Below are 56215 nucleotides of genomic sequence, written 5' to 3'. Positions count from 1 at the left end.
GGGCATAGTATTGCGGTCCGCTCAGCCCGGTGCAGCGGCCATGCTTCTTCCACTGGTACCAGGCCAGCCCGCCCGATCCCATGATGTCGGTCATGGCACCGCTTTGCGCCCGCGTCGGATCGGCGGTGTCGGTGTGACAGTCCTTTGGATACCCATCCTCGTGCTGCGGCCACAGCCCGTGCAGCAGCCAGCCATGGTCATGCCGGGTGTCGCATTGTTCGGCATCGCGGGCATCGCCTTCGCGCAGGCACCAGTTCGGCGACCACGACAGCGACAACACGTAATAGTCGAAGACTCCCGGCCGATCATGGTCGGCGCGCGCCGCCCCGGACAGCAGGCTCAGCAAGGCCATGCTCAACACCAGCCCGCGGGCCGCAGCAGTACGCATTTTCTCTTTCCTCCGCGGACAAGCCGCCCTATATACACTCAATCTTCCCTACATCGAGAAGACGCGCCTTCCCGGCGCAGCCGAGTCACGGCGCGGGGAAATTGCGCGTTTTCGACGGGACAACGAATGACAGGAGATCGCCATGCAAGGCAAGCCGATCATGGCCAAGGCCACCGCCGTCTGGCTGGTGGACAACACGACACTCAGCTTCAAGCAGATCGCCGAATTCTGCGGTTTTCACCAGCTTGAGGTGCAGGGCATCGCCGACGGCGATGTGGCCGCCGGCGTCAAGGGGTTCGACCCGGTCGCCAACAACCAGCTTGACCAGAGCGAGATCGATCAGGGCGAGAAGAACCCGCTCTACAAGCTGAAGCTCAAGTACAACCCGGCGGCCTCGGGCGAGGACAAGCGCCGTGGCCCGCGGTACACTCCGCTCAGCAAGCGCCAGGACCGCCCGGCGTCGATCCTCTGGCTGGTCAAGTTTCACCCGGAACTGGCCGACAGCCAGATCGCCAAGCTGGTGGGCACCACCAAGCCGACGATCCAGGCCATCCGCGAGCGCACCCATTGGAACATCTCCAACATCCAGCCGGTCGACCCGGTGGCCCTGGGCCTGTGCCGGCAGTCGGAACTGGACGCCGCCGTCCAGAAAGCCGCCGCCAAGAAAGCCCGCGAGGGCGCGGTCATGTCCGACGACGAGCGTCGCAAGCTGGTGTCGACCGAGCAATCGCTGGAAATGGATGCAGAACCGAAGATCCCGACGGCGATTTCCGGGCTGGAGACCTTCACCCTGGGCGGTTCCATGGACGAAGACGAAAAGAAGGACGCGCCGATTGACGCCGACAGCTTCTTCAACCTGCCCGACAATGACGACGACGAGGATGAGGATGGCGAGGGCAACCTGATCCCCTGATCTGACCAGGCGTCGGAATCAGAATTCAAGGGCGCGGGTCGATGACTCCGCGCCCTTCTTCTTGGCAAAAATACTCAAGATCCGCCCGTCGGACCCTAGACCCGGCTGCGGGCCTTCAGTGCCGCCCCGATGGTGCCGTCGTCCAGATAGTCCAACTCGCCCCCCACCGGTACGCCCTGCGCCAGCGAGGTCACAAGAACCCCGTCTTCCAGCAGATCGGCGATGTAATGCGCGGTGGTCAGCCCGTCCACGGTAGCGTTCAGCGCGAGGATCACCTCCGACACGCCCTCGTTGATGAGGCGGCGGGACAGTTTCGGCAGGCCCAGATCCTCGGGACCGATGTCATCCAGCGCCGACAGGGTGCCGCCCAGCACGTGATAGCGGCCCTTGAAGGCGCCGGTGCGTTCCATGGCCCAAAGATCGGCCACGTCTTCCACCACGCAGATCACCCCGGTGGCGCGGCGCGGATCAGTGCAGATCGGGCATTGGTCTTCGGTCGCGATATTGCCGCAGGTCACGCATTCGCGCGCGGTGCGGGCGACCTCGGTCAACAGGTCGGCCAGCGGCAGCAACAACAGCGACCGCTTGCGCAACAGGTGCAGCACCGCGCGGCGGGCCGAACGCGGACCGAGACCCGGCAGCTTGGCCATCAGTTCGATCAGCGCTTCGACCGAGGACGGGGCGCTCATGTCCGACCTGTCATGCGGCGGCGCGCAAGCGCGCCACGTCTTGTCCCCCCATCACCGCCCTTGGCGGCGACGGGGCCCGTGGGCGCCCGGCCGGTCAGCCGGGGGTCGGCGGAGAGGGTGCGGAGTTTTCGCTGAGAAGGCCGCACCCGGGTGCGGCCCGGCACGAGCGTGATCCCGCCGCGGCCCGCGTCAAGGGCCAGCGGCTGCGCCGCGCCTTCGGCGCCCTTGACCCGGACCGCGACGGGCGCGCCCATGATCAGAAGGGCAGCTTCATGTCGGCGGGCAGGCCCATGGATTCGGTTAGCTTGCGCATTTCGGCCTGGGTGCGGTCCTGCGCCTTGGATTGTGCGTCCTTGATCGCCGCGAGGATCAGGTCCTCGACCATTTCCTTTTCATCCTTGTGGAAGATCGACGGATCGATCGACAGGGCGGTCAGCTCGCCCTTGGCCGTCGCCGTGGCGCGCACCAGTCCGGCGCCGCTTTCGCCTTCCACGGTGATGGTGGTCAGCTCTTCCTGGAGCGCCTCCATCTTGTCCTTCATCTCCTGGGCCGCCTTCATCATCTTGCCCATGTCGCCCAGACCGCCAAGTCCTTTCAGCATCGTGTCGTCCTTTCAGAAATCGTCGTCAAACGGGTCCCAGTTGTCATCGGCCTCGGGCAGTTCCGGCAGGGCCTCCTGCGCGGCGTCCGCGGCGATGGCTTCGGGGGTTCGGATATCAATGATCTCGGCGCCGGGAAAGCGCGCAAACACCGCCTTCACCATGGGATGTTCCAGCGCCTGCGCCGTCAGCGCGTCGGTTTCCGCAGCACGGGCCTGGGCGATGGTCGGCGCGCCGTCTTCCGAAGTCGTGACGGTCACCGCCCAACGGTTGCCGGTCCAGGCTTGCAGCCGCGCGCCCAGCACCTGGGCCAGGTCCGGGGTGGCTTGCGGCGTCGGGCGGAAGGTGATCCGCCCCGGAGAATAGCGCACGAGGTGCAGCGCGTTTTCCACTTCCAGAAGCAGTTTCACGTCACGGTGCCGACGGATCAGGGCAACCACGTCCTCGAAGGTGGAAAACCGGGCCAGCGCGGTTTCGGCGTCGGCCATCGGGGCCGCGGCGGTGGCGGGACCGGAGGTGCGGGGGGCAGATGCGCGTGGTGCCACGGTGGGGGCCTGACGTGCTGTCGGCGTGCCAGCCGGGGCGGTGCGCGCGGGGGATGCCGTATGGGCAGATGATCCGGCCGGTTGCGCGTTCAGACGGCGCAACAGCTCTTCGGGCGGGGGCAGGTCGGCCACATGGGTCATGCGGATCACCGCCATCTCGGCGGCCATCATCGCGTTGGGGGCCACGGCGACCTCTTCGAGGGACTTCAGCAGCATCTGCCAGGCCCGGCCCAGCACCCGCTGGCTGAGGCGGGCCGACATTTCCTGGCCGCGCGCGCGGGTGTCGGGGGGCAGGGTGGGATCGTCGCCGGCGTCCGGCGTGACCTTGGTGACCGAGAGCCAATGCGCGATCTCGGCCAGATCGCGCAGCACCGATTGCGGGTCGGCGCCGTCGGCGTATTGCGCGGCCAGTTCGTTCAGTGCGGCGGCGGCCTCGCCCTTCATGATCAGGTCGAACAGGTCCAGCACCCGGCCCCGGTCGGCCAGCCCCAGCATGGCGCGCACCTGTTCGGCCCCGGTTTCACCGGCGCCATGGCTGATCGCCTGATCCAGCAGCGAGGTGGCGTCGCGGGCCGAGCCCTCGGCGGCGCGGGTGATCAGGGCCAGGGCTTCGTCGGTGATCTCGGCGCCCTCTGCCTTGGCGATGCGCCGCAGCAGGGCCAGCATGTCCTCGGGTTCGATCCGGCGCAGGTCGAAACGCTGACACCGCGACAGCACCGTCACCGGCACCTTGCGGATCTCGGTGGTGGCGAAGATGAACTTCACGTGGCGGGGGGGTTCCTCCAGCGTCTTGAGCAGCGCGTTGAAGGCCGAGGTGCTGAGCATGTGCACCTCGTCGATGATGTAGATCTTGAAGCGGCTTTCAGCGGGCGCATAGGTGACGCTGTCCAGCACGTTGCTGCGGATATCATCGATGCGGGTCTGGCTGGCGCCGTCCATCTCGATCACGTCCACATGGGTGCCGGTGGCGATGCCGCGACATTGCGGGCACTGGCCGCAGGGATCTGTGGTGGGGCCGCCCAGACCGTCCGGGCCGGTGCAGTTCATACCCTTGGCGATGATCCGCGCGGTGGAGGTCTTCCCGGTGCCGCGGATGCCGGTCATCATGAAGGCCTGGGCGATGCGGTCGGCGGCGAAGGCGTTTTTCAGGGTGCGGACCATCGCCTCCTGACCTACCAGGTCGGCGAAGGTTTCAGGGCGGTATTTGCGTGCCAGAACCTGATAGCCGCTGTCGGTCACCTGTGTCGTCTCCTCGGGGAATCATTGGTTGCAGCCAAGCTAGGGTCCGGCGGGGCAGAGGTCCAGAAGGACAGGCGGGAATGCTGGGGAAATCGGAGGGTGCCTTCGAAGCGGGGGACGAAGCCTGTGGGCGCGGTGGGATCTTGAGTATTTTCGCCAAGAAGAAAGGGCCGCCGCGCCGCGTCAGCGGCGCCGGGCCCAACCGGCGACGCGCCCGAAAGGGCGCAACAGAGGGCGGGAGGTACCCCTTGCGACAGGCGTGGTGCGGCGCTACCCTTCCGCAAGGGCCGTTCGGGGCGGCCTCCTGATCCGCGGAAAGCTGTTGCCGGCACCCTTTCGAGACCTGAACGAAGAAATATCTTCGGTTTTTCTCATGCCCGTGTCGGCGGATCACTGGGCCAAGCGATGAGGAAACCGATGGCGAAATCCCTCGACCATCTGCGCCGATCAGCCAAGGCGCTCAAATCCGGCTATGATCTGGGTGATCCGGCGGCTGTGGCCCGTGTCCGCCAGGCGCTGGGGGCGCCGGTTGCGGACATCCGCCATGCGGATGCGCTGCATGTGGTGGCGCGCGAGGCTGGTTTTTCCAGTTGGCCGCAATTGAAAGAAGCCGTGGAACGGCACGGCATGGATGGGGCGGCGCGATTGCAGGCGCTGAAGCGGGCCCTGTATCTGGGGCAGAACGGCCGCGTGGACCGGTTGCTGCAGGAGGCCCCAGATCTGGCCGCAGGGCATTTTGCCTTGCAGGTCGCGTTGTTGGATCATGCTGCCGTGGCGGCGGCGTTGGCCCGCGATCCGTCGCTCGCCACCCAGAGCTTCGGGCCGCGCGGGCGGCCGATCCTGCATCTGGCCTTCTCGCGCCGATTCCAGGGGATGCCTGACCCCGAAAGTGCCATGCTGGGCATTGCGGACGTGCTGTTGCGGCACGGGGCGTCGGTGAATGACAGTTGCCCTGCCGAGCCGGGATCCGAACACCGGCTGTCGGCACTGTACGGGGCGATCGGGCACAGCAACAACATGGTGCTGGCGCGGTGGTTGTTGGCACATGGGGCCGATCCCAACGATGGCGAATCGCTGTATCACGCGACCGAGCTGGGCCATCACGAGGGGCTTCGGATGCTGCTGGAGCATGGCGCGTCGCCGAAGGGCACCAACGCCGTGTTGCGGGCCATCGACTTCGACGATCTGGAAGCGGTGCGGCTGTTGCTTGCGGCGGGGGCGGATCCGAACGAGGGGGTCGCCACGCATCCCTCGGGCGCACCGATGCCGACACTGCCGGCGCTGCATCAGGTGGCGCGGCGGGGGGCGTCGGTGGCGATGGCGGAACTTCTGCTGGACAATGGCGCCGATCCCGCAGCCCTGTTCCACGGGCATTCGGCCTATGCCTATGCGCGGATCTTCGGGCAGCCCGCCCTGTCGCGGCGGCTGGAGGCACGGGGCGCAGACACGGCGCTTTCGGCGATCGAGGCGCAACTGGCGCGGGCGGCGGACGGGGCCGTTTCGGCCAGCGACTGGATCGACATGGCCAGGGTTTCGCCGGATCTGCGCCCCTTGCTGACGCTGCTGGTGCCGCGTCCGGGCACGCTGCCGCACATGCAGCGCCTGGTGGCCATGGGGTTCGATGCGAATGCAACCGACGAAATGGGTCTGACCCCGCTGCAATTGGCCGGTTGGGAAGGGCTGCCCGAGGTCTTTGCCTGGTTCCTGAAGCAGGGTCCGGACATGAGCCATGTGAACGCCTATGGCGGCACGGTGTTCTCGACCATCCTGCATGGATCGGAGAATTGCCCGCACCGGGCCGAACGCGATCACACCGGCTGCATGCGCCTAGCATTGGAACATGGCGTTGCGCTGCCGCGCCGGGCGGTCGGGATGGCCGAAGCGCCCGAGATGGCGGCGCTTCTGGCGACGTGGGCCGAGGCGCATCCGGGGCAGGTGGTTGCCGACGGCGAGGTCTGACCCGCGTGCCGGGGTGCCCTTGAAAGGCGCCCCGGCTGTCCGGCGCGGTTCAGTGGCCGCGCTTGGACTTCTTCTCGGCCATCACGTTGCGGACCATCTTGCCAAACGCCTTGTCGCGGGCGCGGGCCTGTGCCAGCGTCTGGCTGTTGTGCTGGTCCTCGCGCCGCAGCTTCTGCCAGCGGCGCAGGCGGGCGGGGTCCAGATCGCCACGTTCGATCGCGGCGAGGATGGCGCAGCCGGGTTCGGTCTCGTGCGTGCAATCGCTGAACCGGCACTGCGTGGCCAGCGATGAGACATCCTCGAACACATCGTCGATGCCCTGGCTGGCCTCGGTCAGGCGCAGGGCGCGCATTCCGGGGGTATCGATGATCCAGCCGCCAGTGGCGACCGGATACAGTCCGCGCGCCGTGGTGGTGTGGCGACCCTTGGCGTCATCCTCGCGGATTGCCTGCGTGTCCTCCTGCTGTCCGGTCAGCCCGTTCAGCAGGGTGGTCTTGCCAACGCCCGAGGAGCCCACCAGCGCCCCGGTCTGGCCGCGCCCCAGCCACCCGGCCACCTGCCGGATATCCTCGGCCGTATGGGCATCGACCGTCAGCACGGTCAGCAGGGGGGCGAGGGTTTCGGCCTGCGTGCGGTAGGCATCGGGATCGTCGCAAAGGTCGGCCTTGGTCAAGACCACGACCGGGTAGCACCCGGCACCCTTGGCCAGCGCGAGGTAGCGCTCCAGCCGCGCCGGACTGAAATCGGCGTTGCAGGAGCCGACGATGAACAGGGTGTCCACATTGGCGGCGATCAGTTGGGTGCGCGCATCGGTGCCCGCCGCGCGGCGCTGCAGCACGGTCTTTCGGTCGAACTGACGCTGGATTCGGAAATCGGAATCCGCCGCGACCCAATCGCCGACCGCCAGGTCTGCGGTGGTCAGCGGCGGCGCGGTTGTCAGAACGGCGGGGCCGTCACAGCCCAGCCCTTCGGCGCGATCGCGGTGCACATGAGTCAGCCGATACAGCGTGTCGCCGTCGTTCTGAGGGTCTTGTTGCAGGAAAAAGTTGGACCAGCCAAGGTCCGCAAGGGAAAAAGCCATTTGTCTGCCTGTCTATATCACGCGTTGCTCACCGCGCAGCAATCGCTTGCGCGGCAATACGGATCAGGCAGCGGGACGGTTCAGACCGTCAGGAACGCGCTGCCCGGGGAGAGATGAGAACAATCATCAGATGACCTCCGGGCTGGATGGTGTGGGTGAGAGGCTGGACAACGACCCAAGCGGGGCTCGTTACGGCTGCTTCCTTCCGGATCTGACCGGGTTGGCGAGGCGCCTGCCCGCGCCAACCTCTCACCGCGATATCTATGCGTCTTGCGAAACGGATGCAAGGGTCTGGGCGCAAGCCATATGGCCTAGCCGTCCAGCAACAGCTGGCGAAACCCCTGCGCATCCAGCCCAAGATCCTGCACCGAAGGCGCAAGCGGTCCGAAATGGGCGGGTGTCGCTGCCGGAGATGTCTTCAGGTGTACCGAGGCGGCCATCGGCGTGAACTGCCACGGCATTTGCGGCACCGGGTTCAGAGTTCGGGTTTCGCGCAGATAGGCCGACAGGCAATGGCGCAGGGTCTTGGCGCTGAACAGCAACTCCGCCGGATCGGGGGGAGCATGATAGCCGCCCCCGCCGCAGGCCCGGAAGGCGCTGGTCACCATGGCGAAGCGATCCGTGTCCGCCACCGCCGTGCCCATGTGACTCAATCGCCGGATGCGACCGGGGCCGTGGCGTGGTTTGCGGGCGCCGCTGATCGCGTCGAACCATGATGGGGCTTGCAAGTCGATCTGGTAGGTGATCCCAAAGACTGTATCCAGATTATAACCGGGAGCGCCTTGAACCAGCAAAGACTGCGGTTCCGGGTCCGGTCTCACCTGCTGATAGCATGCCGCGGCGCGTTCCAGCCACAACCGAAGCTGGGCGCCGGTGATTTCGAACACGCACAGACGATTGGGAAACGGGGCAAGGTCCAGCAGATCACGTTCGCGGATCGGGCCTGCGGGAAGATCGACAAAGGCCAAGGGTCCGGCACGCCCGCCCATCCGGATCGGCGCCACCGCAGACAGCAGGGGCAGATCGCCCAGCGGATCATCCTTCAGCAGGCGTTGCGCGGTCCAGACCTGCGCATCCGAAAGCACGCGCAGGGCAGGGGCCTGCCCCGCCATGGCGGCAATGGTGTGCAAAGGGATCGCGGTTGTGGCGATGGTGTCGCTCAGGCTGGTGCGGGTTCGCGCGTGGTGCTGTGCCGTGGCCTTGAGGACAGCGGGATCGGCGGGCGGCGGGGGCGTGGGGATGCCGCGCAACGCGGCCTGCGCGCCGGTGACGCTCCAGCCCCGGTTGTCGTGCGCAAGCTCCAGATCCAGCAGGCCAAGATCCCGTCCATGCGCCCCGGCCATCAGCGCGGGCGTGCCGCAAATCGTGCCCCGTTCGGCATCGACGTCGGGATGGTCCGCATAGTCCGGCCCCGGCAGGCGCCCGTGGCTGTGACCGGTCAGTAGGGCGTCGATCCCGTCCAGCCGCGCGATCTTCTGGGCAAACAGGTCGGGCGGATCGGTGTCGGTATCCCTGCCGATGCCGGAATGGCACAGCGCCACGATCAGATCGGCGCCAGCGGCGCGCATCCGGGGGATCAGGGATTGCGTAACCTGCACGACATCTTCGGCCACGACCGCGCCGTCAAGGGCGGCGGTGTTCCACAGGATGGTTTGCGGCGGGGCCAGCCCAAGGACGCCCAGGCGCAGGGGATGTGTGCGCCCGGCACGATCCGTTACCTGCCGGTCCAGCAGAACAAAGGGCGGCGGCAGGGCCGGGGAAGATCCGGCCGCATTCCGCAGGTTGGCCAGCGCGAAGGGAAACCGGGCGGCGGCCATTGCCGCGTTCAGGGTCTCCAGCCCATAGTCGAAATCATGGTTGCCCAGCGTTGCTGCGTCATACCCCAGCGTGTTCATCGCCGCGATGATGGGATGGGGAGACGATAGATCCCCGGCAGCGGCGTCGGCCAGCGCCGTGCCTTGCAGGCTGTCGCCCACGTCGAACAGGCAGGTGTTGGCGGCCTCGCGCCGGGCGGCGTGGATCAGCGGTGCCAGAAGGGCCAGCCCGCGCGTGTCATCCTGTCGGTCGGTGGCATAGTTGAAGGGCCAGATCGCGGCATGCAGATCGGTCGTGCACAGAATCCGCAGGGACACCTGCGCTTGGTCCGGCGAGTGATCCGTGGTGGAAATCGGGTACCCTTTCCATGACGTTCGCGTCTGGTACGCATATCTTCACGGGGCCTTGGCGCCGGGGGCAAGGCGAGCCGCACCAAAGGTTGTATTTCTCGCGCAGCCGGGGTGTTCTCGCAACACCCGCGCCGGGCCGGCGGTTTGCATTCCGGCCGGGGCTGTGCGAAGCGGCGGGGCAGAAAAACAGGGGTCGAGCCGCATGTTTGACACGAATTCGCTGGCGTTCCGGGACTCGGGGCTGCAACGGGCCGGGCACCTGCGGTCCGATCCGGCCCGTCTGCGCGCGCTGTACGACAGTCCGGCGGCGCGTGTCTTGCCGTTCTGGCGGGGCAAGCCGCTGATCGCGGGCGATGTGGACACATTGGCCCCCGGATGGCTGCCGACGGGCGCGGCCGGCCTTGAGGCAGCCGTCGAAGCCCCCCTTTTCCTGGGAATGGACGCTGACACGCCCCGGTTTGCGCTGGACCTGTCGGCGTGGGAGCCGGATGCGGTGCCGGAGGGCGCGCTTGAGGCATTCTTCGATCCCTCGGAACAGGTGCATCCGGCCTTCCCCCCGCAGCACCGGTTTGCCGAATTGCGCGGCGCGATGACCGGGCTGACCCCGCGCGATGCCGAACTTGCCGCCACCGCCCGCGCCTTGTTGTCCTGGCACACACGCCACCGCTTCTGTTCGAACTGCGGGGCGGCGACCGACATCACGCAGGGCGGCTGGCAACGCGATTGTGCGACCTGCGATGGCAAGCATTTTCCGCGCACCGATCCGGTGGTCATCATGCTGATCACTCATGGCAACTCTCTGCTTCTGGGACGCTCTCCGCAGTGGCCCGAAGGCATGTATTCGCTGCTGGCGGGCTTCGTGGAACCCGGCGAGACGCTGGAAGCCGCCGTTCGGCGCGAGGTCGCCGAGGAAACTTCCGTCGATGTGGGCGCGGTGCACTATCTTGCCAGCCAGCCCTGGCCCTTCCCCTCGTCGCTGATGCTGGCCTGCCATGGCATCGCGCGCAGCACCGAAATCACCGTCGATCCGGTCGAGATCGAGGATGCCTGCTGGATCACCCGCGAAGAGTTGCTGGAGGTGTTCACGGGCGCCCATCCCACCATTCGTGCGCCTCGGCGGGGCGCCATTGCGGGGTTCATCATGGCGCAATGGCTGGCCGACCGGCTGGGAGACATGCCCAGATGAAGTTCAGCCACGAGGAAGAGATCGCCGTGTCCCGCGCCGCGGCCTTCGCGGGGTTTTCCGATCTCGACCGGCTGATTTCCGCAGTGGTGCCCGGGGACATGGCCTTGCGCCGCCAGAATCACAGCACGCCCTTGCAGCCCGGTGCGACTTGGCAATGCGATGTGACTTTTCACGGGTTGCAGCGCGAGGTGACGCTGTGCCTTGATGAGATCACCCCGCCCGACGGCTATGCCCTGACCGGGCGCACATCCGAGTTGAAGGTGAAGATCGCCGCCGGGTTCGCCGCCCTTGCGGCTGATCTGACACTGGCACGGTTTGATCTGTCGGTGCGCCCCTGTGCCCTGTCCGGGCATATGCTGATGCCGCCGCTGCACCTGCTGCGCCCGCGCATCGAGGAACGGCTGGTGCGCAACATCGCGGCCATGGCCCGGGCGCTGGAAACCCCGGCCTGAGCCCTATTCGTGGCGGCGCGGGTCGGCTGGATACACGCCAAGGATCGACAGGGTCGAGGTGTAGTATTCCAGCTCTTCCAGCGCACGGGCCACCGCCGGATCGTCGGGATGGCCCTCGATATCGGCGAAGAACTGGGTGGCGGTGAAGCTGCCGCCCACCATGTAGCTTTCCAGCTTGGTCATGTTGACGCCGTTGGTGGCGAAGCCGCCCATCGCCTTGTACAGCGCCGCCGGGATGTTGCGCACCCGGAAGACGAAGCTGGTCATCATCCCCGAGGTGCCGCGCCGCGACAGGTCAGGCGCGTTCGCCATGATCAGGAAGCGGGTGGTGTTGCGGTCGTGATCCTCGATGTGGCGGGCCAGCACCTCCAGCCCGTAGATCTCGCCCGCCAGTTCCGAGGCCAATGCGGCCATCGCCGGGTTGCCCTCTTCGGCCACCTGCTGGGCCGACCCGGCGGTGTCGGCGCCGACCACCGCGTGAATGCCATGTTCGCGCAGGAAGCCGCGGCACTGGCCCAGCAGCACGGTGTGGCTCATGGCCTCGCGCACATCGTCCAGTTTGGTGCCGGGCAGGGCCAGCAGGTTGATATGCACCCGCACGAAGGCCTCTTCGACGATGTGCAGCCCGCTTTCGGGCAAAAGCCGGTGAATGTCGGCAACCCGGCCATAGGTGGAGTTTTCGACCGGAAGCATCGCCAGCTCGGCGCGACCCTCGCGCACGGCCTCGATCACACCTTCGAAGGTGCGGCACGGAACCGCCTCGTAATTGGGGCGGGCATTGCGGCAAGCTTCGTGGGAGTAAGCGCCGGGTTCCCCCTGGAATGCGATGCGGGTCATGGCTGCGTCTCTCTGCTTCGGTTTTTCCCGTCAGGACGGGATCCTGCGGCTTTATGGTCGTTTGGTCGCGCCTCCTACACCTTGAACCGGGCAGACGGAAGCCGCTAGATGCGCGCAATCTGAAAGCACGAGGCGACAGAATGCTAGACACGATGACGATGACCAAAATTGTGGGCGCTTTCTGTGGCGCGCTGCTGGTCTATCTTCTGGGCGGCTGGGTTGGTGAGTCCCTGTATACCACCGGCGGCGGCCATGGCGATCACGGCGAGCAAGCCTACCTCATCGACACCGGCGAGGAAGACGGACACGGCGACAGCGATACCGCCGAGATCCAGGATTTTGCCTCGGTCCTGACCGAAGCCGATGCCGACAAGGGCGAGAAGGTCTTTGGCAAGTGCAAGGCCTGCCACAAGCTGGACGGCACCGACGGCACCGGCCCGCATCTTGACGGTGTGGTGGATCGTGGCATCGCCAGCATCGCGGGCTTTGCCTATTCCGACGCGCTGGCCGACAGATCCGCCGAAGCCTGGACCGCCGAGAACCTGGACGGGTTCCTGGAAAACCCCAAGAACTGGGCGCCGGGCACCAAGATGAGCTTTGCCGGTCTGAAAAAGATCACCGATCGCGCCAACCTGGTGGCCTATCTGCAGACCACAGGCAACTGAGCGTCAGCCCGGATCAAGACACTGTTCAGGCCGCCTTCCGGGGCGGCCTTTTTCTTGCGCGCTGTGGGTGTTCCTGCCTTCATTCGGGGGCCGTTCCGGGCAGATTTCCGACCCCGGTGGCACACGCAAATTCACGCTTGCGCAATCGCGGCTTGAACATGGTCGGCCCTGCCCACTAGCTTAAGCGCAACAGCTTGCATGACTGCATGGGGAGTAGCAGATGACGCCGATGACGCGCGCCACCACCAAGAAGGTGGCCCTTCTGGCCACGATCCTGTCCGCAACCGCCATTCCGGCCGTGTCGCAGGAAGATGTCACCACAGCGCACGCCTATTCCAACTTCGGCGCGATCAAGTACCCCGCCGATTTCACCCACTTGGACTATGTGAACCCCGACGCCCCGAAGGGCGGTGAAATCTCGGTCTGGGCACAGGGCAATTTCGACAGTTTCAACCAGTACGCCCGCGAAGGGGTGTCGGCCGCGCTCAACACCATCGGGACCGAGCGAATCATGACCTCGACCGCAGACGACCCCTATGGGCTGTACTGCTACCTGTGCACGACGCTGGAATACCCCGAAGATCTGTCTTGGGTGATCTTCAACCTGCGCGATGACGTGACCTTCCAGGATGGCACGCCGATGACCGCCGAGGATGTGGCCTTTACCCACCGGCTGTTCCTTGAGCAGGGCATCATCGAATACCGGCGGCTGGTCGAACGCTATTTCGACGGGGTCGAGGTCCTGGATCCCTATCGCATCAAGTTCAATTTCACCGACGAGGCGGCGCTGCGCGACCGGGTCGGGCTGGCGGGCGGCACGCCCGTGTTCTCGAAGGCGTGGTTCGAGGAAACCGGCGTGCGGCTGGACAAGAGCACCAAGCGCCCCTTCATGTCGACCGGCGCCTACGTGCTGGACAGTTTCGACATCAACCGCCGCGTGGTCTATGCCCGCAACCCCGATTTCTGGGGCGCGGACCAGCCGTTCAACATCGGTCGCAACAACTTCGATCGCATCCGGGTGGAGTATTTCGCGGACGGCTCTGCCGCCTTCGAAGGGTTCAAATCCGGCGACTATACCTTCCGCAGCGAAAGCTCGTCGCGCGACTGGGCCACGGGATACGACTTCCCGGCGCTCAAGGACGGCTATGTCACCAAGGTCGAAATCCCCGACGGCAATGTCGGCCAGCGCCTGAGCTGGGTGTTCAACCTGGACAAGGAAAAATGGCAGGACAAGCGCGTCCGTCAGGCCATCGGCATGATGTTCAACTTCGCTTGGTCGAACAACACGCTGTTCTATGATCTCTACAAACAGCCGGTGTCGTTCTGGCCAGGCACCGATCTGGCTGCCAGCGGCCTGCCCACGCCCGAGGAGATTGCCATCCTGCAACCGCTGGTGGACGAGGGCCTGCTGGATCCCGAGATCCTGACCGCCGAGGCCGATGTGCCCCTGCAACACGGGGCCGAGCGCAACCAGCCCAGCCGCCGGATTTTGCGCGCTGCCTCGCAATTGATGGACGAGGCCGGATGGATCACCGGGGACGACGGCATCCGCCGCAAGGACGGGCAAGAGCTGGAGGTTGTCATCATCCAGTTCAGCCCGCTGTATGACCGCATCGTGAACCCCTACATCAATAACCTGAAACTCCTGGGCGTCACGGGACGGCTGGACCGGATCGACACCGCGCAATACGTCGAACGCCGCCGCAAGGGCGATTTCGACCTGACCAATCAGGGCTTCCAGATGGGGTTTGAGCCCTCGAGCGGGCTGCTGCAGTGGTTCGGCTCCGCTACCGCCGACAACAGCTCGCGCAACCTTGCACGGCTGCGCAGCCCGGCGGTGGACAGGTTGGTAAGCGAGGTCACGGCCGCCGAAACGCTGGAGGATCTGACCACCGCCACCCATGCGCTGGATCGCACGCTGCGGGCGCTGAACTATGAGATCCCGCTGTGGTACAACGACAAGCACTGGGTGGCCTATTACAACATGTATGGCCATCCCGACCCGCTGCCGCCGCTGGACCTCGGCCAGTTCGATTTCTGGTGGTATGACGCCGAAGGCGCCGCCGCGCTGAAGGCCGCCGGGGTTCTGAGGTAACCCATGGGTCCCTATATCCTGCGCCGTCTGGCGCTGATCATTCCGACTCTCATCGGCATCATGCTGATCAACTTCATACTGGTGCAATTCGTGCCCGGCGGACCCGTTGAACAGATCCTTGCCCGGATCGAAGGGCAGGGGGATGTGTTCGGCAGTTTCGCGGGCGGCGGTGGCGATGCCGGCGGCGGGGGCACCGATGCCGGTGACGGTTATCTGGGCGCACGTGGCCTGCCACCGGATTTCATCGAGCAACTGGAAAAGGAATTTGGCTTCGACAAGCCCGCGTGGCAGCGGTTCCTGAACATGCTGGTGAATTATGCCCGCTTCGATTTCGGCGAAAGCTACTTCCGGTCGATCAGCGTGGTCGATCTGGTGAAGGAGAAAATGCCGGTGTCGATCTCGCTGGGGCTGTGGTCAACGCTGATCGCCTATCTGGTGTCGATCCCGCTGGGCATTCGCAAAGCGGTCAAGGACGGATCCCGGTTCGACACCTGGACCAGCGGCGCGATCATCGTGGCCTATGCGATTCCCGGCTTCCTGTTCGCGATCCTGCTGCTGGTGCTGTTCGCGGGTGGCTCTTACCTGAAATGGTTCCCGCTGCGTGGCCTGACCTCGGACAATTTCGCGGACCTGACCCTGATGGGCAAGATCATCGACTATTTCTGGCACATCACCCTGCCGGTGCTGGCCTCGACCATCTCGGCCTTCGCGACGCTGACGCTGCTGACCAAGAATTCCTTCCTTGAGGAGATCAAGAAGCAATACGTGATGACCGCCAAGGCCAAGGGCCTGACCGAGCGCCGGGTGCTGTATGGCCATGTGTTCCGCAACGCCATGCTGATCGTCATCGCGGGTTTCCCGGCGGTATTCGTGTCGGTGTTCTTCGGTGGCTCGCTGATTATCGAAACGATCTTCTCGCTGGACGGTCTGGGCCGGCTGGGCTTCGAGGCGGCGGTCAGTCGCGACTACCCGGTGATCTTCGGCACGCTCTACGTCTTCGGCCTGATCGGGCTGCTGATGGGGCTGGTGTCGGACCTGATGTATGTGTGGATCGATCCACGCATCGACTTCGAGACGCGGGAGACCTGAGATGGCCGTTGCTGACACGACCGTCCCCCCCCGCAAGTCGCGGCTGTCCCCCCTGAACCAGCGGCGCTGGCGCAACTTCCGCGCCAACGGTCGGGCGTTCTGGTCGCTAATCCTGTTCTCTTTGCTGTTCGGCCTGTCGCTGTTTGCCGAGTTCATCGCCAACGACAAGCCGCTGCTGGTGAAATACGAGGGCGCGTTCTACACCCCGATCTTCAACTTCTATCCCGAAACCCAGTTCGGCGGCGATTTCCGCACCGAAGCCGTCTATCGCGACATCGAGGTGCAATGCCTGATCGTCTCGGGTGGGCTGGAGGATTGCTGGGACGATCCCGAAGCTGTCATCGACAGCGTGCAGGAAACCGGACAATTCGACGGGCAGGAGGTCACGAAAGGCTGGCTGCTGTGGCCGGTCATTCCCTACAGCTACAACACCGTCAGCGACATCGTCGGCACCGCGCCGTCGGCGCCCGATGCCGCCCACTGGCTGGGCACCGATGACACCGCGCGCGACGTGATGGCCCGCGTGATATATGGCTTCCGCCTGTCGGTGCTGTTTGCGCTGGTGGTCACCGCGCTGACCTCGATCATCGGCATCGCGGCGGGGGCCGTGCAGGGCTATTTCGGCGGCTGGATCGACCTGATCTTCCAGCGCGTGATCGAGCTTTGGGGCGCGACGCCGAGCCTCTATATCATCATCATTGTGGCGGCGATCTTCCAGATGAACTTCTGGCTGCTGGTGTTCCTGATGGTGCTGTTCGGCTGGACCGCGCTGGTCGGCGTGGTGCGGGCCGAATTCCTGCGTGCGCGCAACTTCGAATACGTCCGCGCCGCCCGCGCACTGGGGGTCAGCAACGGCATCATCATGTTCCGCCACGTGCTGCCCAATGCCATGGTGGCGACGCTGACCATGCTGCCCTTCGTCATCACCGGCACGCTGGGCTCGCTCGCCGCGCTGGATTTCCTCGGTTTCGGGTTGCCATCCTCGGCCCCGTCGCTGGGGGAAATGACCTTGCAGGCCAAGCAGAACCTGCAGGCCCCGTGGCTGGGCTTCACCGCATTTTTCACCTTCGCCATCATGCTGTCGCTTCTGGTCTTCATCTTCGAAGGCGTGCGCGACGCGTTCGACCCCAGAAAGACCTTCGCATGAGTGATCCGGTTCTCAGTGTCAGCGGCCTGCGCGTTGGTTTCAGCCAGGATGGCCGGACGGTCGAAGCGGTGAAGGGCGTCAGCTTCGACGTGGGCGCGGGCGAGACCGTCGCGCTGGTGGGCGAATCCGGCTCGGGCAAATCGGTGACGGCGCTGTCCACCGTGGCGCTGTTGCCCGAAAGCGCGCAGACCGACGGCTCGGTCACCTTCCGCGGCCAGCAGATGGTCGGCGCCTCGGCGGCCAAACTGCGCGAGATTCGCGGCAATGACATCAGCTTCATCTTCCAGGAGCCGATGACCTCGCTGAACCCGTTGCACACGCTGGAAAAGCAGATCGGCGAAAGTCTGGCCCTGCACCAGGGGCTGACCGGCGATGCTGCGCGGGCGCGGATCATCGATCTGTTGCAGAAGGTGGGCATCCGCGACGCGGAGAGCCGTCTGGACGCCTATCCGCACCAGCTGTCCGGCGGACAGCGGCAGCGGGTGATGATCGCCATGGCGCTGGCCAACGGGCCGGAACTGCTGATCGCGGACGAGCCGACGACGGCGCTGGATGTGACCATCCAGGCGCAGATCCTGGCGCTTCTGGCCGACCTGAAAAAGGCCGAGGGCATGAGCCTGCTGTTCATCACCCACGATCTGGGCATCGTGCGGCGCATTGCCGACCGGGTCTGCGTGATGAAGGATGGCGAGATCGTCGAATCCGGCAAGACCGCCGAGATCTTTGCCAACCCGCAACACCCCTACACCCGGAAACTGCTGGAAGCCGAACCCACCGGTCTGCCCGATCCGGCCCCCGATTCCGGGGCCGAGGTCGTGTCGTGCACCGATCTGCGGGTCTGGTTCCCGATCACCAAGGGCTTCCTGCGCAAGACCGTCGGCCATGTGAAGGCCGTCAATGCCGCCACCCTGTCGGTGCGGCAGGGCGAGACGCTGGGCATCGTCGGCGAATCCGGGTCCGGCAAGACCACGCTGGCGCTGGCGCTGATGCGGCTGGTCGGCTCGAAAGGGCCGATCGTCTACATGGGGCGCGATATCTCGGGGCTGAAAACGCGGGCGTTGCGGCCGTTGCGCAAGGACATGCAGATCGTCTTTCAGGATCCCTTCGGCTCGCTCAGTCCGCGCATGAACGTGGGCGAGATCATCGCCGAGGGGCTGGGCGTGCATGGCACTGAAAGCGGCAAGACCCCGGCCCAGATGGTGGCCGAGATCCTGGTCGAGGTGGGGCTGGAACCGGCCATGGCCGACCGCTATCCGCACGAGTTCTCGGGCGGGCAGCGCCAGCGTATCGCCATTGCCCGCGCCATGATCCTGCGGCCCAAGCTGGTGGTTCTGGACGAGCCGACCTCGGCGCTGGACATGACGGTGCAGGTGCAGATCGTCGATCTTCTGCGCGACCTGCAACGCCGCCATGGGCTGGCCTATCTGTTCATCAGCCATGACCTGCGGGTGGTGCGCGCGCTTAGCCACAAGGTGCTGGTGATGAAGGCCGGGGACATCGTGGAATCGGGCCGCAGCGAAGACGTCTTCAGCGCGCCGAAATCAGACTATACCCGCGACCTGCTGGCCGCGGCGCTGAACCTGGATGCGCGCCATACGGCGGCCTGAACGGCAACGCCCGGCCTGCGGGATGCAGACCGGGCGCATGAGGCTGGATAGGTGCGGCAGTCAGACCGCCGAGCTGTGGCCTGATTTCGCCAACTCGTAGGCATCGAAACTGCGCGCGATCATGCGGGTCAGGGGGCGGCCGTCGCGGGTGATCTCCAACCCGTGCGGGGTCTGCTGCACGAAGCCCGCGAAGGTGTGCAGCGCCGGCTTGTAAAGCGCGGCCAGTTGCGCGGGCGTGACCCCGAAGTCACGGGCCAGCTCTGCGCTCGACACCCGGAAATCGCACATCAGGGCCTCGATGATGCGGGCGCGGATCAGATCCTCGCCCCGGAAAGCATGCCCCTTGGCGGTGGCAAACTGCCCGGCGCGCACATGCTTGGTGTAGACCCCGGTGCTGGGCGCGTTCTGGGCAAACCCCTGCGGGAAGCGCGAGATCGACGAGGCGCCGACGCCGACAAGAACCGGCGCGGTGTCATCGGTATAGCCCTGGAAGTTGCGCTTCAGGCGGCCTTCTTCCTGCGCCAGGGCCAGCCCGTCGCTGGGTCGGGCGAAATGGTCGATGCCGATCTCGGCATAGCCGTCCCATGCGAACAGCTCGCGCGCGGTTTCGAACAGTTCCAGCCGCTGGGCCGGGGTGGGAAGGGCGTCCGAGGGGATCATCGACTGGCGCCGTGCCATCCACGGCACATGGGCGTAGCCATACAGCGCCACCCGGTCAGGGTTCAGCGACAGCAGCCGTTGCACGCTGTCGGCGATACGCGCGTTGGTCTGGTGCGGCAGGCCGTACAGGATGTCGGTATTCAGGCTTTCGATGCCCCGGTCGCGGATGTCCTCGACCACCTGGCGGGTCAGGTCATAGCCCTGGATCCGTCCGATGGTTTCCTGGATCTTCGGGTCGAAGTCCTGCACGCCGATGCTGGCCCGCGTCATCCCGGCGGCGACCAGCGCGTCAAGGCGGGGATGGTCGATCTCGTTCGGGTCGATCTCGACCGAAAACTCGCCGTCCTCGGCCATGGGCGTCATGTCGAAGATCGTATCGGCCAGCTCGCGCATCATGTCGGGCGCCAGCAGGGTCGGCGTGCCGCCGCCCCAATGCAGCCGCGACAGGGTCACGCCGGGCGCAAGATGCGCCTTCAGATGGCCGATCTCGGTTTTCAGGGTTTCAAGGTACAGGCGAACCGTGTCCAGATTCGACGTGCCCTGGGTGCGGCAGGCGCAGAACCAGCACAGGCGACGACAAAACGGCACATGCACATAAAGCGATATGCGGCTGTTTGCCGGAATGGCCTGAATCCACGACGAAACCTTGGCCTCATCGACGCTTTGATCGAATTGCGGCGAGGTCGGGTAGCTGGTATAGCGCGGCACCCGGCTGTCGAAGAGACCCAGTCGGGAGAGTTGAGTTAGAGTGTCCATGCCGGTACGCTAAGCTCATTAATTCGTGCCGGACATTGATCCGCATCAAATAGGGTTCCCATGCGCGCACATTCGCTGGCCACCACTCCGAATCTGAAGTGCGATGATTGTCCGATCCGCCATCGCGCGGTTTGCGCAAAGTGCGAAACCGACGAACTGCGGGAACTGGACGCTCTGAAATACTATCGCACCGTGCCGGCCGGGCAGACCGTGGTCTGGTCCGGGGACGAGATGGATTTCGTGGCTTCGATTGTCAGCGGCATCGCCACGCTGACCCAGACGATGGAAGACGGCCGCACCCAGATGGTCGGCCTGTTGCTGCCGTCGGATTTCGTGGGTCGGCCGGGGCGCGCACAGGCGGCCTATGACGTGACCGCGACCACCGAGGTGACGCTGTGCTGTTTCCGCAAACGCCCGTTCGAGGAAATGATGCGGCGCACGCCGAACATCGGCCAGCGGCTGCTGGAGATGACGCTGGACGAACTGGACGCGGCGCGCGAATGGATGCTGCTTCTGGGCCGCAAGACCGCGCGCGAGAAGATCGCGACGCTGCTGACCATCATCGTGCGCCGGGATGCCTCGCTGCAACTGATGGGACGCGACGGACCGCTGGAATTCGACCTGCCGCTGACCCGCGAGGCCATGGCCGATTATCTGGGCCTGACCCTGGAAACCGTCAGCCGCCAGGTTTCGGCCCTGCGCCGTGACGGGGTGATTGTCCTGAAAGGCAAACGCCACATCACCATCCCCGATTTCGACCGTCTGCTGGAGGAAACCGGGGACGATGCCGATGGTGGCATGCTGACCTGAGCCTAGTGGGCCAGCAACAGCGGCAGTGGCGCGTCGCTGAGAATGTCGCGCGTGGCGCCGCCCAGAAGGGCTTCGCGGAACCGCGAATGGCCGTAAGCGCCCATCACCAGGAGATCCGCGTCGGTGTCGCGCACATGGGTCAGGATCACGTCCGACACCCGGTCAGAGCCTTTCGGGCACTGATCGATCTGCACCTTGACGCCGTGCCGGTCGAGCATGGTCGACAGGTCCTCTCCGGGCGTGCCGGAATGGCGGATGCGCCGCGACGGGGTGACCATGGTGACACGGGCATCCTCGCAGGCTTGCAGCAGGGGCAGGGCGGCGCGGGTGGCGTGCAGCGCCTCGCCGCTTTCGTCCCAGCCGATCACGGCGCGCTTGGGGAACCCGGCGGGCAGGCCGCCCTTCGGTGCGATCAGCACCGGCGCCGTGCCGGAAAACAGCACCGCTTCCAGAATCGCTTCGGTTTCCACGTGGCCCTCTTCGCCATAGGGCGGGGGCAGGATCACAAGATCCACGAATCGGGCCAGTTGCGAGACGACATCGCCCAACACACCGTATTGGCTGACGATTCCGCGCGCCGACCAGCGGACACCTTCTGATTCGGCAAGTGCTTCGGCCTGGGTCAGCAGGTCCTGGGCCCGTTCGCGGGCCATTTCGATACTGGTCTCCTGCAGCATCGAATCCGCACCCGCGAAATAGTAGCCCATCTGCACTTCATCGATGCCGATGCAGATGATTTCGAGGTGTGCGTCAAAATGCCGAGCTAGCTGCGCTGCAGCAGAAATTTGCTGCGCTGCGTCATCCGGACTGCGGATCAGGGTCAACAATGTCTTGTAGGACATGGGGGAAGCTCCTTTCGGCGCGAGATTGAAAACGTGCGACTTTCAGCCCGCACTGCATAGCCTATCACATGCGCTACAGTCGCTTTTGACATGGATCAATGCCTTGCGCAGGCACCGTGTGGATACCGAGGGATACTGTCAGGCTGACAGTCCCAATCTTCGGAACCGGGCGTGAGGGTGTTCGGACAAAGCCGGGATGGGACGCAGAAGGGAACGAGAATGACCGATTATTTCAAGCTGGTTGCGCTGGGGCTGATCACCCTTGCAGCCGCTATAGCGGCGAATTACGCAAGAGACCTTGCGTATTTCGTCCACGCAATTCTGATCATGCTCATCGCGGCGGGGATGTTCCTCTACACCCTCCGCAAAGTCGATGATGTGAAAATTTCCACCAAGGCCCCCGATGACGAATACATGGATGACGTGATCCGTTACGGGGTCATTGCAACCACGTTCTGGGGTGTCGTCGGATTTCTGGCCGGCACGTTCATCGCGGCTCAGCTGGCCTTTCCGGTCCTGAACTTCGAATTTGCCCAGCCGTACATGAACTTCGGCCGCCTGCGTCCGCTGCACACCTCGGCGGTGATTTTCGCCTTTGGCGGCAACGCACTGATCTGTACCTCGTTCTACATCGTCCAGCGCACCTGCGCGGCCCGTCTCTGGGGCGGCAACCTGGCGTGGTTCGTCTTCTGGGGTTACCAGCTGTTCATCATTCTGGCGGCAACAGGCTATGTCCTGGGCGGTACACAGTCCAAGGAATACGCCGAGCCTGAATGGTACGTCGATCTGTGGCTGACCATCGTCTGGGTGGCCTATCTGGCGATCTTCATCGGGACCCTCGTGAAACGGAAAGAGCCGCACATCTACGTGGCCAACTGGTTCCTGCTGTCGTTCATCGTGACCGTCGCGATGCTGCATGTGGTCAACAACATGGTGGTTCCGGTGTCGATCTTCGGCTCGGATTCGGTGCAGGTCTTTGCCGGTGTGCAGGATGCCATGACGCAGTGGTGGTATGGCCATAACGCCGTGGGCTTCTTCCTGACCGCGGGCTTCCTGGGCATGATGTACTACTTCGTGCCGAAGCAGGCCGAACGTCCGGTCTACAGCTACAAGCTGTCGATCATTCACTTCTGGGCACTGATCTTCCTGTACATCTGGGCCGGTCCGCACCACCTGCACTATACGGCTCTGCCGGACTGGGCAGGGACGCTTGGGATGGTGATGTCGGTGATCCTGTGGATGCCCAGCTGGGGCGGCATGATCAACGGTCTGATGACCCTGTCGGGCGCCTGGGACAAGCTGCGCACCGACCCGGTGATCCGGATGATGGTGGTGTCCATCGGCTTCTACGGCATGTCGACCTTCGAGGGTCCGATGATGTCGATCCGCGCGGTGAACTCGCTGTCGCACTACACCGACTGGACCATCGGTCACGTCCACTCTGGCGCTTTGGGCTGGAACGGCATGATCACCTTCGGCGCGCTGTACTTCCTGGTGCCGCGCCTGTGGAACCGCGAGCGTCTGTATTCGCTGTCCATGGTCAGCTGGCACTTCTGGCTCGCCACCATCGGCATCGTGCTCTACGCGGCATCCATGTGGGTGACCGGCATCATGGAAGGCCTGATGTGGCGTGAAGTGGATGCCAACGGCTTCCTCGTGAACTCCTTCGCCGATACCGTGGCGGCCAAGTTCCCGATGTATGTCGTGCGTGCTCTGGGTGGTCTGATGTATGTCGTCGGTGCCCTGATCATGGCCTATAACCTGTACATGACGGCAACCCGTGGCGAGGCGAAAGCCCCGGCCGCAGTTGCCGCCCCGGCCGAGTAAGGAGCACGACACATGTCCATCCTTAAGAAGCACAAGATCATTGAAACCAATGTCACGCTGCTGCTGGTGTTCAGCTTCATCGTGGTGACCATCGGGGGCATCGTTGAAATCGCGCCGCTGTTTTACCTGGAGAACACGATCGAGGATGTAGAGGGCATGCGCCCCTACTCCCCGCTCGAACTTCAGGGGCGCGACATCTACATCCGCGAGGGCTGTTATGTGTGCCACAGCCAGATGATCCGTCCCATGCGGGACGAGGTCGAACGCTATGGCCACTACTCGCTGGCGGCGGAGTCGATGTACGACCGTCCGTTCCAGTGGGGATCGAAGCGGACCGGGCCTGACCTGGCCCGTGTCGGCGGCCGCTACTCGGACGACTGGCACGTCGCCCACCTGGTAGACCCGCAGTCGGTGGTGCCCGAGTCGATCATGCCGAAATACGCGTTCCTGCTGGATACCCATCTGCATCCGGATCACATCGGCGACACGCTGAAGGCGCACAAGATCGTGGGTGTGCCTTACACCGACGAGATGATCGCCAGTGCCAAGGCCGACTTCGTGGCCCAGGCCAATCCGGACAGCGACTATGACGCGCTGCTGGAGCGGTATCCGGGCGCACAGGTGCGCAACTTCGACGGCGAGCCGGGGATCTCGGAAATGGATGCCCTGTTGGCCTATCTTCAGATGTTGGGCACGTTGGTCGACTTCTCGACCTTCACACCCGACGCAAGCCGGTAAAGCGGGGACGCCATGGAAACCTACACTCTGCTTCGCCAATTCGCCGATAGCTGGATGATGCTGTTCATCTTCGCCTTCTTCATCGGCGTGGTCATCTACGTGATTTTTGGCAACCGTCAGAAGTACCGGGATACGGCAGACGTGATTTTCAGGCACGAAGACAAGCCCCTGAGCGATGAGGACAAGGACCGCTAAGGCGGTCCCACCGCCCCAACCGCGAAGGCGGCAAGGAGACTCGATTATGAGCAACAAACCTGATGAACAAGACGGGGTCCCCACCACCGGCCACAGCTGGGACGGGATCGAGGAATTTGACAACCCCATGCCGCGATGGTGGCTGTGGTGCTTCTACGCCACCATTGTCTGGGGCATCGGATATTCCATCGCCTATCCGGCGTGGCCGATGATCAACAAGGCCACGGCCGGGATCCTCGGGTTCTCGACCCGCGGCGATCTGGCCGCGGACATGGAGGCAGCCGAAGCCGCCCATGGAGACCTGAACGCGGCGCTGGCCTCGATCGACCTGACCGAGGTGGCCAACAACGCCTCTCTGGATCAGTTCGCGGTCAGCAAGGGCGCGGCGGTCTACCGGACCTGGTGCTCGCAGTGCCACGGCTCGGGGGCTGCCGGTGCGATCGGGTTCCCGAACCTGCTGGACGACGCCTGGCTCTGGGGCGGTGACATCGAAGCCATCCAGACCACCGTCATGCACGGCATCCGCAACGAGGAAGATCCGGACGCCCGGTATTCCGAGATGCCTCGCTTCGGGGCTGACGACCTGCTGGAATCCGAACAGATCGACCAGGTGGTCAACTACGTGATGAGCCTGTCGGGCGATCCGGTGGATGCCGAGGCCGCGGCGGCGGGCGAGGAAGTCTACATGGACAACTGTGCTGCGTGCCACGCCGAAGACGGCACCGGCGACCGCGATCAGGGCGCGCCGAACCTGACCGACGCCGTGTGGCTTTACGGCGGCGACTACGACGCCGTGATGGAGTCGGTCGAGAACGCCCGCTTCGGTGTCATGCCGCCGTGGCAAGGACGCCTGACGCAGGCCGAAATCAACGCCGTGTCCGTCTATGTGCACCAGCTGGGCGGCGGCGAATAAGCCGAATCGCGCTGGCGACATGAAAAGGCCGGGCCTCTGTGCCCGGCCTTTTTCGGTCCGGCGACCGGAAGATCAGCTGCGGCGGACCGGCAGAACCCAGCCTTGCAGCAGATCGTGGCGCGTGGGGACGGTCTTGCGGGGTGCCTGGCCGGTCATGCGGGCAGGGCGGGGGGTCATGTTCGCGCGGGGCATCGAGGATATTCCTTTCCGACTGTGATGACTGTCCTTTCAATCTGCCCCACAGATATCGGGCCGGGGAGTGGGCAATCTCGGACCTCTCACACGCCTTGGTTGCATGTCGGGTCAGAAATCCCGCCATTTTCATGCAAAACATCGCATATGTGAGGCGGAAAGGCGCATCGACCTATTCCCTTCTTGGGATCAGAAAGGCGCTCAAGGTACACCTCGTCCAGGACAGGACCCCACCCAAGCAGTGCCTTTGCGTCGCGCCCTCTGGAGGTTTGATACAGGTCAATTACCTTCTGAAAGGCCTATGCGAGATACAGCAATGCTGTCGCCAGAATCGGACAAGTCACTATGAGTACGACCGACGAAACCCCTCCGAGCCTCTACGCCGCGCGGGAGCCGATCTTCCCCAAGCGTGTTTCGGGACGTTTCCGGAACCTGAAATGGATCATCATGCTGGTGACGCTGGGGATCTATTACATCACCCCGTGGATCCGCTGGGACCGTGGCCCGGAACTGCCCAGCCAGGCGGTTCTGGTGGATCTGGCCCATCGGCGTTTCTTTTTCTTCTTCATCGAAATCTGGCCGCATGAATTCTACTTCGTGGCAGGACTGCTGATCATGGCGGGGCTGGGGCTGTTCCTGTTCACCTCGGCACTGGGTCGGGTGTGGTGCGGCTATACCTGTCCGCAAACGGTCTGGACCGACCTGTTCATTCTGGTCGAACGCTGGATCGAAGGCGACCGCAACGCGCGCCTGCGTCTGCATCGCCAGAAGAAGATGGACGCCCGCAAGCTGCGCCTCAGGATTACCAAGTTCGCGGTCTGGATTCTGATCGCCGTGGCCACTGGCGGGGCCTGGGTGTTCTATTTTGCCGATGCGCCGACGCTGCTCAGGGATGTGGTGACGCTGAACGCGCATCCGGTGGCCTATTCCACCATCTTCCTTCTGACCGCCACCACCTTTGTCTTCGGCGGGCTGATGCGGGAACAGGTCTGCATCTATGCCTGCCCGTGGCCGCGCATCCAGGCAGCGATGATGGATGAGGACACCATCACCGTGGCCTACCGCGACTGGCGCGGAGAGCCGCGCGGACATCACCGCAAGAAGGCCGCCGAGGTCGACGCCGCGCCCTTGGGCGACTGCATCGACTGCAACGCCTGCGTCAACGTCTGCCCGATGGGCATCGACATCCGCGACGGCCAGCAGATGGAGTGCATCACCTGCGCCCTTTGCATCGACGCCTGTGACGAGATCATGGAGAAGATCGGCAAGCCGCGCGGTCTGATCGACTACATGGCGTTGACCGATGAACAGCACGAACGTTCGGGACAGGAGAAAATCCCGGTCTGGAAGCACATCTTCCGGGTTCGGACGATCCTTTACACGGCCTTGTGGTCCCTGGTGGGGATCGGCCTGATCGTCGCCCTGTTCATCCGCCCGGACCTAAGCCTCACCGTTGCGCCGATCCGTAACCCGGTCTATGTGACCATGTCCGACGGCACGATCCGCAACGCCTATGACGTGCGGCTGCGCAACAAGCATGGCGAGGATCGCGACTTCCAGATCACCATCGAATCCGACGCCAACCTGTTTGTGCTGGCCGAGGGCAGCGACAATGCGCTGATCCTGGTGCCGGCGGATTCGACCAAGCTGCAGCGGGTCTATATCATGGCCCCGCCCGACAGCGCGGCCGCCACCAGTGCAGTGACGGATGTAGACATCTGGGTCGAAGACACCGTGTCGGGCGAACGCGCGGGCAAGGACACCGTCTTTAATGGAAAGGCAAACTGATGCGAGAGATCACAGGACGGCATGTGCTGATCTTTACGGTCATGGCCTTCGGGATCATCATCGGGGTCAACCTTCTGCTTGCCGTGCAGGCGGTCCGGACCTTTCCGGGGCTGGAAGTCAAGAACACCTATGTCGCCAGCCAGACCTTCGACGCCGACCGTGCCGCCCAGCTTGCGCTGGATTGGGAGGTGTCGGCGGACTATTCCGATGGTCTGCTCGCGGTGAGCGTCACCAAGGCGGGACAACCGGCACCGGACGTGGCCGATCTGACCGCCCTCGTGGGCTGGGCCACCAGCACCCATGACGATGTGGTGCCCGATTTCTCGCGCAACAACGCCACCTTCACCGCGCCGCTGGATCTTGTGCCGGGCAACTGGAACATCCGCCTGCAGGCCACCGCGTCCGACGGCACCGAATTCAAGCAACGCGTCATCCTGCATGTGAAGGCGTCCAGCGCGGGCTGACCCATGGCCGTCGTCGAGGATCTTCCCGAACCCCCCGGCGGCGTCGCCTGTCCGGCCTGTGCCGTCACCCCGGCGGCCGAGGTTCTGGCGCGCCGCGAGCGGGCCGCCCGCGAGGTGCGGATCATGTTGTCGGTGCCGGAGATGTCCAGCGCCGCCTGCATTTCCCGCGTTGAACGGGCCCTGAAGGCCGTGCCGGGCGTGCGCACGGCACGGGTCAACCTGACCATGAAGCGCGCCAGCGTTACCGCCGATCCCGACATGTTGCCCGAAACCCTGGCCGCCGCGCTGGACGGGGTGGGCTTCGAGGCCCACGAGCTGGACCCCGGCGCGCTGGCCGCCACCGAAACCGACCGCACCGGGCGGGACTTGCTGATGCGGCTGGGCGTGGCCGGGTTTGCGTCGATGAACGTCATGCTGTTGTCGATCTCGGTCTGGTCCGGCGCCGAGGATGCCACCCGTGACCTGTTCCACTGGATCTCTGCCGCCATCGCTTTGCCCGCCATCGCCTTTGCCGGGCAGCCGTTCTTCCGCAACGCCTGGACGGCACTGAAAACCCGGCGGCTGAACATGGATGTGCCCATCGTGCTGGCGATCCTGCTGGCGTTGGGCACCTCGCTTTACGAGACCTCGCAAAGCGGCGCGCACGCCTATTTCGACGCTGCGCTGACGCTGACCTTCTTCCTGCTGGCCGGACGCTATCTGGACCATCGCACCCGCGCCGTCGCGCGCTCTGCCGCCGAGGAACTGGCAGCGCTGGAAGTGCCCCGCGCCATCCGCATCGGGCCCGACGGGGCCGAGCAGACCGTACCGCTGGCCGATCTGGCGGCGGGCGATCTGGTGCTGGTGCGGCCCGGTGGCCGGATGCCCGTCGACGGCGTGGTCGAACGCGGCGAAAGCGAGCTGGACCGGTCGCTGCTGACCGGCGAGACGCTGCCGGTCTATGCCGGTCCGGGCGCCGAGGTCAGCGCAGGCGAGGTCAATCTGACGGGACCGCTGACCCTGCGCGCCACCGCTGTCGGCGCCGACAGCTCGCTGCATGCGCTGACCGATCTGGTGGCGGTGGCGGAAAGCGGGCGGTCGAACTATTCCTCGCTGGCGGATCGCGCGGCGGCGCTCTATGCGCCCGGCGTCCATATCCTTGCGGGGCTGTCCTTTGCCGGGTGGTACATCGGCACCGGCGACCTGCGCACGGCGATCAACATCGCGGCGGCGGTGCTGATCATCACATGTCCCTGCGCGCTGGGGTTGGCGGTGCCGGCGGTGACCACGGCGGCCTCGGGGCGGCTGTTTCGCAAGGGGTTGCTGATCAAGGATGCCACCGCGCTGGAACGACTGGCCGAGGTCGATACGGTGGTCTTCGACAAGACCGGCACGCTGACGGCTGGCACCCCACGACTGGATGCGCCCGAAAGCCACCCGACAGAGGTTCTGGCAGTGGCGCGGGCACTGGCCGAAGCCTCCTCGCATCCGCTCAGCCGCGCGCTGGTGGCCGCTGCCGAGGCCGCAGGCGTGGCCGCTGCCCCGGTCGCGGACATCCGCGAAACGCCGGGATTCGGCATGGAGGCGCGTCTGGGCGATGATCGCATCCGTCTGGGGCGGGGCGACTGGGTCGGCGGCACGCAGAATGGCGCCAAGGCGGCCACATGGCTGAAGATCGGCGCGGATGCGCCCCATCCCTTCACCTTCTCAGATGCCCTGCGCCCTGGTGCTGCGGCGGCGGTGGCCGGGTTTCAGGCCCAGGGGCTGGCGGTCCGGCTGGTGTCGGGCGACGGCCGCGCGGCGGTCGAGGATCTGGCGCGCGAGGTTGGCATCACGGACTGGGTGGCCGAGGCGACGCCGGTGGAAAAAGCTGGGATCGTGGGCGATCTGGCGGGGCACGGCCGCAAGGTGCTGATGGTGGGCGACGGGCTGAACGACACCGCCGCGCTCAGCGCCGCGCATGTCTCGATTTCGCCCGCCTCGGCGCTGGATGCCGCGCGTGTGGCCTCGGACATCGTGCTGCTGGGCACCGACCTGTCGGAACTTGCCCCGGCGCGGGCCACGGCGCAGCAGGCCATTCGGCGAATTCGTGAGAACTTCCGGATCGCCACGGTGTACAATGTCATCGCGGTGCCGCTGGCGGTGGCCGGACTTGCCACGCCACTGATCGCGGCGCTGGCCATGTCGGCCTCGTCGATCACGGTGTCCCTGAATGCCCTGCGGGTAGGCGCGCGCAAACCGCGCCCGGCCCGTTCGGCAAAGGAGGTCTGACATGGATGTCTTGCGCTACCTGATCCCGGCCTCGCTGCTGCTGGGCGGCGTTGGTCTGGCCGCGTTCTTCTGGACGCTGCGCAGCAACCAGTATGACGACCCGGACGGCGACAGCCGCCGTATTCTGACCGACGACTACGACGACAAGCCCAAGGGCTGAGCCGGAAACCGACGCCAAACGATGACCGTCACGCAAAGCGCCGCCCCGGAGGGCGGCGTTGCTTTTTTTTAGGCAAGAGAGGCGGCGCAGGTCAGGGGCTGAGCGGCTCGCAACGCTGCTCGCGGGCGCTGAGCCGCTGGCAGGCCAGGGCGGCACTGCGTTCATCCAGTCCGACGAAATTGGCCTCGAACCCGGTATTCTTGCGCACCACTTTCCGAAGCGCGCTGTCCAGCGTCTCGATCTCGATCAGGGCAGTGCGCAGCAGCACGCGCTCTGCCTCGTAGCGGCTGGCGTAGGTGCCGACGTTGATGCCCCAGTGACGATCGCCCGAAGTGGACAGGCGGGCCACGGTGACCGGTTTGGTGGCGGGGCGGGCCGGATCTGCGGTCTTGGCAGGCGCGGTGCTGGTCGAGAAGGTGATCTTGACCGGGCGCGGCTGCGGCGCAGGGCTGGCCACGGCGGCCAAGGCGCTGACCTTCACCTCTGCCGCGGCAGGTGCCACGACGACCGCGGCTACGGAAGAGGACAGCGCCTCGTCGGTCGGAACCGAAGCGAGCACCGCGGCGGCCACCGCATCCTCGATCAAGGGCTTGGGCACGGCAACATCCGGTGGCGAGGCGGTCGAGGCGGCCAGAACCGCCGATTCGCCCTCGGCCGGACGGGTCACGCTGCCATCGGCTGCGGCCAGCTGGGTTTCGGCGGGAAGGTCGACCTTTGCCACGGTGATCGGGCGCTGCAGCGGACGGATGCTGGTTGCCACGGCCAGCATGGTTTCGGCCACTGCCTGTGACGGTGACGCGCTGGCGAATTGCCCAAGCTTCGGGCGGCGCGGCTTGTTCACGGCCACCCGGCTGGGGGCGCGCGAAAAGCCCATGTCCAGCAACTCGGCCACGCGCTTGTTGCGGGCGGCCGACGAACTGCCGCCGAACATCGTCGCGATGATCCGTTCGTTGCCGCGCTGTGCCGAGGCCACAAGGTTGAAGCCCGCCGCGCGGGTATAGCCGGTCTTGATCCCGTCGGCGCCGCGATAGGCGGCCAGCAGCTTGCGGTTGGTGTTGTAGACGGTCTTGCCCGCGGCCTGCGCCGACTGGCGCGAGAACAGGTTGTAGTAGTCCGGGAAGTGATAGAACAGCGCCCGCCCCAGTGTGGTCATGTCCCGCGCGGTGGACAGGTGGCCCGATTGGGTCAGCCCGTGCGCGTTCTTGAAGGTGGTGTCCTTCATCCCCAGCGCCCGGGCGGTACGGGTCATGCGGTTTGCAAAAGCGGCTTCGCTGCCCGAGATCGCCTCGGCCATGGCGGTCGCCGCGTCATTGGCCGACTTCACCGCCGAGGCGCGGATGAGATAGCGCAACTGGATCCGCTGCCCGGCCTTCAGGTAAAGTTTCGAGGGCGGCTCGGCCGCCGCGTTCTTGGACACGCGCACCTGCGTGTCGAGGGAAATTTCGCCCCGCCGGACCGCATCGAAGACGACGTACAAGGTCATCATCTTGGTCAGTGACGCGGGATGAAGCCGCGTGTCGGCGTTTCGGGAATGAAGCACCTTGCCAGATCGGGCATCAATCACCATCGCCGCATAGGGTGCGGCCGAAAGCTGTCCCGAAGTAGAGAGGATGCATAGAAGGGTCACGCCCGCGAGGGCGAGAGTCTTCAGACGCTGCATGACGTCACCTGCCTTTATGTTTCTCTGCCCGCTGCCGATTTTTCGGCTAGCTTGGTTGCCTGCAGGTTAAGACTAGCACGGAAATTTTTGATGCGGCAGGGTTTTATACCCGAAATGACGCGCAGGTGCCGCGAGGGCAGATGTGGCGGCATCGGGGCTTCCGGGCGCTAGATTTTCCCTAGAACTGTTGCAGAAGGGCTGCAAACTCTCCCAGATCGGTCAGTTCGCGAAAGCGCGGGTGGTCTTCGGGGGCGTCGGCATGTTCCAGCGCCCAGGTCATGCCATGGGGAACAAACACGCCCCAACCGCCCGCATCAATGGCCGGACGCACGTCGGATTTCATCGAATTGCCCACCATCATCGCCGATTCGGGGCCGCTGCCGTGGCGGGTGAAGATGTCGATATAGGTCTGGGGCTTCTTGTCCGAGACGATCTCGACCCCGTCGAACATGTCGCCCAGTCCCGATTGCGCCAGCTTGCGTTCCTGGTCCAGCAGATCGCCCTTGGTGATCAGAATCACCCGGTGTGCAGTCGAGGCCAGTTCCACCGCCGCGCGGGCATGGGGCAGAAGCTCGATGGGGTGGGCCAGCATCTCCTGTCCGGCGTCGATGATCTCGCGGATGATCGCGGCGGGCACCTTGCCGTCGGTCACATCGATGGCGGTTTCGATCATCGACAGCATGAAGGCCTTGATGCCGAAGCCATAGTGGCCAAGGTTGCGCCGCTCGGCCTCCAGCAAGCGTTCGGCCAGATGGTCGGGGCCGGCGTGATCGCGCAGCAGATCGGCGAATCGCTCTTCGGTCAGACGGAAGAACTGTTCGTTCTGCCAAAGCGTATCATCCGCATCAAAGCCGATCGCCGTCAGTTTTTGCATCTTCAGCCCCTTGTCTCGCCGCAGTTTCGGTGTCACCTAGACCGACCGCCCCGCGGCGCCCCCTTTTCATGGACCCAACCACGATTATATGGTGACCGCACGCGCTTGATGAGAAACCGCTGGAGTCTCGAATTGCAAGATTATCCGTTGATCCTTTCAGCCGATGACGACGACGGGACCGACGGGGACACCGGGATCATCACCCAGACCCGGAACCGGACGAAACGGCCGCCGCTGTACAAGGTGCTGATCCTGAACGACGACTACACCCCGATGGAGTTTGTCGTCCATGTGCTTGAGCGGTTTTTCGGCATGACTCACAGTCAGGCCTTCGAACTGATGCTGACCGTTCACAAGAAGGGTTTGGCCGTGGTCGGCGTGTTCTCCTTCGAGATTGCCGAGACCAAGGTCGGGCAGGTCATGGATTTCGCGCGCCGTCACCAGCATCCGCTGCAATGCACTATGGAACGGGAATGACCGGCGCGCCGGGTCCCCATGTCTGACACCCGCCTCTCGCTGGCCCTGACGCAGGGTCTGCTGCCCGAATGGGCCGACACCACGCGCGTGGTCTGGTTCGGGATGCCCACGCCCGAGTCGGCGCAGGATCTGGCGTTTGGGACTGTGACCGCAATTCAACCCCTGCAACCCGTGGCGGGCCATCTGGCCGAGGCTGGGATTGCCGTGCATCCGGTGCTGTCCATGGGCCATACAGCGGATCTGGCCATCGTCACCCTGCCGCGCGCACGCGCCCGCGCCCAGATGTGGATCGCCGAGGCCGCGGCCAGCCTGCCCACCGGCGGATGGCTGCTGGTGGACGGCGCCAAGACCGACGGGGTGGATTCGCTGTTCAAGGCCTGCCGGGCACGCCTGGACAGCGCCGACAGTTTCACCAAGGCGCATGGCCGCCTGTTCTGGGGGCAGGTTGGTGCCGACCGCTTTGACGACTGGCGCGCCCCGGATCTGCGGGCGGGGGACTTCGTGACCGGGCCGGGGGTATTTTCGGCAGATGGCATCGATCCGGCCTCGGAGTTGTTGGCGCAGGCGCTGCCGGTTCTGAAGGGACGCGTGGCTGATCTTGGGGCGGGATGGGGCTATCTGGCCCGCCAGATCCTGCAGAACGACGGGGTCACCCATCTGGATCTGGTCGAGGCCGACCATATCGCACTCAGCGCGGCCCGTCAGAACATCACCGACCCGCGTGCCTCGTTCCATTGGGCTGATGCCACCGCTTGGCAGCCCGAGGCACCGCTGGATGCCGTGGTGATGAACCCGCCGTTCCACACCGGACGCAGCGGCGATCCGGGACTGGGCCGGGCGTTCATCGCGGCGGCTGCCCGCGCCCTCGCGCCCCACGGCAAGCTGTGGCTGGTTGCGAACCGGCATTTGCCTTATGAAGCGGAACTGGATCTGCGGTTTTCCGCGGTGCATGTGTTGGACGGAACCCGTTCCTTCAAGCTGCTGCGCGCCGAGAAACCGCGGCGGACTGGCAAGAAAGGCCGATCATGAGTTTTTCCGTCGAAGGCAAGACCGCCATCGTCACCGGTGCCGCCCATGGCATCGGCTTTGCCATCGCGCGCCACCTGTCCCGCGCCGGGGCCAACGTGATGTTCGCAGACATAGACGAAGCCCGCCTGAAGGAAGAATTGTCCGACGAGGCGGACAATGAAAAGATCGCCTACTTTGCCGGGGATCTGCGCGAAAGGCTGACGCTGAACAACCTGATGTCGGCGACGCTGGATCATTTCGACCGGCTCGATATCCTGGTGAATGCCTCGCGGCAGGTGCATGCCACCGATGCCGACATTCTGGATCTGGACGACGTGGTCGAGCAGCAGTTGCAGCAGAACCTGATGACCAGCCTGCGCCTGACACAGATCGCCGCCAAGCGGATGATCGCCCAGGCCGAGGCGAACGAAGGCATCGATGATGACCGGCCCGTGGGATCGATCATCAACCTGTCGTCGATCGCGGCGCGGCGGACGCATCCGCAGCTTCTGGCGTTCTCGGTGTCGACGGCGGCGCTGGATCAGCTGACGCGCTCGCACGCGGTGGCGCTGGCGCCGCACCGTATCCGGGTGAATTCGGTGGCCTTCGGGTCGGTCATGTCGTCCAGCCTGAAGCACTCGCTGCGTGACAATGTCGACTACCGCAGCCAGATCGTGGATCACACGCCATTGTCCCGCATCGCCAACCCGTCGGAAGTGGCCGAGACCGTGCAATTCCTTGCCAGCGAAGGCTCGGGCTTCATGACCGGGCAGATCCTGACCGTGGACGGCGGCCGCACGCTGGTTGATCCGGTGACAGCACCCGCGCACTGAGTTCAGTCGACGACGGTCACACCGCAGGCTTCCAGCACCGGTCGGGCCTGTGATTTCAGTTGTGTCAGCTTCTGTTGCAGATCCTGCAGCTTCCGGTTCTCGGACGCCGGGTCTATGGCCACGGCCTTCCTGCGGTATTGTGGCTGGCTGTAACCACAGAAGTTGAAGCCATCCCAGCCCCCGGTGCAGCCCCCCCAATAGAAATTGAACGGCGAAGGCTCCAGCACGTAGGTATAGCCGCGCGTCAGGTTCAGCTCGGTTTCCTCGATCAGCCGCTCCACGGTGGCGACCTCGCCGGTATACTGGCGCACGCAGCGCTGCTCGGGCGTGCCACAGGCCGCCAGAAGCAAGAGAACCGGAAATATCACAAATCGCATGGGCGCCTCATCTGTTTCTGGATAGCAGCCCCATGCGACAGATGGCAATTCACGCGTTCGAGGGAATGGTGAACCGGGCCGGGACTTGCTAGGGCGGTAATCGACAGAAGGAGACCGCCATGACCGACAGTTTCGACGCGCGAAAGGCCCGCGCCAGCGCCTGGTTCCGAGAACTGCGTGACCAGATCGTCACCGCTTTCGAAGGGCTGGAGGACAGTTCGCTGCACGGGCCGACGGCGCACCTGCCATCCGGGCGATTCGAGGTCACGACCACCACCCGCGCCGCGGACAATGGCGCCGATGCCGGCGGCGGTCTGATGTCGGTGATGCGCGGCGGGCGGGTGTTCGAAAAGGTCGGGGTCAATGTCTCGACCGTCTATGGCACCCTGGGCCAGCAGGCGCAGGCGTCGATGGCGGCGCGCGGCGTGCCGGGGATCGAGGCCGATCCGCGGTTCTGGGCCTCGGGGATCAGCCTCGTGGCGCATATGCAGAACCCGCATGCCCCGGCGGTGCACATGAACACCCGCATGTTCTGGACGCCAAACGCCTGGTGGTTCGGCGGCGGTGCCGATCTGAACCCCTGCATCGAATACAGCGAAGACACGGCAGCCTTTCACAAGGTTCTGGAAGGCGCCTGCGCCCCGCATGACCCGGAGTATTACCCGCGTTTCAAGGCCTGGGCGGACGAGTATTTCTTCGTTCCGCACCGGGGCCGGGCGCGCGGGGTAGGTGGCATTTTCTTCGACGATCTGAACACCGGCGACTGGGAGGCGGATTTTGCCTTCACCCGCGACGTGGGTCGGGCCTTCCTGCCAGCTTTCCTGCCGGTGACCCGCAGCCGCCTGAATACCGACTGGTCCGAGGCCGACAAGGACGCACAGTTGGTCCATCGCGGGCTCTATGCGGAATACAACCTGGTCTACGACCGGGGCACCAAGTTCGGGCTGGCCACCGGCCATGACGCCAACGCCGTGTTGATGAGCCTGCCGCCACTGGCCAAATGGGCCTGACAGAATTGGAAAGACCCCCGGGAGGGAACGGGGGTCTTTCGATTGCGCGCCGGGGGAGGAAGAGAGAGGGATCAGAAGACCGGCGCAAACTGTGGTATCCGGCTGGGAACTGGCCTTGGCGATACACCAGACATATAGGAACCCGACCGCCCTCACGCCCGTTTGCTTTGGTATAAGGCCGGTGGCAGCCGGGCAGGGGGCCTATCCTTTCGCATAGGAGCGACAGGCCGTGTCATGGCAGGGCGATGTCCACTAGCAGCCCGCGGTGGTCCGACCCCAATTCTTGGCCCCAGGGCGTCACCGCCACCACCTGCGGGCCATTCTTGACCAGCACATGATCGATGGGCACCCCGGCCCGGCCGGCGGCCGCAGGCCAGGTCGCCATTGGCCAGCGGATGCCTTCCAGCCCGCTGCGCTTGCGGATGAAGCGCATCCGGTCGCTCCATGGTGCGGCGTTGAAGTCGCCCACGACCACGGTCGGCCCGGTGTAGCGGCGCAGGCGGGCGGTGACCAATTGGGTCTCCAACTCGGTAATCCCGAAATACCACGGCTTGACCATGTGCAGTGCCACGACCTTGACGGTCCTGTCCTGACCGGGCGGCATGACATCGACAACCAGCATCCTTTCGCGCCACACCGGGCCGGGATTGCGGACCGCGCGCACAAGGAAAGGGTGGCGCGACAGGATCACCACCTCGCAAACCTCCAGACAGCCCAGGCGGTAGGGGAAGACATCCGACAGGTCGGCAATCATGTCTTCCAGTTGCGTGGCTTCGGCCAGCACGGCCACATCGGGCAGGGTGGCGCGCAATTCGTCGGCGATGGCTTCGGGCGGGACCGGGTTGTCGAACAGGGCGTTGAACCAGACAACCGAGAAATCCGGCTCAAGATCGGCCCGCAGCGGTGTCGAGGCCTGGATATGCTGCGCCGCGATCAGGCCACTGCCGCCAAGGATCAGCACCAGGCTGAGCAGGCTGAGGAGGCGGGCCCGCAAGAGCCACAGCAACAGGGCAGGGACAAGGCAGATCGCCAGAATCTGCGGCGCCATATGTTCAAGAATGCGGGCAAAGCTGCCCAGCGGATCGCCATTCGGCATGAATTGAAACAGCACCGCCAGAATCGGCAGCGGGATGGCGAAAGGCAGGCAAAGACCAATGAAGGTGCCGCGCAGAACTTGAGACATGAATACCAATCCAACCGGGACGCGCGCAGCCTAGTGAATCGCCCGCGGCTTGGACAGCCCCGCGATGCGGCAACGCGGCGGGTGCGTTCCCGCCGCGCCGCGTGGGGGTTACAGCATCATCTGGTAGCTGACCGGCACATAGCGGAAGCCGTCGCCACGGGTTTCCACGTAGCCCATGCCGGGGAAGGGCATGTGGTAGCCGATGAAAGGGATCTTGTCGGTGGCCAGCATCGACAGCACCTTGCGCCGGGTCGCAGCGGCGGCGGCCTTGTCCATGTCGAACCGCACTTCCCAGTCGGGATAGCCCAGCGACCAGACATAGTGGTTGGCGGTATCTGCAAAGATCACCAGCTGCTTGCCGCCGCTTTCGATCATGTAGGTCATGTGTCCCGGCGTATGACCGAAGGCCGACATTGCGGTGATGCCCGAGGCGACGCTGCCGCCGTCGTCGAGGAACGATATCCGATCGTTCAGCGGCGCGACCTTGCCCTTGAAGTTGTCATTGTCCGCCCCGGCCCAGTAATTGTGCTCGGCCGCGCCGGTGATGATCTTGGCGTTGGCGAAGGTGGGCGCCCCGTCGGTGGACAGGCCGCCGATGTGATCGCCGTGCATGTGGGTCAACACCACGGTGTCCACCTGGTCCGCCGAGATCCCGGCCTGTTCCAGCAGCCCGGTGGTGCCTTCGGGGTTCAGGCCGGTGTCGAACAGGATCAACTCGGCGCCGGTGTTCACCACCGTCGGGGTGAAGGGAATGACCAGCTTGTCAGTGGGCAGAAAGTTCTGGTCCGAGACCTCCTGAAAGGCTTCGGCATCGACATTCATGCCGAAGATGCTCTGCGGGTCTTCGCGCACCGCGGCCCCGGCTGCGATGGTGGTGACTTCGAAATCTCCCAGCGTGACACGGTTGAACGAAGGGGTTGCCGCGCCCTGCTTGTCAGCGGCAGCAAGGGCCGGACGCGCCAATCCGGCGGCGAGGGGTACGGCGGCGGCGGCGGAAAGGGCCTGGCGACGGGTGAAGCGGGTCATATCAATCTCCCTGTTGAATGAGCACTCACAATAACCTAGATGCCCCGGATTTGCTTTCGAGCGTGATCACTCTCTCGTGAGACGTGTTACTCCCACCAGCGATCGACGCGGGCAATGTCCGCATCCGACCAGCCCAGATGGTGGGCCAGTTCGTGCACCACCACATGCGCCACCAGATGATCCAGCGCCACGTCGCCGCGTGTGACCCATTCGTCCAGGATCGGACGCCGGAACAGCCAGATCATGTCCGGGCCATAGGGCTGATCGCTGACCGATTTCTCGGTCATGGGCACGCCATCATAAAGGCCCGTCAGTTCGAACGGGTCTTGCAGGCCAAGCCCGTCCAGCATGGCGTCATCGGCGAAATCCTCGACCCGCAGCAGCACGTCGCGGGCGGCTGCGCGATAGGCGGCGGGCAGGGCCTCCAGCGCCGCCCGGCCCATGGTTTCGAACTGCTCAAGGCTGGGCGCGATGGCCCCTGTCCAATCCTGCGTCATGGGCCAAGGTATGACCGCTGGCGGGCCGGGGGGAAACCCCTCGGCCCATTGGCAATCCCGTGATATAATTGGCCGTATGGGAACCAACATGACACAGCCCAGCGACGCCGATGTGGCCAGCTATCTGGCGCAGGTGGAACCTGCGGGCCGACGCGAGGATGCCATCCTGCTGGACCGGATCTTTCGCGAGGAAACCGGGTTCGAACCTGTGCTCTGGGGAACGTCGATCATCGGCTACGGGCGCTATGACTACACCTATGCCACCGGCCACAGCGGTCAGACGTTGGCCACGGGGTTTGCCCCGCGCAAGGCCAACATGGTGGTCTATATCATGCCGGGCTATGGCGAGTTCGCCCATATCCTGAACGATCTGGGCCGTCACAAGTTGGGCAAGTCCTGCCTGTACCTGGGCCGGTTGAGCGGCGTGAACGAGGATGCCCTGCGCCGCCTGATCCGCGCCGGGCTGGAGGATCTGGCGACACGCTGGCCAATCCAGCCGACCTGAGGCGCCGCCTCTCGACAAAATCCCTGCGGTGTGGAACACGAAACGCCGACAGGAGATTCACATGACCACCACCCGTTTCGCGCCCTCGCCCACGGGCTATATCCACGTTGGCAACCTGCGCACCGCGCTGTTCAACTACATGATCGCCCGCAAGGCTGGCGGCACCTTCATCCTGCGCATCGACGACACCGATCCCGAGCGGTCGAAGGAAGCCTATGTCGATGCCATCAAGGAAGACCTGGAATGGCTGGGCCTGACGTGGGACCGGGTGGAACGCCAGTCGCAGCGTCTGGACCGCTATGCCGAGGCCGCCGACAAGCTGCGCGAGATGGGGCGGTTCTATGAGTGCTTCGAGACGCCCACCGAACTGGACCTCAAGCGCAAGAAGCAGCTGAACATGGGCAAGCCGCCGGTCTATGACCGCTCGTCGCTGAACCTGTCGGAAGCCGAGAAACAGGCACTGCGTGCGGAGCGTGGCGGCCATTGGCGGTTCTTGCTGAACCAGACCCGGATCGCGTGGGATGACCAGATCCTCGGCGACCTGTCGATCGACGCGGCTTCGGTCTCGGACCCGGTGCTGATCCGGGGTGACGGGCAGGTGCTGTATACGCTGGCCTCGGTGGTGGATGACACCGAGATGGGCGTGACCCATGTGGTGCGCGGTTCGGACCATGTGACCAACACCGCCACCCAGATCCAGATCATCGAGGCGCTTGGCGGCGCCGTGCCCAGCTTTGCCCACCACTCGCTGTTGACCGGCCCGCAGGGCGAGGCGCTGTCGAAACGTCTGGGCACGCTGGCCCTGCGCGACCTGCGCGAGCAGGGGGTGGAGCCGATGGCGTTGCTGTCGCTGATGGCGCGGCTGGGGTCGTCGGACCCGGTAGAGCTTCGCACCTCGCTGGACGAGCTGATCGAAGGGTTCGACATCACCCATTTCGGCGCGGCGCCCACCAAGTTCGACGTCGACGACCTGTTCCCGCTGACCGCCCGCTATCTGGGGGCGCTGCCCCTTGAGGCCGCCGCCGCCGATGTGGCTGCCGCGGGCGTGCCCGACGACCTGGCGCCGCAATTCTGGGAGGTGATCCGCGACAACATCACCACCCGCGCCGATCTGGCCGGTTGGTGGCAGATCCTGTCCGAAGGCGCGACGCCGGATGTGGCCGAGGAAGACGCGGAATTCGTGGCACAGGCCATGGCCCTGCTGCCGCCGTTGCCCTTTGACGCCACCACCTGGAAAAGCTGGACCGACGCCGTGAAGGCCGAGACCGGGCGCAAGGGCAAGGGGCTGTTCATGCCGCTGCGCAAGGCGCTGACGGGGCGCGCCCGTGGGCCCGAGATGGCCGATTTCCTGCCGCTGATGCGGGCGCTGCCGAAGCAATAGATCCGGTGGGGACCGGGGCGGCAGCGCCGTCCCGGTTTCGCGACACACCACCGGAAGGGAAAGCCGCAATCCGTGGGGACACGGGGCGCGCAGGCGGTATGGAGAGCGCATGTGAACCAGAGAGCCAAATTCCTGTCAGGCAACCTGTTCCGGCACATCTCGGTGATGTCGCTGACCGCCTCGGTCGGGCTGATGGCGGTGTTCATCGTCGATTTCGTCGACATGATCTTCATCTCGATGCTGGGGCGCGATGAACTAGCTGCTGCCATCGGCTACGCCGGGGCACTGTTGTTCTTCACATCCTCTTTCGGCATCGGCATGGCGATTGCCGCCGGGGCGCTGGTGGCCCGTGCCCTGGGTGCCGGCGCGATCGAGGCCGCCCGCCAGAAAGCCGCCACGACGCTGGTCTACGGCGTGCTGTTCGGGGCGCTGTTCGCCGCCATGGTCTGGGTCAACCTGCCCGCACTGGTGCGGCTGGTGGGGGCCAGCGGCGCCACGCAGGATCTGGCGGTCGGCTATCTGCGCATCATCATTCCCAGCCTGCCGCTGCTGCTGATCGGCATGGTCGGCGGCGCCATCCTGCGCGCCCATGGCGACGCCCGCCGGTCGATGCAGGCCACGGTGATCGGCGGCGCGGTCAACGCGGCACTGGATCCGCTGCTGATCTTCGGGCTTGGGCTGGATCTGACCGGGGCCGCGCTGGCCAGCGTCGCCGCCCGCGCCGCGATGGCCTACTTTGCCCTGCGCCCGATCTTCCGGCACCACGGCGGGCTTGCCTGGCCCGGTGCTGCGGGGCTGCGTCAGGATTTTCGCGCCATCCTGGCCATCGCGCTGCCCGCGATCCTGACCCAGCTGGCCACCCCCGTGGGGCAGGCCTATGTCACTCGCTCCATGGCGCAGTTCGGTGAAGACGCGGTGGCGGGTCTGGCCGTGGTCAGCCGCCTGATCCCGGTGGCCTTCGGCGTCATCTTTGCCCTGTCCGGCGCGGTCGGCCCGGTGATCGGGCAGAACTTCGGCGCGGGCAACCCGGCCCGCGTGCGCCGGGCCTATCTGGACGGGTTGCTGTTCACGGCACTTTTCGTGCTGGGGATGACCGCCCTGCTGTTCGTCCTGCGGGCGCCCATCGCCGATCTGTTCCGGGCCGAGGGCCAAAGCCGCGCCCTGATCTATCTGTTCTGCGGCCCGCTGGCGCTGGCGTTCTTCTTCAACGGGGCGCTGTTCGTGTCGAATGCCGCCTTCAACAACACCGGGCGGCCGTTCCTGTCCACGGCGATGAACTGGGGTCGTCACACGCTGGGCACCATTCCTTTCGTGATCGCCGGGGCGGCGATTGCAGGCGCACCGGGTGTGCTGATCGGGCAGGCGGTAGGGGGCGTGTTTTTCGCCGGTCTGTCGATCTGGCTGGCCTTGCGGCTGATCTCGCACCGCCCCGGCACACCGCCCAAGGATGACACCGGGTTCCGCCAGCAACGCCGCCTGATCCAGCTGTTTTACGGGCGGCGCTAGGGCACGCCCCGTCGCGTCCCGACGCTACCCTGCCCGCTGGATCCGCACCGGCAACCGATCCAGATGCCCGTTGACCAACGCGGTTTCCGACGACGTCAACTGCTGGTGACGCGGATAGCGGGGGGTTGCGCGATCATCCAGAACCACGCGGTCCCAGCCGTCGGTGCTGTCGAAGAACCCGGCCACGCCGACAGTGCCATAGGTTTTCAGGAAACCCTGCACCACCACGTCGAGATAGCTCAGCAGGATATGCCCGCCGGTTTCGGACAGATGCCGGTCGCGGGGGATGGCGTAGACCTGCACCTGCGGCTGCGCGGGATGGTCGTGATCCACGTGATCGGTCACCGGTTCCCGCTGGTACCCTGTTTCGCGGTGATCGAGCGCCCGCCAGTCCTGTCCCGGCACCTGCGCGATCAGCCCGTCAATGGTGCCGCCGGTCACCGGATGCGCCGACAGGAACACGTGGTCCGAAGCCTCGGTATGGCACCACAACCGCCGCCAGCCTTTCAGCCGCGCCGGCCGGGCTTCGGGATAGCTGTGCGTGCGCTGGTTCACCAGCGATCCGTAGCCGAAGAAATACTGCTGGTGCATGTGCCCCGTGTGCCTCCCGTCGCGATTAAGCCTGCCTTCACCCCCGGGATGCTATCCCTTTCGTCGGGTGAATGTGAGGTGTGTGATGTCAGATGAGTCTCTGGCCCCGATTGTAATCAAGCGCAAGAAGGTGGTGGTAGAGGGCGGCCACCACGGCGGCGCGTGGAAAGTGGCCTATGCGGATTTCGTGACCGCGATGATGGCCTTTTTCCTGCTGATGTGGCTGCTGAATGCCACGACCGAGAAACAGCGCAAGGGTCTGGCGGACTACTTTTCGCCGACCATTCCGATCAACCGGGTCTCGGGGGGCGGCGATGGCTCGTTCTACGGCGACAGCGTGTTCTCGACCGAGGAACTTGCCCAGAACGGCAATGGTGCGGCCAACCTGCATCCCACCGATCAGCGTCAGGCCAAGGGCGAAACCGGGCTGGGCACGCAGGCAACCCGCGTGCAGGATCAGACCAATGTGGTGCCGCCCGAGTCCGAGGAACTGCTGGAAACGCTCAAGCTGCGCGGTGGCGAAAGCATGGCCCGGCTGCTGGAACAACGCCACGTGGTGACCCGGCTGTCCGACGTGGGGCTGGTGATCGAGGTCTGGGAACTGCCCGACTCGCGCCTGTTTGACGAGGACGATACGCCGACCCCGCAACTCAAGGCCTTGCTTCGTCAGATCACGGCGTTGATGCAGTTGGTGACCAACGATGTCTCGGTGGCCGCGCATCTGGCCGCGCGCCCCTTGGTGCTGGCCGACAACCCGGTCTGGGATCGATCGACCAACCGGGCGCTGGCGGCGCGCAAGCTGATCGAACGGGCGGGGCTGGATCCGGCGCGCATCCAGCGGGTCACCGGCTATGGCGACAGCCAGCCGGTGCTGGACAACCGCATGGATCTGCGCAACAGCCGGGTCGAGATCACCGTGCTGCGGTCGACCTTCTGAGTTTCGCGCGGGGTGCGGCTTGACTCCCTGGTCGAGCCGCCCTAAACGGCGCTCTCCGCTTGCTGCGGAACAATTGGTGTTGGTGGCCCCCGCAAGGGGATGCCTGTCGGCCGCAAGGCATAGGACAACGCCCTTCACGCCCGCAAGGGCCCAAAGAAGGAGATCAGCCGTGACCAAACGCACGTCTGCCAAGTACAAGATCGACCGCCGCATGGGCGAAAACATCTGGGGCCGTCCCAAGTCGCCGGTGAACCGCCGCGAATACGGGCCGGGCCAGCACGGTCAGCGCCGCAAGGGCAAGATGTCGGACTTCGGTCTGCAGCTGCGCGCCAAGCAGAAGCTCAAGGGCTACTACGGCGACATGACCGAAAAGCAATTCCGCCGCATCTACGCCGAAGCCGAGCGTGTGAAGGGCGACACCGGTGAAAACCTAATCGGTCTGCTGGAGCGCCGTCTGGACGCCGTCGTCTACCGCGCCAAGTTCGTGCCGACCGTTTTCGCGGCCCGCCAGTTCGTGAACCACGGCCATGTCACCGTGAACGGCAAGCGCGTCAACATCCCGTCCTACCGCGTCAAGGAAGGCGATGTGGTCGAGGTGCGCCAGAAGTCCAAGCAACTGGCCGTCGTGCTGGAAGCCGTTCAACTGGCCGAACGTGACGTGCCTGACTATGTCGAAGCCGATCATTCGAAGATGACCGCCACCTTCGTGCGCACCCCCGGTCTGGGTGACGTGCCGTACCCGGTCCACATGGAACCGAACCTGGTGATCGAATACTACGCTCAGAACTAAGTTCCGACCGTATCCATTCGACAGGCCGCGCCGGGCAACCGGGGCGGCCTTTTTCGTTTTTCGGGGGCTCGTGCCCCTGTCATTTTGGCGGCTGGCCTTGGCCCGCAGCCGTGGTTAGAACAGCGCAAACGGAGAGCGCCATGACCCAGCAGATCGTCCCCCAGCCCGGCATTCTGGAAATCGCCCCCTACAAGGGCGGTGCCGACACGGTGGAAGGGGTGGCCGATGTGGTGAAACTCTCGTCCAACGAGAATCCCTTCGGCCCGTCCCCGGCCGCGGTGAAAGCCGCGCAGGAGGCCTGCGTGACCGCGCACCGCTATCCGCCGGGGGATCACATCGAATTGCGCCGGGCGATTGCCGACAAGTTCGGGCTTGAGGCGGATCGCATCATCTGCGGGGCCGGCAGCGACGAGATCATCTCGTTCCTGTGCCAGACTTACGCCGGGCCGGGCGACGAGGTTCTGTATTCAGAACACGGCTTTGCCATGTACAAGATCTCGGCACTGGCCGCGGGCGCATCGCCGGTGGCCGCGCCCGAACGCAACCGCACCACCGATGTGGACGCGCTTTTGGCGGCGGTGACCGATCGCACCCGCATCCTGTTCGTGGCCGACCCCAACAACCCCACCGGCACCATGGTCGGCGGGCAGGGGTTGCGGCGTCTGGCCGAAAGCCTGCCCGCGCATGTGCTGCTGGTGATCGATGGGGCCTATGCCGAATTCGTCGATGGGTTCGATGGTGGCGCCGCGCTGGTGGACCAGTTCGACAACGTGGTGATGACCCGCACCTTTTCCAAGCTTTACGGGCTGGGCGGGCTGCGCGTCGGCTGGGGCTACGGGCCGGATCACGTGATTGACGCGCTCAACCGGGTGCGCGGGCCGTTCAACGTCTCGCAGGTGCAGATCAAGGCAGCCGTGGCGGCGCTGGACGACGACGACCACACCGCGTTCAGCCTGTCGGAAAACACCCGCCTGCGGGCCTGGCTGGCGGCGGAGCTGGCCAAGCTGGGGGTGCCGTCGGACCCGTCATTCGGCAATTTCATCCTGGCCCGCTTCGCCGATGCCAATGAGGCGCTGGCCTGCAATGCCGCGCTTCAGGCGGCCGGGCTGATCGTGCGCGCGGTGGCGGGCTATGGCCTGCCCGAATGCCTGCGCATCACCATCGGGGACGAGGCCGCCTGCCAGCGCGTGGTTGCTGCGGTTGCGGCCTTCAAGGACGGCTCGGCATGAGCGTCATCTACAACCGCGTTGCCCTGATCGGGCTGGGGCTGATCGCCTCGTCGATGGTGCATGCTATGCGGCGGCGCGGTCTGGCCGGAGAGATCGTGGGCACCGCCCGCTCGCCCGAAACCCGGCAGATCGCGCGTCTGGACGGATTGTGCGACCGCGTCACCGACACCGCCGCCGAGGCCGTCAAGGATGCCGATCTGGTGGTGCTCTGCGTGCCGGTGGGGGCGATGGGCGCGGTGGCGGCCGAGATTGCGCCGCACCTGAAACCCGGCGCCACGGTATCGGACGTCGGCTCGGTCAAGCGCGCGGTCATTGATGCGGTGGCCCCGCACATCCCCGAGGGCGTGCATTTCATCCCCGCGCATCCGCTCGCCGGGACCGAGCATTCGGGGCCACGATCCGGCTTTGCCGAGCTTTACGACAACCGCTGGTGCCTGCTGGTGCCGGTCGAGGGCACCGATCCCGCCGCCACCGCCCGGCTGCGGGCGCTGTGGGAAGGCATAGGTGCCAACGTCGAGGAAATGGACGCTGACCACCATGACCTGGTGCTGGCCGTCACCAGCCATGTGCCGCACCTGATCGCCTATACGATGGTCGGCGTGGCCGACGATCTGCGCCGGGTGACCGACAGCGAGGTGGTGAAATACTCGGCGGCCGGTTTTCGGGACTTCACCCGCATCGCGGCCTCGGACCCGACCATGTGGCGCGACGTGTTCCTGAACAACAAGGATGCCACGCTGGAAATCCTCGGCCGCTTCACCGAAGAGCTGTTCGCCCTGCAACGCGCCATCCGCACTGGCGAGGGGGATGAATTGTTCGACTATTTTTCCCGCACGCGCGCCATTCGGCGCGGCATTATCGAGGCCGGTCAGGACACCGCGGCCCCGGATTTCGGCCGCGGGGGCACCAAATGAGCCGCCGGGTCGCGGGACTGGCGGGGCTGCTGCTCCTGCTCGCGACCCAGGGGGCGTTGGCCAATGCGCCGCGCAACAGCCCGGCGCCAGAGCCGCGTCCCAAGGCACCGGTTGGCGATGTGCTGGTGCAGGCCATCGGGGTGACCACGCCAAATGGCCTGACGAAACTGTTTGGCAAGGGCCCGAAGCTGTGCGGCGTGAAAGGGATCCAGGGCAAGCCCATCGCGCCGATCAAGGGCACCCGCAAGGGCTGCGGCCTGAAGGACGGGGTCGAGATCACGGCGGTCTACGGCGTGCGCCTGTCGCAACCGGCCCGGATCGACTGCCCCACGGCGCGGGCGCTGGCGGCCTGGGTCGATCAGGCGGTGAAGCCGCTGATCGGCGACACCGGGGGCGGCCTGGCCGAGGTTCAGGTCATCGGTCATTACGCCTGCCGCACGCGCAACAACAAGAAGGGCGCCAAGGTGTCCGAACATGGCAAGGGCCGCGCCGTGGACATCGGCGGCTTTACCCTGGCCGATGGCACGCGGATACCGGTGCTGTCGGGATGGCCCAGCAAGACCCACGGTCCGGCCATGAAAGCCGCGCACAAGGCCGCCTGCGGTCCGTTCGGCACCGTGTTGGGGCCGCGCGCCAACCGCCATCACCGCGATCATTTTCATCTGGACACCGCGCGCTACCGCAGCGGACCCTACTGCAAGTAACCTAGCGCAGGCGCAGCACCGGGGCCGGACCCACGGGCAGGAACCCGCCCAGCACGACCTGTCCGTCGCGGAAGGTCAGCGGCAGATCCAGCGTTTTCTTGTTGCCCGTAAGCCCCGCCAAGGTTTGCAATCCGCGCTCCATCAGCGGGCGGATCTGCGGCGCCAGCAGGCCGGAATGCTCTGCCAGATCCAGCATCTCGCGCCAGTTTGTGGCCTTCACCGTGATCTCGCCGGTGGGCAGGCCACGCGCGTCGACCTCCAGCTCTCCGGCCAGTTTCAGATCCAGCTCGCCCCATGTGGCGCTGGCCAGCGTGAGGTCGATCCGGGTCGGCTGCGGGCGGCGATCCTCGATGGCGAAGCGATCCCACGGGCGGTCGAAGACGACGCTGGCCTCCAGCCGCACCCCTTGCGCCGTTTCGCTGCCCAGCCCGGTGCGGGCCAGCATCTCGGTCAGGCGGGAGGGCAGGGTCAGGTCGCGGGCCTCGAACGACAGATCATAGGAGTTTTCGGCCAGCGGCGTGCGCCGCAGCGCCAGTTGCCCGCCATCCAGCGCCGCGCGCCAGTCCGCGGTCGAGGCCAGCCCGATGCGCGAGAACTCCACCGTGCTGCGCTCCAGCGCCAGCGACGGCCCCGGTTCGAACACCACGGATCCGCGCAGGGTCTCGCTGGTGATGTCGATCTTCTGGTTCGGCGTTGCCAGCCGCTGTTGGTCTGGCCAGACGGCGATGACGTGGTGCGGCTTGTAGCTGAGCGCGAGGATCTGGAAGAACGGCGCCGACCAGGCCACGCCGGTTTCCGGATCGGCAAGGTCCAGTGCTGTCAGGGTGGTGTCGAAGCGGCTGGGAAAGCCGATGGTGTCGATGGCATCCACATGCACCGACCAGCCTTCCGCCTCGCGCGCGGCAAACCAGCCCTGCAACCCCCGTTCCACGGATCGGCTGCCCAAGACCCAGTATCCCGCCCAGCCGGCGGCTGCCAAAATAACCACGATCAACAGAATTCGCATTGGCAGCCCTTTTCCGCACAGTTGCTTGTGTGTTTACAACGACGCGAACCAGAAGGGCCAGACCATGATCAACACCGCCGCCATCCTGCTTGCCGAACCCCCGACGCCGTTCTGGGTCTTCGGCTATGGCTCGCTGGTGTGGAACCCCGGCTTTCCGGTGGCCGAGCGGGTGCTGGCGGATCTGAGCGGCTATCACAGGTCGTTCTGTATGCGGTCGATCCATCATCGCGGCACCGAGGCGGCACCGGGGCTGGTGCTGGCGCTGGATGAGGGGACTGCGGCCACCTGCGCCGGGGTGGCCTTTCGCGTGGACCCCGATCATGCCGAGCAAACCCTGGACGAATTGCGCGCGCGGGAATTGATCTCGTCGGCCTATCTGGAAAAGTACCTTGAGATCCGCCTGCGCGACGGGCGTGTGGCAAAAGCCGTGACCTATGTGATCGACCCCGACCACGTGCAGTATTGCGGTGCGCTGCCGCTTGAGGAACAGGCGCAGGTCATCGCCCGGGCCGTCGGCGGGCGCGGTCCCAATCACGAGTATCTGACCAACACCGCCAGCCATCTGCGTGAATTGGGCCTGCGCGACCCCGAACTGGACTGGCTTGAGGCGCGCGTGGCGGAATTGCGCGCAACCACGGGCACTTAAAACCGGTTGGCAGCCAGACGGCGGCTTCCTATGCTGCACAACACCAAGGAAAGAGGCGGGCATATGGCGATCACAACGCGGGAGGTCAGGGCGCAGTTTTCCCAGCCGGTGCGCCAGATTCTGTCGATGGTGATCGTGATGGCGGCCTTCGGCATCGGCGTTTACGTGGCCTATCCACGGGTGTCGCCGGTCTTTGCCGCCAACCCGTGGCTGAACGGCACCATCGGCGTGGTCTTCGTGGTCGGCGTTGCCGCCTGCTTCTGGCAGGTGGCGCAATTGTTCTCGGCGGCAAACTGGATTCAGGATTTTGCCCGCGACCGTCCCGGTTTCGACATCCAGCGCCCGCCGCGCATGCTGGCGCCGCTGGCGGCCTTGTTGCGGACGCGCGGGGCGCGGATGCAGATTGGGGCGTCCTCGGCGCGTTCGATCCTCGATTCCGTGGCCACCCGGCTGGACGAGGCGCGCGACATCACGCGCTATATCGTCAACCTTCTGATTTTCCTGGGCCTTCTGGGCACGTTCTATGGTCTGGCCACGACCATCCCGGCGGTGGTGGACACCATCCGCTCGCTGGCGCCGTCGGAAACCGAAAGCTCGACCGAGGTGTTCGGGCGGCTGATCGGCGGTCTGGAACAGCAGTTGGGCGGCATGGGCACGGCCTTTGCCTCGTCGTTGCTGGGGCTTGCAGGCTCGCTGGTGGTGGGCCTGCTGGAGCTGTTCGCGGGCCACGGGCAGAACCGCTTCTACCGCGAGCTTGAGGAATGGCTTTCGACCATCACCCGCGTCGGATTCTCGGCCGGTGACAGCGAAGGCGAGATGAGCGCCGAAAACTCGATGCTGGCCACGCTGATGGATCAGATGACCGAGCAGTTCGACGCGCTCAACACCACCTTCATCGAAAGCGACCAGAGCCGCGCGGCGGTGGATGCGCGATTGGGCGAGATCGCGGCCTCGGTCGAGAAGTTGGCGACGCGGGTGTCCGAAGACGCGCATATGACCACGGCGCTGAACCGCATCGCGCAGGGGCAGGAAAACCTGATCGAGGCGATCAACACGGTCACCGCCAAGCCCGCTGGCGAAAAGGACGCGCTGGAGGCTGAAACCCGGTCGCGGCTGCGGTCCATCGACGTGCAGCTTCTGAAGATCCTAGAAGAACTCACCGCCGGGCGGCAGGAAAGCACCACCGAATTGCGCCGCGATCTGGCCCGGCTGACCCGCGTGATCGAGATTGCCGCCGACCCCAACGGGGCGGGGCGCTGATCCATGGCGCTGAGCCGCCGCAGCGGACGTCGGTTCGAGGCCAACATCTGGCCCGGCTTCGTCGATGCGATGACGGCGCTGCTGCTGGTGCTGATCTTCGTGCTGACCATCTTCATGGTGGTGCAGTCGATCCAGACCGAAACCATCACCGGGCAGGAAAGCCAGCTTGACCGGCTGTCGCGAGAGCTGGATCAACTGGCCGTCGCATTGGGGACCGAGCAGCAGCGCAGTTTCGAGCTGGAAGAAGACCTTGCCGAGCTGGGATTGGAGTTGCAGGAGACCGAGACCAACGAGGAATTCCAGGCTCGGCTGATCGACACGCTGTCCACGGAAATCGAACGGCGCAACAATGTCATCGCGCAGGCACGCACCGCGATTTCCGATTACGAGGCGCAGGTGGCCGTCTTGCTGGCCGATCGCGCCACCGATCAGCAGCGCATCGGCGATCTGGAAGGCGAGGTTGACGCGCTGGATGACCAACGCAGCGCGCTGGAACTGGCGCTGGCCGCCGCTCGGCAGGAGGTCGACGCCGGGGTCGAAGCCGCGCGGCTGGCAGCGGCCCGGCGCGAGGCCCTGGAGGCCCTGGTTGCCGATCTGCGCCGCGAGACCGAGGACACGGCGGCGCAACTGGAGCTGACCGAAGCAAAGCGGGCTGCCCTGGCTGAAAATCTGGCCGAAACCCAAACCGCCCTGAGCGAAGAAGAAGCCGCCCGTCTGGCCGAGGTCGCGGCGGCGGAGGCGCTGCGCGAACGGCTGCGCAACTCGGATGCGGAACTGACCGCCATGACCCTGTCGCTGGAGGCGCAGCGGAAAGAAGCGGAAGACACCCTGACCCTGCTGGCCGCGGCGCGGGAAGCCCGCGACGATCTTGAGGCGCAGCTTGCCGCAGCCCTGTTGCAGGGGCAGGAGAATGTCGGCGCGCTGGATACTGCCGAGGCGGCATTGGAGGCGCTGCGCGCCGAACTGGACCGGGCCGGAGAAAGCCAGGACGATCTACGCGACAAGCTGGCCGCTGCTTTGGCCGCGCGGGCCGTGGCGGAAGCCGGAGCCGAGGCACTGCTCAGCGAAACCGAGCGTCAGGCGCGCTTGCTGGCGCAGGCACGCGGCCAGATCACCGAGATGGAAGAGGTCTCGACCGCGGATCAGCGGCGGTTGGCCTTGCTGAACGCGCAATTGACCGGCTTGCAGGATGAATTGGGCAAACTGCAGGCGCTGCTGGACGATGCCGAGGCACGTGACAGTGCTTCGCAGATCCAGTTGGAGAATCTGGGCGGGCGTCTGAACGCGGCGCTGGCACAGGCGGCGTCCGAGGCCAGGCGCGCCGAGGCCGAGGCCCTGCGTGCGGCGCAACTGGAAGCGGCAGAGCGGGCGCGGGTCGAGGCCGAGAAGAAAGAGCTTGAGAACTACCGGTCCGAGTTCTTCGGCCTGCTGAAGGATCTGCTGGGGGATCAGGAGGGCGTCCGCGTCGTCGGGGATCGCTTCGTGTTCTCGTCAGAAGTGCTGTTTGCTTCCGGCTCGGCGGTTCTGTCCACCGAGGGGCGCGGCGAAATTGCCAAGATCGCCCAGCTGCTGCAGGACGTGGCCGCAATCATCCCGCCCGAGATCAACTGGGTGATCCGGGTCGATGGGCACACGGACAACATCCCGATTTCGGGCGGCAGCTATCAGGACAACTGGGAACTCAGCCAGGCGCGGGCCCTGTCGGTGGTGCGCTTCATGGTCGATGCCTTCGGCTTTCCGCCCCAGCGACTGGCCGCCACCGGATTTGGTGAATACCAGCCCGTCGATCCGCGCGACACGCCCGAGGCGCGGGCGCGCAACCGGCGGATCGAGTTGAAACTGACGGAGCGCTAGGGCCGGGCGACGCCGGCCGCCTTTGGTCGTAGGCGCATGACGTTAAGGTCCTCCCAAAATGAAAAACCCCCGCGCGATGGCGGGGGTTTTTTTGTGTCGAAGGGCTGCGGGATCAATCCGCGGTCAGCAGCGGCGGGCGCTTGTCGTTGGACAGGCGCGCCTTTTCCGGTGGCTCGCTGGTCAGTTTCAGTGCGCCGTCTTCCACGGTCACAAGGACCACGCCGCCCTTGGCCAGCTTGCCGAAAAGCAGTTCCTCGGCCAGCGGCTTCTTGATGTATTCCTGGATCACACGGCCCAGCGGGCGGGCGCCCATCTTGTCATCATAGCCCTTCTCGGCCAGCCAAGCGGTCGCCGCCGGAGACAGCTCGATGGTGACGTTGCGATCCATGAGCTGGGCTTCAAGCTGCAGCACGAACTTCTCGACCACCTGCAGGATGACCTCCTGCGGCAGCGGACGGAAGCTGATCACCGCGTCCAGCCGGTTGCGGAATTCCGGCGTGAAGGTTCGTTCGATGGCGGCGGTATCCTCGCCCTCGCGGCGGTCGCGGCCGAAACCGATGGCGGCCTTGGCCTGTTCGGCGGCCCCGGCGTTCGAGGTCATGATCAGGATCACGTTCGAGAAATCCACCTGCCGGCCATTGTGGTCGGTCAGTTTGCCGTGATCCATCACCTGCAGCAGGATGTTGTAGACATCCGGATGCGCCTTTTCGATCTCGTCCAGCAGCAGCACGCAATGCGGATGCTGGTCGATGCCATCGGTCAGCATGCCGCCCTGGTCGAAGCCGACGTACCCCGGAGGAGCACCGATCAGACGGCTGACCGCGTGTTTCTCCATGTATTCCGACATGTCGAAACGCAGCAGTTCGACGCCCAGGCTGTCGGCCAGTTGCCGTGCGACTTCGGTCTTGCCGACGCCGGTGGGGCCGGCAAACAGGTAGTTGCCGATGGGCTTCTCGGGCTCACGCAGACCGGCGCGGGCCAGCTTGATCGCCGAGGACAGCGCCACGATGGCTTCGTCCTGCCCGAAAACCACCCGCTTGAGCGTGGTTTCCAGATCGCGCAACACCTCGGCATCGTCTTTCGAGACGTTCTTCGGCGGGATGCGGGCGATCTTGGCGACGACGGCCTCGATCTCTTTCGCGCCGATGGTCTTGCGGCGGCGGCTTTCGGCGACCAGATGCTGCGCCGCGCCGGCCTCGTCAATCACGTCGATGGCCTTGTCCGGCAGTTTCCGATCGTTGATGTAGCGCGCCGAAAGTTCCACCGCAGTGCGGATCGCATCGCTGGTATATTTGATCTCGTGATGTTCCTCGAAATAGGGTTTCAGGCCCTTGAGGATCTTCACGGTGTCTTCCACCGAAGGCTCCGACACGTCGATTTTCTGGAACCGGCGGCTCAACGCGCGGTCCTTTTCGAAATGCTGGCGGAATTCCTTGTAGGTGGTGGAGCCCATGCAGCGCAGCTTGCCGCCCTGCAACGCCGGCTTCAGCAGGTTGGAGGCATCCATCGCCCCGCCCGAGGTGGCCCCGGCGCCGATCACCGTGTGAATCTCGTCGATGAACAGCACCGCGTCGGGGTGGTCTTCCAGTTCCGACACCACCGCCTTGAGCCGTTCCTCGAAATCGCCGCGATAGCGGGTGCCGGCCAGCAGCGCCCCCATGTCGAGCGAATAGATGGTGGCCCCGGACAGCACTTCAGGCGTTTCGCCCTGCACGATCTTGCGCGCCAGCCCCTCGGCGATGGCGGTCTTGCCGACACCGGGGTCGCCCACCAGCAGCGGGTTGTTCTTGCGGCGGCGGCAAAGCACCTGGATGCAACGCTCGACCTCCTGGTCGCGGCCGATCAGCGGATCGACATCGCCCTTGGCGGATTTCGCGTTCAGGTCCACGCAGTATTTGGCCAGCGCGGAATCCTTGGCTTCGGCTTCCGGGGCGGCCTGCGCAACCTCTTCTTCATAGTCGCTGGCCCCGGTCACCGGGCGCGCCTCGCCATAGCTGGGATCCTTGGCCACGCCATGGGCGATGAAATTCACCGCGTCATAGCGGGTCATGTCCTGTTCCTGCAGGAAGAAGGCGGCGTTGCTTTCGCGTTCGGCGAAGATCGCCACCAGCACGTTGGCGCCGGTCACTTCGGTGCGGCCCGAGGACTGCACATGGATCGCCGCGCGCTGGATCACCCGCTGGAACGCGGCGGTGGGCACGGCTTCGGACCCCTCCACCTCGGTCACGAGCGAGGTCAGTTCCTCGTCGATGAAGGTTTCAAGGGTGGCTTTCAGCACGTCCAGATCCACACCGCAGGCCTGCATGACCTTGGCGGCATTGGGTTCGTCGATCAGGGCGAGCAGCAGATGCTCCAGGGTCGCCAGCTCGTGACGGCGGGTGTTGGCCATGGCCAGTGCCGCATGAATTGCCTGCTCTAGTGTGTTGGAAAACGACGGCACGTGGCGTGCTCCTTTCACATTGGGTCGAAGGGTAAACCCGCTTCGACCGTGGGCTCACAGGTTTAAGTTTTGGTTTTCTGACAGCGTCTTCAAGTGTTTTTTCTTCAACCTCTTGGCACCGGGGCGTGTTTCCGGGGCGTGAGCGGGGGGCAATCGGCCCCTTCAGAAGCGATCCTTGCGGGCGCGTATCTCGGCAAAAACCTCAGTGTTTGTTGCCGATTCCATCCCCAGCAGACGGCGGATGGCCGGGTCGTCCGTGCGCAGAAACGGGTTGGTGGCTTTTTCTTCGGCCAAAGTGGTGGGAACCGTGGGGTGACCGTCTTTTCGCAGCAGGTTCACCTTTTCGGCACGGGCTTTCAGGGCGGCGTTGTCCGGATGGACGCTCAGGGCAAAGCGGGCGTTGGCTTGTGTATATTCATGCCCCGAACAGATTTTCGTGTCATCGGGCAGGGCGGCCATGCGTGTCAGGCTGGCGTGCATCTGCGCCGGCGTGCCTTCGAACAGGCGCCCGCAGCCCAAGGCCATCAGGCTGTCGCCGGACAGCAGAACATGGGCGTTGCCGAAGAAATAGGCGATATGCCCGATCGTGTGGCCGGAGACATCCAGAATCTCAAGTGTATCGGTGCCGAATTCCAGCCGATCGCCGGGACTGACCGAGATGTCGAGTCGGGGCAGGCGGCTGGCATCGGCGGCGTTGCCGACGACCTTGGCACCCGTGGCGGCGCGCAGGGCGTCGACCCCGCCAATATGGTCATCATGGTGGTGGGTCACCAGGATATGGCTCAAAGTCCACCCGAGGTTTTTCAGCGCGGCCTCGACCGCCATGGCGTCGGGCACATCCGCCACGGCCGTAGCCCCGCTGTCCGCATCGTGAAGGATGTAGGCATAGTTGTCGGAAAGACAGGGCACGGTGACGAGTTCAAGGGGCATGGTGTTCCTGGAGTGATGCGGTAATGTTTCCACGACGCTACGCCCTGCGGATGGAGCTGTGCAATGCATCTTGATGTGCAGGACCTGAAAACCTTCTACTACCGGACCCGTCTGGGCCGGGCCGCCCAACGCGCCATTCGCAACCGGGTTCTGGAAATGTGGCCCGAGGCCAAGGGCCAGACCGTGGCGGGCTTCGGCTTTGCCGTGCCGCTTTTGCGACCTTATCTGGCGGATGCGCGGCGGGTGGTCGGTCTGATGCCGGGGCCACAGGGGGTGATGCCCTGGCCGGCGGGGATGCCCAATGTCTCGGTACTGTGCGAGGACGC

At 65.2% G+C, this 56215-nt stretch carries 53 protein-coding genes and 1 other RNA gene (2 of these 54 only partly in view); 34 read left to right on the top strand and 20 right to left on the bottom strand.

Features of this window, described 5'->3' with window-relative positions:
• Positions 1-388, bottom strand: partial view of a ribonuclease T2 gene (locus H8B03_RS01520; RefSeq protein ID WP_193139577.1) — the 5' portion only. The gene continues 269 nt to the left of window position 1, outside the view; 388 of the gene's 657 nt are visible here — the first part of the coding sequence; the start codon lies at positions 386-388; the stop codon falls past the left edge of the window.
• 142 nt (positions 389-530) lie between these two features.
• On the opposite strand from H8B03_RS01520, the gene H8B03_RS01515 reads away from it, so the two are divergent.
• Positions 531-1301: a DUF1013 domain-containing protein gene (locus H8B03_RS01515; RefSeq protein ID WP_193139575.1), complete on the top strand. Its 771-nt coding sequence runs from the start codon at positions 531-533 to the stop codon at positions 1299-1301.
• Between the two features lie 95 nt (positions 1302-1396).
• Here the strand turns inward: H8B03_RS01515 and recR are convergent, their stop codons facing one another.
• The 3 genes from recR to H8B03_RS01500 form a co-directional block, all read right to left on the bottom strand.
• Entirely contained in the window at positions 1397-1990 is a 594-nt protein-coding gene (gene recR, locus H8B03_RS01510; protein WP_193139573.1) for a recombination mediator RecR, read from the bottom strand.
• Between the two features lie 256 nt (positions 1991-2246).
• Entirely contained in the window at positions 2247-2591 is a 345-nt protein-coding gene (locus H8B03_RS01505; protein ID WP_193139571.1) for a YbaB/EbfC family nucleoid-associated protein, read from the bottom strand.
• A gap of 12 nt (positions 2592-2603) precedes the next feature.
• Positions 2604-4373: a DNA polymerase III subunit gamma/tau gene (locus H8B03_RS01500; protein WP_193139569.1), complete on the bottom strand. Its 1770-nt coding sequence runs from the start codon at positions 4371-4373 to the stop codon at positions 2604-2606.
• 417 nt (positions 4374-4790) lie between these two features.
• Here H8B03_RS01500 and H8B03_RS01495 point away from each other — a divergent pair, with 417 nt between their 5' ends.
• A complete protein-coding gene (locus H8B03_RS01495) occupies positions 4791-6332 on the top strand; it encodes an ankyrin repeat domain-containing protein (protein ID WP_193139567.1) in 1542 nt (513 codons plus the stop codon).
• 49 nt (positions 6333-6381) lie between these two features.
• Here H8B03_RS01495 and rsgA read toward each other — a convergent pair whose 3' ends face one another.
• The 3 genes from rsgA to H8B03_RS01480 form a co-directional block, all read right to left on the bottom strand.
• Complete coding sequence (gene rsgA, locus H8B03_RS01490; protein WP_193139565.1) at positions 6382-7413, bottom strand: ribosome small subunit-dependent GTPase A; 1032 nt, start codon at positions 7411-7413, stop codon at positions 6382-6384.
• A 153-nt stretch (positions 7414-7566) separates the two neighbouring features.
• Positions 7567-7665: signal recognition particle sRNA small type (gene ffs, locus H8B03_RS01485), an RNA gene on the bottom strand.
• Between the two features lie 59 nt (positions 7666-7724).
• Complete coding sequence (locus H8B03_RS01480; protein WP_193139563.1) at positions 7725-9545, bottom strand: 5'-nucleotidase C-terminal domain-containing protein; 1821 nt, start codon at positions 9543-9545, stop codon at positions 7725-7727.
• Positions 9546-9780: 235 nt separating this feature from the next.
• On the opposite strand from H8B03_RS01480, the gene nudC reads away from it, so the two are divergent.
• On the top strand, positions 9781-10764 hold the full coding sequence (gene nudC, locus H8B03_RS01475; RefSeq protein ID WP_193139562.1) for an NAD(+) diphosphatase: 984 nt from the start codon (positions 9781-9783) through the stop codon (positions 10762-10764).
• Positions 10761-11216, top strand: coding sequence for a hypothetical protein (locus H8B03_RS01470; protein WP_193139560.1), 456 nt, complete (start codon positions 10761-10763; stop codon positions 11214-11216). Before nudC ends, H8B03_RS01470 begins: the two co-directional genes overlap by 4 nt.
• Before the next feature lie 3 nt (positions 11217-11219).
• On the opposite strand, the gene H8B03_RS01465 is transcribed toward H8B03_RS01470, so the two are convergent.
• The gene (locus H8B03_RS01465) at positions 11220-12053 is read right to left on the bottom strand and encodes a prephenate dehydratase (protein ID WP_193139558.1); all 834 of its coding nucleotides are present in this window, start codon (positions 12051-12053) and stop codon (positions 11220-11222) included.
• Positions 12054-12193: 140 nt separating this feature from the next.
• On the opposite strand from H8B03_RS01465, the gene H8B03_RS01460 reads away from it, so the two are divergent.
• The 5 genes from H8B03_RS01460 (at position 12194) to H8B03_RS01440 (ending at position 18656) form a co-directional block, all read left to right on the top strand.
• On the top strand, positions 12194-12718 hold the full coding sequence (locus H8B03_RS01460; protein ID WP_193139556.1) for a cytochrome c family protein: 525 nt from the start codon (positions 12194-12196) through the stop codon (positions 12716-12718).
• 220 nt (positions 12719-12938) lie between these two features.
• Complete coding sequence (locus tag H8B03_RS01455) at positions 12939-14813, top strand: extracellular solute-binding protein (RefSeq protein WP_193139554.1); 1875 nt, start codon at positions 12939-12941, stop codon at positions 14811-14813.
• Positions 14814-14816: 3 nt separating this feature from the next.
• On the top strand, positions 14817-15902 hold the full coding sequence (locus H8B03_RS01450) for a microcin C ABC transporter permease YejB (RefSeq protein ID WP_193139553.1): 1086 nt from the start codon (positions 14817-14819) through the stop codon (positions 15900-15902).
• Position 15903: 1 nt separating this feature from the next.
• The gene (locus H8B03_RS01445) at positions 15904-17049 is read left to right on the top strand and encodes an ABC transporter permease (RefSeq protein WP_193139551.1); all 1146 of its coding nucleotides are present in this window, start codon (positions 15904-15906) and stop codon (positions 17047-17049) included.
• Entirely contained in the window at positions 17046-18656 is a 1611-nt protein-coding gene (locus tag H8B03_RS01440) for an ABC transporter ATP-binding protein (RefSeq protein WP_193139549.1), read from the top strand. Before H8B03_RS01445 ends, H8B03_RS01440 begins: the two co-directional genes overlap by 4 nt.
• Before the next feature lie 60 nt (positions 18657-18716).
• On the opposite strand, the gene hemN is transcribed toward H8B03_RS01440, so the two are convergent.
• Positions 18717-20072, bottom strand: coding sequence for an oxygen-independent coproporphyrinogen III oxidase (hemN, locus tag H8B03_RS01435; RefSeq protein ID WP_193139546.1), 1356 nt, complete (start codon positions 20070-20072; stop codon positions 18717-18719).
• Between the two features lie 60 nt (positions 20073-20132).
• On the opposite strand from hemN, the gene fnrL reads away from it, so the two are divergent.
• On the top strand, positions 20133-20882 hold the full coding sequence (gene fnrL, locus H8B03_RS01430) for a transcriptional regulator FnrL (RefSeq protein WP_193139544.1): 750 nt from the start codon (positions 20133-20135) through the stop codon (positions 20880-20882).
• Between the two features lie 2 nt (positions 20883-20884).
• Here fnrL and H8B03_RS01425 read toward each other — a convergent pair whose 3' ends face one another.
• Positions 20885-21724, bottom strand: coding sequence for a universal stress protein (locus H8B03_RS01425; protein WP_193139542.1), 840 nt, complete (start codon positions 21722-21724; stop codon positions 20885-20887).
• Positions 21725-21943: 219 nt separating this feature from the next.
• On the opposite strand from H8B03_RS01425, the gene ccoN reads away from it, so the two are divergent.
• From ccoN to ccoS, 8 genes are all read left to right on the top strand, one after another.
• Positions 21944-23551, top strand: coding sequence for a cytochrome-c oxidase, cbb3-type subunit I (ccoN, locus tag H8B03_RS01420; protein ID WP_193139540.1), 1608 nt, complete (start codon positions 21944-21946; stop codon positions 23549-23551).
• A 12-nt stretch (positions 23552-23563) separates the two neighbouring features.
• Positions 23564-24289 carry a cytochrome-c oxidase, cbb3-type subunit II gene (gene ccoO, locus H8B03_RS01415; RefSeq protein WP_193139538.1) on the top strand — a complete coding sequence of 242 codons (726 nt, stop codon included), beginning with the start codon at positions 23564-23566 and terminating at the stop codon, positions 24287-24289.
• A gap of 12 nt (positions 24290-24301) precedes the next feature.
• Positions 24302-24484, top strand: a complete 183-nt coding sequence (locus H8B03_RS01410) for a cbb3-type cytochrome c oxidase subunit 3 (protein WP_193139536.1) — start codon at positions 24302-24304, stop codon at positions 24482-24484.
• 46 nt (positions 24485-24530) lie between these two features.
• Entirely contained in the window at positions 24531-25397 is an 867-nt protein-coding gene (gene ccoP / locus H8B03_RS01405; protein ID WP_193139534.1) for a cytochrome-c oxidase, cbb3-type subunit III, read from the top strand.
• Between the two features lie 537 nt (positions 25398-25934).
• Positions 25935-27377: a cytochrome c oxidase accessory protein CcoG gene (gene ccoG / locus H8B03_RS01400; RefSeq protein WP_193139532.1), complete on the top strand. Its 1443-nt coding sequence runs from the start codon at positions 25935-25937 to the stop codon at positions 27375-27377.
• The gene (locus H8B03_RS01395) at positions 27377-27841 is read left to right on the top strand and encodes a FixH family protein (RefSeq protein ID WP_319022416.1); all 465 of its coding nucleotides are present in this window, start codon (positions 27377-27379) and stop codon (positions 27839-27841) included. Before ccoG ends, H8B03_RS01395 begins: the two co-directional genes overlap by 1 nt.
• Positions 27842-27844: 3 nt before the next feature.
• Positions 27845-30091, top strand: a complete 2247-nt coding sequence (locus tag H8B03_RS01390; protein WP_193139530.1) for a heavy metal translocating P-type ATPase — start codon at positions 27845-27847, stop codon at positions 30089-30091.
• A gap of 1 nt (position 30092) precedes the next feature.
• The gene (gene ccoS, locus H8B03_RS01385; protein WP_193139528.1) at positions 30093-30251 is read left to right on the top strand and encodes a cbb3-type cytochrome oxidase assembly protein CcoS; all 159 of its coding nucleotides are present in this window, start codon (positions 30093-30095) and stop codon (positions 30249-30251) included.
• 91 nt (positions 30252-30342) lie between these two features.
• Here ccoS and H8B03_RS01380 read toward each other — a convergent pair whose 3' ends face one another.
• Both H8B03_RS01380 and H8B03_RS01375 read right to left on the bottom strand, forming a co-directional pair.
• Positions 30343-31911: a serine hydrolase gene (locus H8B03_RS01380; protein WP_193139526.1), complete on the bottom strand. Its 1569-nt coding sequence runs from the start codon at positions 31909-31911 to the stop codon at positions 30343-30345.
• Positions 31912-32089: 178 nt separating this feature from the next.
• Complete coding sequence (locus H8B03_RS01375; RefSeq protein ID WP_193139523.1) at positions 32090-32785, bottom strand: HAD family hydrolase; 696 nt, start codon at positions 32783-32785, stop codon at positions 32090-32092.
• Between the two features lie 108 nt (positions 32786-32893).
• Here H8B03_RS01375 and clpS point away from each other — a divergent pair, with 108 nt between their 5' ends.
• From clpS to H8B03_RS01360, 3 genes are read left to right on the top strand one after another with little or no spacing between them, the layout of a single operon-like run.
• Positions 32894-33262, top strand: a complete 369-nt coding sequence (gene clpS / locus H8B03_RS01370) for an ATP-dependent Clp protease adapter ClpS (protein WP_193139521.1) — start codon at positions 32894-32896, stop codon at positions 33260-33262.
• Between the two features lie 18 nt (positions 33263-33280).
• The gene (locus H8B03_RS01365) at positions 33281-34291 is read left to right on the top strand and encodes a class I SAM-dependent methyltransferase (RefSeq protein WP_193139519.1); all 1011 of its coding nucleotides are present in this window, start codon (positions 33281-33283) and stop codon (positions 34289-34291) included.
• Entirely contained in the window at positions 34288-35103 is an 816-nt protein-coding gene (locus H8B03_RS01360; protein WP_193139516.1) for an SDR family NAD(P)-dependent oxidoreductase, read from the top strand. The genes H8B03_RS01365 and H8B03_RS01360 overlap by 4 nt, the downstream gene beginning before the upstream one ends.
• Before the next feature lie 2 nt (positions 35104-35105).
• Here H8B03_RS01360 and H8B03_RS01355 read toward each other — a convergent pair whose 3' ends face one another.
• Positions 35106-35480, bottom strand: coding sequence for a hypothetical protein (locus H8B03_RS01355; RefSeq protein ID WP_193139514.1), 375 nt, complete (start codon positions 35478-35480; stop codon positions 35106-35108).
• Between the two features lie 119 nt (positions 35481-35599).
• Here H8B03_RS01355 and hemF point away from each other — a divergent pair, with 119 nt between their 5' ends.
• A complete protein-coding gene (gene hemF, locus H8B03_RS01350; protein ID WP_193139512.1) occupies positions 35600-36490 on the top strand; it encodes an oxygen-dependent coproporphyrinogen oxidase in 891 nt (296 codons plus the stop codon).
• 232 nt (positions 36491-36722) lie between these two features.
• Here the strand turns inward: hemF and H8B03_RS01345 are convergent, their stop codons facing one another.
• From H8B03_RS01345 to H8B03_RS01335, 3 genes are all read right to left on the bottom strand, one after another.
• A complete protein-coding gene (locus H8B03_RS01345) occupies positions 36723-37673 on the bottom strand; it encodes an endonuclease/exonuclease/phosphatase family protein (RefSeq protein WP_193139510.1) in 951 nt (316 codons plus the stop codon).
• Between the two features lie 108 nt (positions 37674-37781).
• Complete coding sequence (locus tag H8B03_RS01340) at positions 37782-38699, bottom strand: MBL fold metallo-hydrolase (protein WP_193139508.1); 918 nt, start codon at positions 38697-38699, stop codon at positions 37782-37784.
• Between the two features lie 86 nt (positions 38700-38785).
• Positions 38786-39196: a metallopeptidase family protein gene (locus H8B03_RS01335; RefSeq protein WP_193139506.1), complete on the bottom strand. Its 411-nt coding sequence runs from the start codon at positions 39194-39196 to the stop codon at positions 38786-38788.
• A gap of 88 nt (positions 39197-39284) precedes the next feature.
• On the opposite strand from H8B03_RS01335, the gene H8B03_RS01330 reads away from it, so the two are divergent.
• From H8B03_RS01330 to H8B03_RS01320, 3 genes are all read left to right on the top strand, one after another.
• Positions 39285-39701 carry a DUF1801 domain-containing protein gene (locus H8B03_RS01330; protein ID WP_226925629.1) on the top strand — a complete coding sequence of 139 codons (417 nt, stop codon included), beginning with the start codon at positions 39285-39287 and terminating at the stop codon, positions 39699-39701.
• A gap of 61 nt (positions 39702-39762) precedes the next feature.
• Positions 39763-41082 carry a glutamate--tRNA ligase gene (gene gltX / locus H8B03_RS01325; protein ID WP_193139502.1) on the top strand — a complete coding sequence of 440 codons (1320 nt, stop codon included), beginning with the start codon at positions 39763-39765 and terminating at the stop codon, positions 41080-41082.
• Between the two features lie 165 nt (positions 41083-41247).
• Entirely contained in the window at positions 41248-42588 is a 1341-nt protein-coding gene (locus H8B03_RS01320) for an MATE family efflux transporter (RefSeq protein ID WP_193140104.1), read from the top strand.
• Positions 42589-42612: 24 nt separating this feature from the next.
• Here H8B03_RS01320 and H8B03_RS01315 read toward each other — a convergent pair whose 3' ends face one another.
• Positions 42613-43179 carry a gamma-glutamylcyclotransferase family protein gene (locus H8B03_RS01315; protein WP_193139500.1) on the bottom strand — a complete coding sequence of 189 codons (567 nt, stop codon included), beginning with the start codon at positions 43177-43179 and terminating at the stop codon, positions 42613-42615.
• 85 nt (positions 43180-43264) lie between these two features.
• On the opposite strand from H8B03_RS01315, the gene H8B03_RS01310 reads away from it, so the two are divergent.
• The 5 genes from H8B03_RS01310 to H8B03_RS01290 all read left to right on the top strand — a co-directional run bounded on the left by H8B03_RS01310 (position 43265) and on the right by H8B03_RS01290 (position 47753).
• Positions 43265-44116, top strand: coding sequence for a flagellar motor protein MotB (locus tag H8B03_RS01310; RefSeq protein WP_193139498.1), 852 nt, complete (start codon positions 43265-43267; stop codon positions 44114-44116).
• Positions 44117-44285: 169 nt separating this feature from the next.
• Entirely contained in the window at positions 44286-44906 is a 621-nt protein-coding gene (gene rpsD / locus H8B03_RS01305; RefSeq protein ID WP_193139496.1) for a 30S ribosomal protein S4, read from the top strand.
• 140 nt (positions 44907-45046) lie between these two features.
• Complete coding sequence (gene hisC / locus H8B03_RS01300; RefSeq protein WP_193139494.1) at positions 45047-46135, top strand: histidinol-phosphate transaminase; 1089 nt, start codon at positions 45047-45049, stop codon at positions 46133-46135.
• The gene (locus tag H8B03_RS01295; protein WP_193139492.1) at positions 46132-47049 is read left to right on the top strand and encodes a prephenate/arogenate dehydrogenase family protein; all 918 of its coding nucleotides are present in this window, start codon (positions 46132-46134) and stop codon (positions 47047-47049) included. The genes hisC and H8B03_RS01295 overlap by 4 nt, the downstream gene beginning before the upstream one ends.
• Complete coding sequence (locus H8B03_RS01290) at positions 47046-47753, top strand: extensin family protein (RefSeq protein ID WP_193139489.1); 708 nt, start codon at positions 47046-47048, stop codon at positions 47751-47753. Before H8B03_RS01295 ends, H8B03_RS01290 begins: the two co-directional genes overlap by 4 nt.
• Before the next feature lies 1 nt (position 47754).
• On the opposite strand, the gene H8B03_RS01285 is transcribed toward H8B03_RS01290, so the two are convergent.
• Positions 47755-48759 carry a DUF2125 domain-containing protein gene (locus tag H8B03_RS01285; RefSeq protein ID WP_193139487.1) on the bottom strand — a complete coding sequence of 335 codons (1005 nt, stop codon included), beginning with the start codon at positions 48757-48759 and terminating at the stop codon, positions 47755-47757.
• Positions 48760-48823: 64 nt separating this feature from the next.
• On the opposite strand from H8B03_RS01285, the gene H8B03_RS01280 reads away from it, so the two are divergent.
• The 3 genes from H8B03_RS01280 to H8B03_RS01270 all read left to right on the top strand — a co-directional run bounded on the left by H8B03_RS01280 (position 48824) and on the right by H8B03_RS01270 (position 52519).
• Positions 48824-49405, top strand: a complete 582-nt coding sequence (locus H8B03_RS01280; RefSeq protein ID WP_193139485.1) for a gamma-glutamylcyclotransferase — start codon at positions 48824-48826, stop codon at positions 49403-49405.
• Positions 49406-49468: 63 nt separating this feature from the next.
• Positions 49469-50665, top strand: a complete 1197-nt coding sequence (locus tag H8B03_RS01275) for a biopolymer transporter ExbB (protein ID WP_193139483.1) — start codon at positions 49469-49471, stop codon at positions 50663-50665.
• Positions 50666-50668: 3 nt separating this feature from the next.
• A complete protein-coding gene (locus tag H8B03_RS01270; RefSeq protein ID WP_193139481.1) occupies positions 50669-52519 on the top strand; it encodes a peptidoglycan -binding protein in 1851 nt (616 codons plus the stop codon).
• Between the two features lie 112 nt (positions 52520-52631).
• On the opposite strand, the gene clpA is transcribed toward H8B03_RS01270, so the two are convergent.
• Positions 52632-54959 (bottom strand): ATP-dependent Clp protease ATP-binding subunit ClpA, encoded by a 2328-nt coding sequence (gene clpA / locus H8B03_RS01265; protein WP_193139479.1) that lies wholly within the window; start codon positions 54957-54959, stop codon positions 52632-52634.
• 162 nt (positions 54960-55121) lie between these two features.
• Complete coding sequence (gloB, locus tag H8B03_RS01260) at positions 55122-55889, bottom strand: hydroxyacylglutathione hydrolase (protein ID WP_193139477.1); 768 nt, start codon at positions 55887-55889, stop codon at positions 55122-55124.
• Positions 55890-55952: 63 nt separating this feature from the next.
• Here gloB and H8B03_RS01255 point away from each other — a divergent pair, with 63 nt between their 5' ends.
• Positions 55953-56215: the 5' end (the start) of a class I SAM-dependent methyltransferase gene (locus H8B03_RS01255; protein WP_193139476.1), read on the top strand. It continues 499 nt past the right edge of the window; only the first 263 of its 762 coding nucleotides appear in the window; its start codon is at positions 55953-55955; its stop codon lies beyond the right edge, outside the window.

Origin of the sequence: Meridianimarinicoccus sp. MJW13, assembly GCF_014901205.1 — a bacterium.
Lineage (GTDB): Bacteria > Pseudomonadota > Alphaproteobacteria > Rhodobacterales > Rhodobacteraceae > Meridianimarinicoccus.
The sequence above is the reverse complement of the archived record's forward strand: the minus strand, read 5'-3'. Positions and strand labels throughout refer to the sequence as shown.

Coding starts and splice junctions, on each gene's coding strand:
- H8B03_RS01515 (WP_193139575.1), top strand. CDS start 531: ATGCAAGGCAAGCCGATCATGGCCAAGGCCACCGCCGTCTGGCTGGTG.
- recR (WP_193139573.1), bottom strand. CDS start 1,990: ATGAGCGCCCCGTCCTCGGTCGAAGCGCTGATCGAACTGATGGCCAAG.
- H8B03_RS01505 (WP_193139571.1), bottom strand. CDS start 2,591: ATGCTGAAAGGACTTGGCGGTCTGGGCGACATGGGCAAGATGATGAAG.
- H8B03_RS01495 (WP_193139567.1), top strand. CDS start 4,791: ATGGCGAAATCCCTCGACCATCTGCGCCGATCAGCCAAGGCGCTCAAA.
- rsgA (WP_193139565.1), bottom strand. CDS start 7,413: ATGGCTTTTTCCCTTGCGGACCTTGGCTGGTCCAACTTTTTCCTGCAA.
- nudC (WP_193139562.1), top strand. CDS start 9,781: ATGTTTGACACGAATTCGCTGGCGTTCCGGGACTCGGGGCTGCAACGG.
- H8B03_RS01470 (WP_193139560.1), top strand. CDS start 10,761: ATGAAGTTCAGCCACGAGGAAGAGATCGCCGTGTCCCGCGCCGCGGCC.
- H8B03_RS01465 (WP_193139558.1), bottom strand. CDS start 12,053: ATGACCCGCATCGCATTCCAGGGGGAACCCGGCGCTTACTCCCACGAA.
- H8B03_RS01460 (WP_193139556.1), top strand. CDS start 12,194: ATGCTAGACACGATGACGATGACCAAAATTGTGGGCGCTTTCTGTGGC.
- H8B03_RS01455 (WP_193139554.1), top strand. CDS start 12,939: ATGACGCCGATGACGCGCGCCACCACCAAGAAGGTGGCCCTTCTGGCC.
- H8B03_RS01450 (WP_193139553.1), top strand. CDS start 14,817: ATGGGTCCCTATATCCTGCGCCGTCTGGCGCTGATCATTCCGACTCTC.
- H8B03_RS01445 (WP_193139551.1), top strand. CDS start 15,904: ATGGCCGTTGCTGACACGACCGTCCCCCCCCGCAAGTCGCGGCTGTCC.
- H8B03_RS01440 (WP_193139549.1), top strand. CDS start 17,046: ATGAGTGATCCGGTTCTCAGTGTCAGCGGCCTGCGCGTTGGTTTCAGC.
- hemN (WP_193139546.1), bottom strand. CDS start 20,072: ATGGACACTCTAACTCAACTCTCCCGACTGGGTCTCTTCGACAGCCGG.
- fnrL (WP_193139544.1), top strand. CDS start 20,133: ATGCGCGCACATTCGCTGGCCACCACTCCGAATCTGAAGTGCGATGAT.
- H8B03_RS01425 (WP_193139542.1), bottom strand. CDS start 21,724: ATGTCCTACAAGACATTGTTGACCCTGATCCGCAGTCCGGATGACGCA.
- ccoN (WP_193139540.1), top strand. CDS start 21,944: ATGACCGATTATTTCAAGCTGGTTGCGCTGGGGCTGATCACCCTTGCA.
- ccoO (WP_193139538.1), top strand. CDS start 23,564: ATGTCCATCCTTAAGAAGCACAAGATCATTGAAACCAATGTCACGCTG.
- H8B03_RS01410 (WP_193139536.1), top strand. CDS start 24,302: ATGGAAACCTACACTCTGCTTCGCCAATTCGCCGATAGCTGGATGATG.
- ccoP (WP_193139534.1), top strand. CDS start 24,531: ATGAGCAACAAACCTGATGAACAAGACGGGGTCCCCACCACCGGCCAC.
- ccoG (WP_193139532.1), top strand. CDS start 25,935: ATGAGTACGACCGACGAAACCCCTCCGAGCCTCTACGCCGCGCGGGAG.
- H8B03_RS01395 (WP_319022416.1), top strand. CDS start 27,377: ATGCGAGAGATCACAGGACGGCATGTGCTGATCTTTACGGTCATGGCC.
- H8B03_RS01390 (WP_193139530.1), top strand. CDS start 27,845: ATGGCCGTCGTCGAGGATCTTCCCGAACCCCCCGGCGGCGTCGCCTGT.
- ccoS (WP_193139528.1), top strand. CDS start 30,093: ATGGATGTCTTGCGCTACCTGATCCCGGCCTCGCTGCTGCTGGGCGGC.
- H8B03_RS01380 (WP_193139526.1), bottom strand. CDS start 31,911: ATGCAGCGTCTGAAGACTCTCGCCCTCGCGGGCGTGACCCTTCTATGC.
- H8B03_RS01375 (WP_193139523.1), bottom strand. CDS start 32,785: ATGCAAAAACTGACGGCGATCGGCTTTGATGCGGATGATACGCTTTGG.
- clpS (WP_193139521.1), top strand. CDS start 32,894: ATGAGAAACCGCTGGAGTCTCGAATTGCAAGATTATCCGTTGATCCTT.
- H8B03_RS01365 (WP_193139519.1), top strand. CDS start 33,281: ATGTCTGACACCCGCCTCTCGCTGGCCCTGACGCAGGGTCTGCTGCCC.
- H8B03_RS01360 (WP_193139516.1), top strand. CDS start 34,288: ATGAGTTTTTCCGTCGAAGGCAAGACCGCCATCGTCACCGGTGCCGCC.
- H8B03_RS01355 (WP_193139514.1), bottom strand. CDS start 35,480: ATGCGATTTGTGATATTTCCGGTTCTCTTGCTTCTGGCGGCCTGTGGC.
- hemF (WP_193139512.1), top strand. CDS start 35,600: ATGACCGACAGTTTCGACGCGCGAAAGGCCCGCGCCAGCGCCTGGTTC.
- H8B03_RS01345 (WP_193139510.1), bottom strand. CDS start 37,673: ATGTCTCAAGTTCTGCGCGGCACCTTCATTGGTCTTTGCCTGCCTTTC.
- H8B03_RS01340 (WP_193139508.1), bottom strand. CDS start 38,699: ATGACCCGCTTCACCCGTCGCCAGGCCCTTTCCGCCGCCGCCGCCGTA.
- H8B03_RS01335 (WP_193139506.1), bottom strand. CDS start 39,196: ATGACGCAGGATTGGACAGGGGCCATCGCGCCCAGCCTTGAGCAGTTC.
- H8B03_RS01330 (WP_226925629.1), top strand. CDS start 39,285: ATGACACAGCCCAGCGACGCCGATGTGGCCAGCTATCTGGCGCAGGTG.
- gltX (WP_193139502.1), top strand. CDS start 39,763: ATGACCACCACCCGTTTCGCGCCCTCGCCCACGGGCTATATCCACGTT.
- H8B03_RS01320 (WP_193140104.1), top strand. CDS start 41,248: ATGTCGCTGACCGCCTCGGTCGGGCTGATGGCGGTGTTCATCGTCGAT.
- H8B03_RS01315 (WP_193139500.1), bottom strand. CDS start 43,179: ATGCACCAGCAGTATTTCTTCGGCTACGGATCGCTGGTGAACCAGCGC.
- H8B03_RS01310 (WP_193139498.1), top strand. CDS start 43,265: ATGTCAGATGAGTCTCTGGCCCCGATTGTAATCAAGCGCAAGAAGGTG.
- hisC (WP_193139494.1), top strand. CDS start 45,047: ATGACCCAGCAGATCGTCCCCCAGCCCGGCATTCTGGAAATCGCCCCC.
- H8B03_RS01295 (WP_193139492.1), top strand. CDS start 46,132: ATGAGCGTCATCTACAACCGCGTTGCCCTGATCGGGCTGGGGCTGATC.
- H8B03_RS01290 (WP_193139489.1), top strand. CDS start 47,046: ATGAGCCGCCGGGTCGCGGGACTGGCGGGGCTGCTGCTCCTGCTCGCG.
- H8B03_RS01285 (WP_193139487.1), bottom strand. CDS start 48,759: ATGCGAATTCTGTTGATCGTGGTTATTTTGGCAGCCGCCGGCTGGGCG.
- H8B03_RS01280 (WP_193139485.1), top strand. CDS start 48,824: ATGATCAACACCGCCGCCATCCTGCTTGCCGAACCCCCGACGCCGTTC.
- H8B03_RS01275 (WP_193139483.1), top strand. CDS start 49,469: ATGGCGATCACAACGCGGGAGGTCAGGGCGCAGTTTTCCCAGCCGGTG.
- H8B03_RS01270 (WP_193139481.1), top strand. CDS start 50,669: ATGGCGCTGAGCCGCCGCAGCGGACGTCGGTTCGAGGCCAACATCTGG.
- gloB (WP_193139477.1), bottom strand. CDS start 55,889: ATGCCCCTTGAACTCGTCACCGTGCCCTGTCTTTCCGACAACTATGCC.